The 54530-nt window shown below is 70.2% G+C and carries 62 protein-coding genes, 1 tRNA gene and 1 riboswitch (2 of these 64 cut by a window edge); of the genes, 20 read left to right on the top strand and 43 right to left on the bottom strand.

Annotated elements, in window-relative coordinates; genetic code table 11:
* A protein-coding gene (locus tag EJ357_RS17325) for an SGNH/GDSL hydrolase family protein (protein WP_126392514.1) crosses the window boundary here: on the top strand, positions 1 to 377 show its final stretch. Its footprint begins 961 nt before the window's first position; 377 of the gene's 1338 nt are visible here — the last part of the coding sequence; the start codon falls outside the window, past its left edge; it ends in the stop codon at positions 375 to 377.
* Positions 378 to 921: 544 nt separating this feature from the next.
* Here EJ357_RS17325 and EJ357_RS17330 read toward each other — a convergent pair.
* From EJ357_RS17330 to EJ357_RS17345, 4 genes are read right to left on the bottom strand one after another with little or no spacing between them, the layout of a single operon-like run.
* Positions 922 to 1773, bottom strand: coding sequence for a DUF1707 SHOCT-like domain-containing protein (locus tag EJ357_RS17330; protein ID WP_126392516.1), 852 nt, complete (start codon positions 1771 to 1773; stop codon positions 922 to 924).
* A gap of 33 nt (positions 1774 to 1806) precedes the next feature.
* The gene (locus tag EJ357_RS17335; RefSeq protein WP_126392518.1) at positions 1807 to 2811 is read right to left on the bottom strand and encodes an ABC transporter ATP-binding protein; all 1005 of its coding nucleotides are present in this window, start codon (positions 2809 to 2811) and stop codon (positions 1807 to 1809) included.
* Positions 2812 to 2820: 9 nt separating this feature from the next.
* A complete protein-coding gene (locus EJ357_RS17340; protein ID WP_126392520.1) occupies positions 2821 to 3642 on the bottom strand; it encodes an ABC transporter permease in 822 nt (273 codons plus the stop codon).
* Positions 3635 to 4435 (bottom strand): ABC transporter permease, encoded by an 801-nt coding sequence (locus EJ357_RS17345; protein ID WP_175647824.1) that lies wholly within the window; start codon positions 4433 to 4435, stop codon positions 3635 to 3637. Before EJ357_RS17345 ends, EJ357_RS17340 begins: the two co-directional genes overlap by 8 nt.
* Positions 4436 to 4672: 237 nt before the next feature.
* Here EJ357_RS17345 and EJ357_RS17350 point away from each other — a divergent pair, with 237 nt between their 5' ends.
* On the top strand, positions 4673 to 7063 hold the full coding sequence (locus tag EJ357_RS17350) for a transglycosylase domain-containing protein (RefSeq protein ID WP_126392523.1): 2391 nt from the start codon (positions 4673 to 4675) through the stop codon (positions 7061 to 7063).
* Between the two features lie 36 nt (positions 7064 to 7099).
* Here the strand turns inward: EJ357_RS17350 and EJ357_RS17355 are convergent, their stop codons facing one another.
* From EJ357_RS17355 to EJ357_RS17365, 3 genes are all read right to left on the bottom strand, one after another.
* Positions 7100 to 7420, bottom strand: a complete 321-nt coding sequence (locus tag EJ357_RS17355) for a DMT family transporter (RefSeq protein ID WP_126392525.1) — start codon at positions 7418 to 7420, stop codon at positions 7100 to 7102.
* 33 nt (positions 7421 to 7453) lie between these two features.
* Positions 7454 to 7515, bottom strand: a riboswitch (guanidine-III (ykkC-III) riboswitch).
* Positions 7516 to 7571: 56 nt separating this feature from the next.
* Complete coding sequence (locus EJ357_RS17360; protein WP_093908173.1) at positions 7572 to 7928, bottom strand: GroES family chaperonin; 357 nt, start codon at positions 7926 to 7928, stop codon at positions 7572 to 7574.
* Between the two features lie 62 nt (positions 7929 to 7990).
* Positions 7991 to 8320: a DUF3618 domain-containing protein gene (locus EJ357_RS17365; protein WP_126392527.1), complete on the bottom strand. Its 330-nt coding sequence runs from the start codon at positions 8318 to 8320 to the stop codon at positions 7991 to 7993.
* A 95-nt stretch (positions 8321 to 8415) separates the two neighbouring features.
* On the opposite strand from EJ357_RS17365, the gene bcp reads away from it, so the two are divergent.
* Both bcp and EJ357_RS17375 read left to right on the top strand, forming a co-directional pair.
* A complete protein-coding gene (gene bcp / locus EJ357_RS17370; RefSeq protein ID WP_126392529.1) occupies positions 8416 to 8883 on the top strand; it encodes a thioredoxin-dependent thiol peroxidase in 468 nt (155 codons plus the stop codon).
* A 39-nt stretch (positions 8884 to 8922) separates the two neighbouring features.
* Positions 8923 to 9009 (top strand) — tRNA-Leu (locus EJ357_RS17375).
* Positions 9010 to 9031: 22 nt separating this feature from the next.
* Here EJ357_RS17375 and rdgB read toward each other — a convergent pair.
* The 4 genes from rdgB to EJ357_RS17395 form a co-directional block, all read right to left on the bottom strand.
* Positions 9032 to 9637 (bottom strand): RdgB/HAM1 family non-canonical purine NTP pyrophosphatase, encoded by a 606-nt coding sequence (rdgB, locus tag EJ357_RS17380; RefSeq protein ID WP_126392531.1) that lies wholly within the window; start codon positions 9635 to 9637, stop codon positions 9032 to 9034.
* Positions 9638 to 9695: 58 nt separating this feature from the next.
* Entirely contained in the window at positions 9696 to 10100 is a 405-nt protein-coding gene (locus EJ357_RS17385) for a hypothetical protein (protein ID WP_126392534.1), read from the bottom strand.
* Positions 10101 to 10248: 148 nt separating this feature from the next.
* Positions 10249 to 10986, bottom strand: coding sequence for a ribonuclease PH (rph, locus tag EJ357_RS17390; protein ID WP_126399582.1), 738 nt, complete (start codon positions 10984 to 10986; stop codon positions 10249 to 10251).
* A 130-nt stretch (positions 10987 to 11116) separates the two neighbouring features.
* On the bottom strand, positions 11117 to 11350 hold the full coding sequence (locus tag EJ357_RS17395; RefSeq protein WP_069780600.1) for a glucose PTS transporter subunit EIIB: 234 nt from the start codon (positions 11348 to 11350) through the stop codon (positions 11117 to 11119).
* Between the two features lie 127 nt (positions 11351 to 11477).
* On the opposite strand from EJ357_RS17395, the gene EJ357_RS17400 reads away from it, so the two are divergent.
* Both EJ357_RS17400 and EJ357_RS17405 read left to right on the top strand, forming a co-directional pair.
* Complete coding sequence (locus tag EJ357_RS17400; RefSeq protein WP_126392535.1) at positions 11478 to 12767, top strand: PTS transporter subunit EIIC; 1290 nt, start codon at positions 11478 to 11480, stop codon at positions 12765 to 12767.
* 188 nt (positions 12768 to 12955) lie between these two features.
* Positions 12956 to 14221, top strand: coding sequence for a PTS transporter subunit EIIC (locus EJ357_RS17405; RefSeq protein WP_126392537.1), 1266 nt, complete (start codon positions 12956 to 12958; stop codon positions 14219 to 14221).
* A gap of 120 nt (positions 14222 to 14341) precedes the next feature.
* On the opposite strand, the gene EJ357_RS17410 is transcribed toward EJ357_RS17405, so the two are convergent.
* Positions 14342 to 15094: an MBL fold metallo-hydrolase gene (locus EJ357_RS17410; RefSeq protein WP_126392539.1), complete on the bottom strand. Its 753-nt coding sequence runs from the start codon at positions 15092 to 15094 to the stop codon at positions 14342 to 14344.
* A 231-nt stretch (positions 15095 to 15325) separates the two neighbouring features.
* Between EJ357_RS17410 and EJ357_RS17415 the strand changes: the two genes are divergently transcribed.
* A complete protein-coding gene (locus tag EJ357_RS17415; protein ID WP_126392541.1) occupies positions 15326 to 15793 on the top strand; it encodes a type II toxin-antitoxin system PemK/MazF family toxin in 468 nt (155 codons plus the stop codon).
* Positions 15794 to 15847: 54 nt separating this feature from the next.
* On the opposite strand, the gene EJ357_RS17420 is transcribed toward EJ357_RS17415, so the two are convergent.
* The 6 genes from EJ357_RS17420 to EJ357_RS17445 all read right to left on the bottom strand — a co-directional run bounded on the left by EJ357_RS17420 (position 15848) and on the right by EJ357_RS17445 (position 20540).
* Entirely contained in the window at positions 15848 to 16798 is a 951-nt protein-coding gene (locus EJ357_RS17420) for a PLP-dependent cysteine synthase family protein (RefSeq protein WP_126392543.1), read from the bottom strand.
* Between the two features lie 5 nt (positions 16799 to 16803).
* Positions 16804 to 17082, bottom strand: a complete 279-nt coding sequence (locus tag EJ357_RS17425) for a MoaD/ThiS family protein (RefSeq protein WP_126392545.1) — start codon at positions 17080 to 17082, stop codon at positions 16804 to 16806.
* 115 nt (positions 17083 to 17197) lie between these two features.
* A complete protein-coding gene (locus tag EJ357_RS50515) occupies positions 17198 to 17293 on the bottom strand; it encodes a putative leader peptide (protein ID WP_323378004.1) in 96 nt (31 codons plus the stop codon).
* Between the two features lie 88 nt (positions 17294 to 17381).
* Positions 17382 to 18407 carry a LacI family DNA-binding transcriptional regulator gene (locus EJ357_RS17435; protein WP_126392549.1) on the bottom strand — a complete coding sequence of 342 codons (1026 nt, stop codon included), beginning with the start codon at positions 18405 to 18407 and terminating at the stop codon, positions 17382 to 17384.
* A gap of 126 nt (positions 18408 to 18533) precedes the next feature.
* A complete protein-coding gene (locus EJ357_RS17440; RefSeq protein WP_126392551.1) occupies positions 18534 to 18956 on the bottom strand; it encodes a Mov34/MPN/PAD-1 family protein in 423 nt (140 codons plus the stop codon).
* 144 nt (positions 18957 to 19100) lie between these two features.
* Positions 19101 to 20540 (bottom strand): amino acid permease, encoded by a 1440-nt coding sequence (locus EJ357_RS17445; RefSeq protein WP_126392553.1) that lies wholly within the window; start codon positions 20538 to 20540, stop codon positions 19101 to 19103.
* Between the two features lie 19 nt (positions 20541 to 20559).
* Here EJ357_RS17445 and EJ357_RS48315 point away from each other — a divergent pair, with 19 nt between their 5' ends.
* Positions 20560 to 20721, top strand: coding sequence for a hypothetical protein (locus EJ357_RS48315; RefSeq protein ID WP_175647423.1), 162 nt, complete (start codon positions 20560 to 20562; stop codon positions 20719 to 20721).
* 170 nt (positions 20722 to 20891) lie between these two features.
* Here EJ357_RS48315 and EJ357_RS17450 read toward each other — a convergent pair whose 3' ends face one another.
* Together EJ357_RS17450 and clpS are read right to left on the bottom strand one after the other, a co-directional pair.
* Positions 20892 to 21500, bottom strand: a complete 609-nt coding sequence (locus tag EJ357_RS17450; protein WP_126392555.1) for a DUF2017 domain-containing protein — start codon at positions 21498 to 21500, stop codon at positions 20892 to 20894.
* A gap of 64 nt (positions 21501 to 21564) precedes the next feature.
* A complete protein-coding gene (clpS, locus tag EJ357_RS17455; protein WP_126392557.1) occupies positions 21565 to 21873 on the bottom strand; it encodes an ATP-dependent Clp protease adapter ClpS in 309 nt (102 codons plus the stop codon).
* 180 nt (positions 21874 to 22053) lie between these two features.
* Between clpS and EJ357_RS17460 the strand changes: the two genes are divergently transcribed.
* Positions 22054 to 23412, top strand: a complete 1359-nt coding sequence (locus tag EJ357_RS17460) for a nicotinate phosphoribosyltransferase (protein WP_126392558.1) — start codon at positions 22054 to 22056, stop codon at positions 23410 to 23412.
* Between the two features lie 136 nt (positions 23413 to 23548).
* Positions 23549 to 24136: an isochorismatase family protein gene (locus EJ357_RS17465; protein ID WP_126392559.1), complete on the top strand. Its 588-nt coding sequence runs from the start codon at positions 23549 to 23551 to the stop codon at positions 24134 to 24136.
* A gap of 67 nt (positions 24137 to 24203) precedes the next feature.
* Here EJ357_RS17465 and EJ357_RS17470 read toward each other — a convergent pair whose 3' ends face one another.
* The 7 genes from EJ357_RS17470 to EJ357_RS17500 form a co-directional block, all read right to left on the bottom strand.
* Positions 24204 to 24557 (bottom strand): hypothetical protein, encoded by a 354-nt coding sequence (locus EJ357_RS17470; RefSeq protein ID WP_126392560.1) that lies wholly within the window; start codon positions 24555 to 24557, stop codon positions 24204 to 24206.
* Positions 24558 to 24586: 29 nt separating this feature from the next.
* On the bottom strand, positions 24587 to 25108 hold the full coding sequence (locus EJ357_RS17475; RefSeq protein ID WP_126392561.1) for a hypothetical protein: 522 nt from the start codon (positions 25106 to 25108) through the stop codon (positions 24587 to 24589).
* A 43-nt stretch (positions 25109 to 25151) separates the two neighbouring features.
* Entirely contained in the window at positions 25152 to 25778 is a 627-nt protein-coding gene (locus EJ357_RS17480; RefSeq protein ID WP_126392562.1) for a hypothetical protein, read from the bottom strand.
* A 232-nt stretch (positions 25779 to 26010) separates the two neighbouring features.
* The gene (locus tag EJ357_RS17485; protein WP_126392563.1) at positions 26011 to 26580 is read right to left on the bottom strand and encodes a hypothetical protein; all 570 of its coding nucleotides are present in this window, start codon (positions 26578 to 26580) and stop codon (positions 26011 to 26013) included.
* Positions 26577 to 27086 (bottom strand): RNA polymerase sigma factor, encoded by a 510-nt coding sequence (locus EJ357_RS17490; protein WP_126399585.1) that lies wholly within the window; start codon positions 27084 to 27086, stop codon positions 26577 to 26579. The genes EJ357_RS17485 and EJ357_RS17490 overlap by 4 nt, the downstream gene beginning before the upstream one ends.
* Before the next feature lie 140 nt (positions 27087 to 27226).
* Positions 27227 to 27571: a hypothetical protein gene (locus EJ357_RS17495; protein ID WP_126392564.1), complete on the bottom strand. Its 345-nt coding sequence runs from the start codon at positions 27569 to 27571 to the stop codon at positions 27227 to 27229.
* A 157-nt stretch (positions 27572 to 27728) separates the two neighbouring features.
* On the bottom strand, positions 27729 to 30077 hold the full coding sequence (locus EJ357_RS17500) for an immune inhibitor A domain-containing protein (protein ID WP_126392565.1): 2349 nt from the start codon (positions 30075 to 30077) through the stop codon (positions 27729 to 27731).
* 400 nt (positions 30078 to 30477) lie between these two features.
* Here EJ357_RS17500 and EJ357_RS17505 point away from each other — a divergent pair, with 400 nt between their 5' ends.
* Positions 30478 to 30729 (top strand): hypothetical protein, encoded by a 252-nt coding sequence (locus EJ357_RS17505; RefSeq protein WP_126392566.1) that lies wholly within the window; start codon positions 30478 to 30480, stop codon positions 30727 to 30729.
* An 11-nt stretch (positions 30730 to 30740) separates the two neighbouring features.
* On the opposite strand, the gene EJ357_RS17510 is transcribed toward EJ357_RS17505, so the two are convergent.
* The gene (locus tag EJ357_RS17510) at positions 30741 to 31388 is read right to left on the bottom strand and encodes an RDD family protein (RefSeq protein ID WP_126392567.1); all 648 of its coding nucleotides are present in this window, start codon (positions 31386 to 31388) and stop codon (positions 30741 to 30743) included.
* Between the two features lie 124 nt (positions 31389 to 31512).
* A complete protein-coding gene (locus EJ357_RS17515; RefSeq protein WP_126392568.1) occupies positions 31513 to 33048 on the bottom strand; it encodes an RDD family protein in 1536 nt (511 codons plus the stop codon).
* A 616-nt stretch (positions 33049 to 33664) separates the two neighbouring features.
* Here EJ357_RS17515 and EJ357_RS17520 point away from each other — a divergent pair.
* Positions 33665 to 34078, top strand: a complete 414-nt coding sequence (locus EJ357_RS17520; protein ID WP_126392569.1) for an SsgA family sporulation/cell division regulator — start codon at positions 33665 to 33667, stop codon at positions 34076 to 34078.
* A 19-nt stretch (positions 34079 to 34097) separates the two neighbouring features.
* On the opposite strand, the gene EJ357_RS17525 is transcribed toward EJ357_RS17520, so the two are convergent.
* Positions 34098 to 35504 carry an FAD-binding oxidoreductase gene (locus tag EJ357_RS17525; RefSeq protein WP_126392570.1) on the bottom strand — a complete coding sequence of 469 codons (1407 nt, stop codon included), beginning with the start codon at positions 35502 to 35504 and terminating at the stop codon, positions 34098 to 34100.
* Between the two features lie 103 nt (positions 35505 to 35607).
* On the opposite strand from EJ357_RS17525, the gene EJ357_RS17530 reads away from it, so the two are divergent.
* The gene (locus tag EJ357_RS17530; protein WP_126392571.1) at positions 35608 to 37062 is read left to right on the top strand and encodes a tetratricopeptide repeat protein; all 1455 of its coding nucleotides are present in this window, start codon (positions 35608 to 35610) and stop codon (positions 37060 to 37062) included.
* A 15-nt stretch (positions 37063 to 37077) separates the two neighbouring features.
* Here the strand turns inward: EJ357_RS17530 and nthA are convergent, their stop codons facing one another.
* From nthA to hppD, 5 genes are all read right to left on the bottom strand, one after another.
* Positions 37078 to 37659, bottom strand: a complete 582-nt coding sequence (gene nthA / locus EJ357_RS17535) for a nitrile hydratase subunit alpha (protein ID WP_126392572.1) — start codon at positions 37657 to 37659, stop codon at positions 37078 to 37080.
* Positions 37649 to 37945: an SH3-like domain-containing protein gene (locus EJ357_RS17540; RefSeq protein ID WP_126392573.1), complete on the bottom strand. Its 297-nt coding sequence runs from the start codon at positions 37943 to 37945 to the stop codon at positions 37649 to 37651. Before EJ357_RS17540 ends, nthA begins: the two co-directional genes overlap by 11 nt.
* The gene (locus EJ357_RS17545) at positions 37938 to 38219 is read right to left on the bottom strand and encodes an SH3-like domain-containing protein (protein ID WP_126392574.1); all 282 of its coding nucleotides are present in this window, start codon (positions 38217 to 38219) and stop codon (positions 37938 to 37940) included. The genes EJ357_RS17540 and EJ357_RS17545 overlap by 8 nt, the downstream gene beginning before the upstream one ends.
* A gap of 23 nt (positions 38220 to 38242) precedes the next feature.
* Positions 38243 to 39103, bottom strand: coding sequence for a phage baseplate protein (locus tag EJ357_RS17550; protein ID WP_126392575.1), 861 nt, complete (start codon positions 39101 to 39103; stop codon positions 38243 to 38245).
* A 145-nt stretch (positions 39104 to 39248) separates the two neighbouring features.
* Positions 39249 to 40394 (bottom strand): 4-hydroxyphenylpyruvate dioxygenase, encoded by a 1146-nt coding sequence (hppD, locus tag EJ357_RS17555; protein ID WP_126392576.1) that lies wholly within the window; start codon positions 40392 to 40394, stop codon positions 39249 to 39251.
* 138 nt (positions 40395 to 40532) lie between these two features.
* Here hppD and EJ357_RS17560 point away from each other — a divergent pair, with 138 nt between their 5' ends.
* From EJ357_RS17560 to EJ357_RS17590, 7 genes are all read left to right on the top strand, one after another.
* Entirely contained in the window at positions 40533 to 41012 is a 480-nt protein-coding gene (locus EJ357_RS17560; protein ID WP_126392577.1) for an Lrp/AsnC family transcriptional regulator, read from the top strand.
* Positions 41013 to 41037: 25 nt separating this feature from the next.
* The gene (locus EJ357_RS17565; protein ID WP_126392578.1) at positions 41038 to 41685 is read left to right on the top strand and encodes an ABC transporter permease; all 648 of its coding nucleotides are present in this window, start codon (positions 41038 to 41040) and stop codon (positions 41683 to 41685) included.
* A complete protein-coding gene (locus tag EJ357_RS17570; RefSeq protein WP_126392579.1) occupies positions 41678 to 42940 on the top strand; it encodes a betaine/proline/choline family ABC transporter ATP-binding protein in 1263 nt (420 codons plus the stop codon). The genes EJ357_RS17565 and EJ357_RS17570 overlap by 8 nt, the downstream gene beginning before the upstream one ends.
* A gap of 77 nt (positions 42941 to 43017) precedes the next feature.
* A complete protein-coding gene (locus EJ357_RS17575; RefSeq protein WP_126399588.1) occupies positions 43018 to 43806 on the top strand; it encodes an ABC transporter permease in 789 nt (262 codons plus the stop codon).
* Positions 43807 to 44912: 1106 nt separating this feature from the next.
* Positions 44913 to 45872, top strand: coding sequence for a glycine betaine ABC transporter substrate-binding protein (locus EJ357_RS17580; RefSeq protein WP_126392580.1), 960 nt, complete (start codon positions 44913 to 44915; stop codon positions 45870 to 45872).
* A gap of 127 nt (positions 45873 to 45999) precedes the next feature.
* The gene (locus EJ357_RS17585) at positions 46000 to 46584 is read left to right on the top strand and encodes an ArsR/SmtB family transcription factor (protein WP_126392581.1); all 585 of its coding nucleotides are present in this window, start codon (positions 46000 to 46002) and stop codon (positions 46582 to 46584) included.
* A 15-nt stretch (positions 46585 to 46599) separates the two neighbouring features.
* A complete protein-coding gene (locus tag EJ357_RS17590) occupies positions 46600 to 46794 on the top strand; it encodes a hypothetical protein (RefSeq protein ID WP_126392582.1) in 195 nt (64 codons plus the stop codon).
* Here the strand turns inward: EJ357_RS17590 and EJ357_RS17595 are convergent.
* The 8 genes from EJ357_RS17595 to EJ357_RS17630 form a co-directional block, all read right to left on the bottom strand.
* The gene (locus EJ357_RS17595) at positions 46791 to 47582 is read right to left on the bottom strand and encodes a S16 family serine protease (protein WP_126392583.1); all 792 of its coding nucleotides are present in this window, start codon (positions 47580 to 47582) and stop codon (positions 46791 to 46793) included. The genes EJ357_RS17590 and EJ357_RS17595 overlap by 4 nt on opposite strands.
* An 87-nt stretch (positions 47583 to 47669) precedes the next feature.
* Positions 47670 to 48782 (bottom strand): o-succinylbenzoate synthase, encoded by a 1113-nt coding sequence (gene menC, locus EJ357_RS17600; RefSeq protein ID WP_126392584.1) that lies wholly within the window; start codon positions 48780 to 48782, stop codon positions 47670 to 47672.
* Positions 48779 to 49597, bottom strand: coding sequence for a chorismate synthase (locus EJ357_RS17605; protein ID WP_126392585.1), 819 nt, complete (start codon positions 49595 to 49597; stop codon positions 48779 to 48781). Before EJ357_RS17605 ends, menC begins: the two co-directional genes overlap by 4 nt.
* 84 nt (positions 49598 to 49681) lie before the next feature.
* On the bottom strand, positions 49682 to 50323 hold the full coding sequence (locus tag EJ357_RS17610) for an IclR family transcriptional regulator (protein WP_126392586.1): 642 nt from the start codon (positions 50321 to 50323) through the stop codon (positions 49682 to 49684).
* A 299-nt stretch (positions 50324 to 50622) separates the two neighbouring features.
* Positions 50623 to 52416, bottom strand: coding sequence for a DEAD/DEAH box helicase (locus tag EJ357_RS17615; RefSeq protein ID WP_126392587.1), 1794 nt, complete (start codon positions 52414 to 52416; stop codon positions 50623 to 50625).
* Between the two features lie 115 nt (positions 52417 to 52531).
* Positions 52532 to 52906, bottom strand: coding sequence for a type II toxin-antitoxin system death-on-curing family toxin (locus tag EJ357_RS17620; protein WP_126392588.1), 375 nt, complete (start codon positions 52904 to 52906; stop codon positions 52532 to 52534).
* Positions 52903 to 53103: a hypothetical protein gene (locus EJ357_RS17625; protein WP_126392589.1), complete on the bottom strand. Its 201-nt coding sequence runs from the start codon at positions 53101 to 53103 to the stop codon at positions 52903 to 52905. Before EJ357_RS17625 ends, EJ357_RS17620 begins: the two co-directional genes overlap by 4 nt.
* 84 nt (positions 53104 to 53187) lie before the next feature.
* On the bottom strand, positions 53188 to 54530 hold the 3' portion of the coding sequence (locus EJ357_RS17630) for an MFS transporter (RefSeq protein ID WP_126392590.1). It continues 106 nt past the right edge of the window; only the last 1343 of its 1449 coding nucleotides appear in the window; its start codon lies off the right edge, out of view; it ends in the stop codon at positions 53188 to 53190.

The following is a 54530-nucleotide window of genomic DNA, read 5'->3' on the forward strand; positions in this document are numbered from 1 at the left end:
TCAACGACATCCTGCGCAACCCGAACCTCGCCGACCCCGACCGCATCCTCGACGGCCTGCGCACCCTGGTCCGCCAGGCCCACGCCCGCGGCCTGAAGGTCATCGGCGCGACCCTGATGCCCTTCCAGGGCCACCGCGGCTACACCGACGCCCGCGAGAACGTCCGCCAGCAGATCAACAGCGAGATCCGCGCGGGCCGGGTCTTCGACGCGGTCGCCGACTTCGACGAGGCCGTCCGCGACCCGTACAACCCCCGCAAGTTCCGCCCCGACTACGACTCGGGAGACCACCTCCACCCCAGCGACAAGGGCTACGAACAGATGGCGAACTCCTTCGACCTGGACGACCTGAAGGGCGCGGCACCGGCGGAGCTGTAGTTGCCCGGGGGCTGACCCGCGAAGCGACGCGCCACCGCAGCAGCCTGCCGCGCACATCGGCCGAGGCAGCTTGCCGCCCACATCGGCCGAGGCGCATCGGCCGGCGCGCCCTGCCGGGCATCGGCCGACGCGGCCGACCAGTCCCCGCGTTGCGGGCCGCCTCCGCCCCGCGGTCTCCCAAGCCTGCCTAGCCTGCGGGCAGTCGTGCCGCTGGGGCGGCACCCGTCCCACAGAGAGCGGCACGCCGCCGGCGCGGGCGAGCGTCCGCAGCTCTGAGCCAGCCAGAGCGCCGGGCAGTCACACCCACCCACCTACAGGCCCTGCGCCTTGGGCGGCACCCGCCCCACACAGAGCGGCACCCCGTCGGCGCGAGCGAGCGACCCCGCCTCCACGCCAGCCACAGCGCCGAGCAGTCACACCCACCCACCCACGGGCCGTGCGCCTTGCGCGCCACCCGCCCCACATAGAGCGGCACCCCGCCGACGCGGACGAGCGACCCCACCTCCACGCCAGCCACAGCGCCGGGCACCGCCACCCCGACGGCTCAGTCCTCGTCCCGCTCCCGAGCCCGCTCCCACCGGTTCCCGCGCTCGTCATGCACATGGCGCCACAGGTCCTGATGCTCCTCGAGCATCGCCCGATGCGCCTCGTACTGATCGTCCCGCTCCGACGCCCGCAGCTCCCGCCGCTCGGCCTTGCGCTCCAGCTTCTCGCGCCGCCGCTCCTCCCGGAGCTCCTGCCGCTGGGCACGCGGCAGCTTCCGCTCGACCCCGACCCCGCCCCAGAAGGCGAACCCGGTCACGATCACCCGAGGCGCCCCGGGATCCCCCGGCACCCCTTCCTCCCGGTGATCGAAGCCCCCCATGATCCCGATCCCCCGCACGACGACCTCGACCCCGGGCGGGACGATCACCTGCACCCCGCCCATGATCGCGACACAGTTGATCTCGATCTCCCGGTCCGCGAAGTTCGCCTCGCGCAGATCGATCTCCCCGCCGCCCCAGAAGGCGAAGCAGTTGAACCGCCTCGGCGCCGTCCACCGCCCCTTGCGCTGGAACCCCGACATCACGGCGACACCCCACGTCGACGACCCCTCGCCGCCGACGATCCGCTCCGCCCAACTCCCGTCCGGGAACTCGGACTTCTTGACCATGTCGACCTTCGGCACGGCCACCGCTCCGACGGGCAGATCCCGGGTGATCGGCGCCAGCTCCCCGTACGTACGCGCCTTGTACGTGGCGTCCAGGCGTTCCCCGAACTCCTCCATGTCGAGCCGCCCCTCCGCAAGGGCCTCCCGCAGGATCTCGGCGACTCGTTCACGATCGGCGTCGGACGCACGCAGCTCCGGTCCGGGGGGCCTGGGGGGTGTCCCCCCAGAAGACACAGCGTCGCTCATGTACAGCAGCCTACGAGCAACCCCGCCCAGCGGCTACGAGACCGCTCTACCCGCCTGATCCGCCCGCTCCGCCTGCCCCGCCTGATCCACGTACATCTTCGCGATCACCGCCTCGATGTCCGGCTCCCGCACCGACAGGTCCACCAGCGGATACTCCGCCGCGATCCGCGCCACCAGCACCGCCGCCGACTCGCCCGCCGGGAACGCCAGCCACTGCCGCGGCCCTTCCACCTTCACCACCCGCGCGGGCGCCGCGTCGATCGGCGGCAGCTCGCGCTCCAGGTCGACGACGAGGGTGCGCTCGCCCTCCCCCACCTCGTGCAGCCCGGCGAGCGGACCGTCGTACATCATCCGCCCGTGGTCGATGACCATCACCCGCGAGCACAACTGCTCGATGTCCTGCAGATCGTGCGTGGTCAGCAGGACCGTCGTGCCGCGTTCGGCGTTCACGTCCCGCAGGAACTCCCGCACCTTCGCCTTGGAGATGACGTCGAGCCCGATCGTCGGCTCGTCCAGGTACAGCACCTCGGGATCGTGCAGCAGCGCCGCCGCGATGTCGCCGCGCATCCGCTGGCCGAGGGAGAGCTGGCGCACCGGGACGTCCAACAGCGTGCCCAGGTCGAGGAGTTCGACGAGCCGGTCGAGGTTCTCTCGGTAACGGCCGTCCGGGATGCGGTACATGCGGTGCATCAGCTTGTACGAGTCGATCAGCGGCAGGTCCCACCACAGCGTCGTACGCTGCCCGAACACCACCCCGATACGGTGCGCGAGCCGCTTGCGCTCACGGGAGGGGTCGATGCCCGCGACGCGCAGCCGGCCGCCGCTCGGGGTCAGGATCCCCGTCAGCATCTTGATCGTCGTCGACTTGCCGGCGCCGTTCGGCCCGATGTAGCCGACCATCTCGCCGCGCGCCACGGTGAAGGAGATCGAGTCGACGGCCCGCACCTGCCGCCGCTCCCGCTTCAGGAAGCCGGTCTTCTTGCGCACGTCGAAGACCTTCTCGACGCCGTCGAGTTCGATGAACGCGTCGTCCTGCATGGCTGTCCCCTAACTCCCCGTACTCCGATACGACCGCAGCCCGGTCCGCCACGCCAGACCGGCCAGCGCACAGCACGCCACCGCCACCAGCGGCGACACGAACGCCGTCCACTCGGGCAGGTCGACGGGGTACGGCCGCCCCAACACGTGAGCGGCGGGCACCCAGTTGACGAAGGCGAGCGGCAGCATGAAGGTCACCCCGCGCACCAGGTCCTTGCCGAACACGGTCGGCGGATACTGCAGCAGCGTGGTCCCGCCGTACGTGAACGCGTTCTGCACCTCGGCGGCGTCCTGCGCGAAGATCTGGAAGGCCGCGCCCGCCACGAACAGCGCCGAGAAGATCGCCGCGCCGCTGACCACCATCACCGGCACCAGCAGCACCTTCGGCGCGCTCCAGTCGACGTCGACCGTGACCAGCGCGTACCCGAGGACGGCCACACCCTGTGTGATCCGGCCCAGGCGGCGCAGCGCGAAGTGGTCCGCGCCGACCTGGGCGAGCACCGGCGCGGGCCGCACGAGCAGCGTGTCGAAGGAGCCGTCGCGGATGCGCCCGCCCAGGACGTCCATCGAGCCGAGCACCAGGTCGGCGATCCCGAACGCCGTCGCCGACAGCCCGTACAGGAAGGCGACTTCGGGCAGCGACCAGCCGCCCAGCGAGTCGACCTGCGCGAACATCAGCAGGATCGCCACGAAGTCCAGGGCGGTCACGACCAGGTTGCCGAACACGGTGATCACGAAGGAGGCGCGGTAGGTCATGCTGGACCGCACCCACATCCCGGCGATCAGCCCGTAGGCCCGCAGCCCCTCGGCGAGGGCGTAGCGCTCACCCACCCTGCACCACCACCCGCCGCGTCGCCGCCGACTGCAGCAGCCGCCCCGCCGCCAGCAGCACCACGGCCCACGCGGCCTGGAAGGCGAACGCCCCGAGCGGGTCGGTCTCGCCCATCAACACGTCCGCCGGCATCTGGATCTGCGCCGCCCAGGGCAGCACCAGCACGATGTCGCCGAACACGCCGGGGAAGGCGTTCAGGGGCAGCACCATGCCCGAGAAGAAGATGCCCGTGATCATCAGGGCCTGGTTGACGCCCATGCCGTCCATCAGCCAGAACACGCTCAGCGCCGCGAGGTAGCGGATCGCGAAGCTGACGACCATCGCCAGCAGGAGCGCTACCAGACAGGCCGCCCAGGCGGTGGGCGCCGTCGGCAGCGCCATCGGGAAGAACAGCGCGCCGAACACGAACGGGACCACGCCCCGTCCCAGCATCTGGAACAGCGCCCGGCCCATGTCGCCCGCCAGCCACCACAGTTGGAGATCGGCGGGCCGGTACAGGTCGACGGCGATCTCCCCGGTGCGGATTCGCTCCATCAGGTCCTTCTCGGCGCCGCCGCCCTGGATGGCCAGCGTCGCGTACAGACACTGCCCCAGCCACACGTAAGTGACCGCCTGCGCCTGGTCGTAGCCCCCGAGGTGCGGTTTCTCGTCCCACAGCGCCAGATACGTGTAGACGAGGATCACGCCGAAGACGGTGTTGGTGAACACCCCGGCCGCCGTCGCGGCCCGATATGTCGCGTATCGTCTGAACCCGCCCACCGCGACGGCCAAGTACAACCGCCCCGAGCCCACATCCACAGCCCTCCTCGCCCGCGCCAGGCACCGAAGCGCAGGAGCCTAGTGCGCAGGCAACCAGGGCTGCCAGCCGTTTTCCCGGAACGCATGGCGCCGAGAGCCCGCTCACTTTCCGCGGACACGCGCCGGATTCCGGGAACGGAACGCCCGGTGCGAGAGTCTTCAAAGGGGGGCGCTAGTAGGCGTACGAGGCGTACGGGAACGTACGACGCGAAACAGGAGTCCGTGCACGACATGAGCGACGAGCAGCAGCCGCCACAGCAGCCGACCCCGCGTGCCGGGCGGCCGAAACGGACGGGCTGGCGGCGGATCATCCCGACCTGGCGGACGGTGCTCGGCACCCTGGTCATCGGCGCGCTGCTGCTGTTCGGGTTGTTCTTCCTCGGCTACTCCATGGTCAAGATCCCGCCGGCCAACGCGCTCGCCACCAAGCAGGCCAACGTCTATCTGTACGCGGACGGCTCCGTGATCGCCCGCGACGGCCAGGTCAACCGGGAGAACGTCACCCTCGCGCAGATCTCCAAGGACGGCCGGCACGCGATCCTGGCCGCCGAGGACCGCGACTTCTACACCGAGTCCGCCATCGACCCCAAGGCCATGCTCCGCGCCGCCTGGAAAACCGCGACCGGCGAGGGCAAGCAGTCCGGCTCCACGATCACCCAGCAGTACGTGAAGAACTACTACCTGGCCCAGGACCAGACCGTCACCCGAAAGGTGAAGGAGTTCTTCATCTCGATCAAGCTGGACCGCGAGAAGACCAAGGACGAGATCCTCGAGGGCTACCTCAACACCAGCTTCTTCGGCCGCAACGCCTACGGCATCCAGGCCGCCGCCCAGGCCTACTACGGCATCGACGCGGCAGACCTCGACCCGGCCCGCGCCGCCTATCTGGCCGCGCTGGTCAACGCGCCCAGCGAGTACGACGTCGTCGCCCACCCGGAGAACAAGGCCGCGGCCTTGGCCCGCTGGAACTACGTGCTGGACGGCATGGTCACCAAGGGCTGGCTCAGCGAGAGCAAGCGGGCGGGCATGAAGTTCCCGATGCCGAAGGAGGCCACGGTCTCCACCAACCTCTCGGGGCAACGCGGTTACCTCGTGCGGATCGTGAAGGACTATCTGATCCAGAACAAGATCGCCACCGAGGGCGATCTGGAGGCCGGCGGCTACCGCATCACCACCACCATCCAGAAGGACAAGCAGGACGCCTTCGTCGACGCGGTCAACGACCAGCTGATCTCCAAGCTGGACAAGAAGAACAACAAGGTCGACGGCTACGTCCGCGCGGGCGGCGCCTCCGTCGACCCGAAGACCGGCAAGGTCGTGGCGATGTACAACGGCATCGACTACGTGAAGCAGTACACCCCCAACGCCACCCGCCGGGACTTCCAGGTCGGCTCCACCTTCAAGCCGTTCGTGTTCACCTCGGCCGTGGAGAACGGCTCCACCACGCAGGACGGACGCCCGATCACGCCGAACACGATCTACGACGGCACCAACAAGCGCCCCGTGCAGGGCTGGTCCGGGGGCACGTACGACCCCGAGAACGAGGACCAGTACTCCTACGGCGACATCAGCGTCCGTACGGCCACCGACAAGTCCGTCAACTCGGTGTACGCGCAGATGGCCGTGGACGTGGGCGCCGACAAGGTGAAGGACACCGCGATCGAGCTCGGCCTGCCCGCCGCCACCCCCGAGCTCTACGCCTCCCCGTCGATCGCGCTCGGCGTGGCGCACGCCAGCGTCCTCGACATGGCGGAGGCCTACGCGACCCTCGCCAACCACGGCAAGCGCGGCACGTACACGATGATCGAGCGGGTCACCAAGGACGGCGCGGACGTCATCGAGCTGCCCAAGCGCAAGACCTCCCAGGTCATCAGCCGCGAGGCCGCCGACACCACCACCTCGGTCCTGCAGAGCGTGGTCGAGAACGGCACCGGCACCCCGGCGCAGGCCGCGGGCCGTCCGGCGGCGGGCAAGACCGGCACGGCGGAGGAGGACACCGCCGCCTGGTTCGCGGGCTACACCCCGGAACTGGCCACCGTCGTCGCGGTCATGGGCCAGGACCCGGTGACGGCCCACCACAAGTCCCTGTACGGCGCGTTGGGCGAGCCCCGTATGAACGGCAGCGGCCCGCCCACCGCGATCTGGGCCCAGTTCACCAAGGAGGCCCTGAAGGGAGAGCCGGTCACCGAATTCGACCTGGAGCTCCAGGAGGGCGCGGACGTGCCCCAGTACCCGACGACCGACCCGACCGAGGGCGACCCCGACGCCGGCGGCCAGGACAACGGCGGCGCCACCGGGGACACGACGGGCGGCCAGGACAGCGAGGGCCAGACCGGCGGGGAGACGCCGGGCGAGACGGACGGCGGCACGACCGGCGACACCGACACCGGCGGCACCAGCGACGGAGGCACGACCACCGACGGCGGGACGACCGGCGACACCGACAGCGGCGGCACCAGCGACGGGGGCACGACCACCGACGGCGGCACCACGGGCGACACCGGCTCCGGTGGCACGGACACCGGAGGCGGCACGGGCGGTGACTCCGGCGGGACGGACACCGGAGGCGGAGGAACGACGGGCACCACGGTCGGGCCGCTGAGCGCGTCCCGCAACGAGTGAGCGCCGTGCCGCCGGGCCCGTGACCTCCGGCCCGGCTCAGTGACCGCTGGTCGCCTTCAGCCCCACCACCGCGACCAGCAGCAGACAGACGAAGAAGATCCGCGCGGCGGTGACCGGCTCGCCCAGCACCGCCATCCCGACCACCGCCGCGCCGGCCGCCCCGATGCCCACCCACACGCCGTAGGCGGTACCGATGGGCAGGGACTTCGCGGCGTACGACAGCAGCAGCATGCTGGCGACGATCCCGGCGCCGGTGAACAGGCTGGGGACGGGCCGGGTGAAACCGTCGGTGTACTTCATGCCGATCGACCAGCCGACCTCGAGCAGACCGGCGACGACGAGCAGGACCCAGGCCATGACGAGCACCCTTCGCAGAGACGGAAACCTTGCGGTGCGTCGTCTTTGCCTTCACCCGGTACGGCGCGTCTCGTCGGGGTCCTTTCAAACGTAGCAAATGAACGGCGAAGGGGCTGGTGACCATGGTCACCAGCCCCTTCGAACGGTCGATTCAGAGGTAGAGCCCCGTGGAGTCCTCCGACCCCTCGAACCGGTCGGCGGCCACGGCGTGCAGATCGCGCTCACGCATGAGCACGTACGCGACCCCGCGCACCTCGACCTCGGCACGGTCCTCCGGGTCGTACAGAACCCGGTCGCCCACCTCCACGGTCCGTACGTTCTGCCCCACCGCGACGACCTCGGCCCAGGCCAGCCGACGGCCGACGGCCGCCGTCGCGGGGATCAGGATGCCGCCGCCCGAACGCCGCTCGCCCTCGCCGGTGTCCTGCCGCACGAGTACACGGTCGTGCAGCATCCGGATGGGCAGCTTGTCGTGGTGGGTGCTGTGCTCGTTTCTGTTGGCGCTCACGCCTTGAACCTACCTGCCTTTGCCACGTGCGTACGTCGCCGGGTCCGCCGTCACACAGGCGCTCAGCCCCTGCGGCGCCGGGTGCCGAGCGCCAGCAGCCCCACGAGGCCGACGGCGACGAGCGCGACGGGCACGATCCGCTCTAGGCGGGGCGCGCCGTCCTCATGGGTGAACTGGGCCTTGACATCGCTCACGGCCCGGTTGACCCCGACGTAGGCCCGTCCGAGCGTGTGGTCGATGTTCGAGACGACCTTGGCCTTGGCGTCGCCGACGATCGTCTTCGGGTGCACACGCACCCCGATCTCGTCGAGCGTCTCGGCCAGCACTGCGCGGCGGGCCTTGATGTCCGCCTCGATCTGCGCCGGGGTTCTGGTGTCCGACGTGTCCGCCACCGTACGGCCTCCGAAGTGAAGCTGATGCTGTTTCCGGACAGTCTGTCAGCTCCACGCCGAACCGCACCGTCAGGCTCCCCGGTTAGGCTGGTCCGATGAGCGAGCGACTCCAGCCGGGGGACGTGGCCCCCGCCTTCACCCTGCCCGACGCCGACGGCAACGAGGTGTCCCTCTCGGACCACAAGGGCCGCAAGGTCATCGTCTACTTCTACCCGGCCGCCCTGACGCCCGGCTGCACCAAGCAGGCCTGCGACTTCACGGACAACCTGGAGCTGCTGGCCGGCGCCGGGTACGACGTGATCGGGGTCTCCCCCGACAAGCCGGAGAAGCTCGCCAAGTTCCGCGAGCAGGAGTCCCTGAAGATCACGCTGCTCGCCGACCCGGAGAAGTCCGTCACCGAGGCCTACGGGGCGTACGGCGAGAAGAAGAACTACGGCAAGACGTACATGGGCGTCATCCGGTCCACGGTGGTCGTGGACGAGGAGGGCAAGGTCGAGCGGGCGCTGTACAACGTCCGGGCGACCGGCCACGTGGCCAAGATCATCAAGGACCTGGGCATCTGAGCACCCGGCCCGGCCAGTAGCATGGCCGGGCAAGGTCACGCGGCCGTGGTGGAATTGGCAGTCACGCTGGGTTTAGGTCCCAGTGGGGTAACACCCGTGAGGGTTCGAGTCCCTCCGGCCGCACCATCCTCTGCCCGAGCGGCTCACGCTACGGCGCGAGCAGTTCGCGTACGACGGGCACCAGCGCCCGGAACGCCTTGCCCCGGTGGCTGATCGCGTTCTTCTCCTCGGGACTCAGCTCGGCGCACGTCCGGGTGTCCCCCTCCGGCTGGAGGATCGGGTCGTAGCCGAAGCCGTTCGTGCCCGTGGGCGCGTGCCGCAGGACGCCCCGCAGCTGCCCCTCGACCACCCGTTCCGTGCCGTCCGGCAGCGCGAGCGCCGCCGCACAGGCGAAGTGGGCGCCGCGGTGGGTGTCGTCGATGTCGGACAGCTGGGCCAGGAGCAGGTCCAGGTTGGCCTTGTCGTCGCCGTGCCGGCCGGCCCAGCGGGCCGAGAAGATGCCGGGGGCGCCGTTCAGGACGTCGACGCACAGGCCGGAGTCGTCGGCGACGGCTGGCAGGCCGGTCGCCCGGGCCAGGGCGTGCGCCTTGAGCAGGGCGTTCTCGGCGAAGGTGACGCCGGTTTCCTTGACGTCGGGGATGTCCGGGTAGGCGTCCGCGCCGACGAGGTCGTGCGGCAGGCCTGCGTCGGCGAGGATCGCCCGGAGCTCGGTGATCTTTCCGGCGTTGCGGGTGGCGAGGATCAAGCGGGTCATGGGGACCAGTATCCCGGCCCCGCCCGACCCCCGTTCTCCGTACCGGGTGCCGCGACGTCTACGACGTGCAGACCTTGGTCAGCTCGCCGGCCGCGTCCGTGACCCCGCTGATGTCGGGCGACTTGTCGCCGTTCTGGATGTCTCCCTGCAGCTGGATCAGGGCCGCGCGCATGTCCTCGGTGGCCTTGTCGAGGTCGGCGTCGTCCGTCTTGCTGCCGATCTTGTCGAGGTTCTCGCCGATGGTGTCGATGGACTCCTGGAGCTTCGTCGGGTCGTTCGACGCGTCCTCAACGGCCTGCTGCAGTTCGGTCACGCTGTCGGCGATGGCTTCGGCGGTCTGGACGCAGTCCAGCGCCTTGTTGACGGCGTCGCAGCCGGTGGTCAGCCCGGTCGTCAGCACGACTGCCGCGACGGCTGCGGCGGCTATGGCGATACGGCTCCTGCGGCGTCGGCTCGTGGCCATGGTTGACGTTCCCTCCCTGCCTCAGGCCTCGCAGGCCCCCGTTGTGCACTGGCCGGGCGTACAGCGGTGTGCCGTACGCCCGTACCCCTAGGGACGCCGGGAAAGGCGGCGCGGTTGCCCGGAGCTGCGGCTGTTCTTGGTGTGTCCTTTACTTTTCGAGGACGGTATCAAGCGCCTTGCGCTGCAGTTCCGCCAGCTCCCCGCAACCGGAAACGGCTAGGTCCAGCAGGGAGTTGAGCTCCTCGCGGGCGAAGGGCTCGGCCTCGGCGGTGCCCTGGACCTCGACGAAGCGGCCGTCGCCGGTGCAGACGACGTTCATGTCGGTGTCGGCCTTCACGTCCTCCTCGTAGCAGAGGTCGAGAAGCGGGACACCGCCGACGATGCCGACCGAGACGGCGCCGACCGTGCCGGTGAGCGGCTTGCGCCCGGGCTTGATCAGCTTCCTGCCCTGGGCCCAGGAGACGGCGTCGGCGAGGGCGACGTAGGCGCCGGTGATGGCCGCCGTGCGCGTGCCGCCGTCGGCCTGGAGGACGTCGCAGTCGAGGACGATCGTGTTCTCTCCGAGCGCCTTGTAGTCGATGACCGCGCGCAGGGAGCGGCCGATGAGGCGGCTGATCTCGTGGGTGCGGCCGCCGATCTTGCCGCGGACGGACTCACGGTCGCCGCGGGTGTTGGTGGCGCGCGGCAGCATGGCGTACTCCGCGGTGACCCAGCCCTCACCACTGCCCTTGCGCCAGCGCGGGACGCCCTCGGTGAAGGAGGCGGTGCACAGGACCTTCGTGTCACCGAAGGAGACGAGGACGGAGCCCTCTGCGTGCTTGCTCCAGGCGCGTTCGATGGTGACCGGGCGGAGCTGGTCGGGGGTGCGGCCGTCGATGCGAGGAATTGAGGAGGTAGCTGCCATGGCCGAGAGCCTAGCCGCACATGCGGAAGGGCCCCTCCCGCGGTGGGAAGGGGCCCTCAGGGGTGAAGCGGGGCGGGTCTCAGGGGATGAAGCCCGGGACGATGCCCCGGCTTCACATCATGTCTTCGATCTCCGCCGCGATCGGGTCGGCGTCGGTGCCGATGACGACCTGGATGGCGGTGCCCATCTTCACGACGCCGTGGGCGCCGGCGGCCTTCAGCGCGGTCTCGTCGACCAGCGAGGGGTCGCTGACCTCGGTGCGGAGCCGGGTGATGCAGCCCTCGATCTCCTCGATGTTGTCGATGCCGCCGAGCCCGGCGACGATCTTCTCAGCCTTGCTGGCCATTTCGGTCTCCTCACGCACTGTTGGCCCAACTTTACGAGCGGTTGCGTGGTGAGTACCGAAGGATGACGTCACAGCAACCCAATCGTCGGTAACTGGTCTACACCACCTGACAGGCGGTCGCCAACCCATGAGTGCCGAGACCGAGACGTCCCCCGCACACCGGCGGCGGCAGGCGGCGTTTCAGGGCCTGCAGAAGATGGGACGCAGCCTTCAGCTGCCCATCGCCGTGCTGCCGGCCGCGGGCATCCTCAACCGCCTCGGCCAGCCGGATGTGTTCGGCGACGAGGGTCTGGGCTGGGACAACGTCTCGAAGGTGATGGACGGCGCGGGCGGAGGGCTGCTCGACAGCTCGCTCGGGCTGCCGTTGCTGTTCTGCGTGGGCGTGGCCATCGGCATGGCGAAGAAGGCGGACGGCTCGACGGCGCTGGCGGCGGTGACGGGGTTCCTCGTCTACTACAGCGTGCTGCGCGAGTTCCCGGAGGACTGCCCGAGCGGGACGGAGGAGGTCACCAACATCGGCTGCGCCGCGGCCGACGGGACGGTGAGCGCGTACGAGTACCAGAATCCGGGTGTCTTCGGCGGCATCATCATCGGCCTGCTGGCGGCCTTCTTCTGGCAGCGCTACCACCGGACGAAGCTGGTGGACTGGCTCGGCTTCTTCAACGGGCGGCGTCTCGTCCCGATCATCATGGCGTTCGTGGCGATCGTGTTCGCGGTGCTGTGCCTGTGGGTCTGGCCGCCCGTCGGTGACGCGCTGGAGAGCTTCAGCGACTGGATGAGGGACCTGGGCGCCTGGGGTGCGGGCGTGTTCGGCGTCGCCAACCGCGCGCTGCTGGTCATCGGGCTCCATCAGTTCCTGAACGTGCCCATCTGGTTCCAGTTCGGCAGCTACACCGAGCCCGACGGCGAGGTGGTGCACGGCGACATCAACATGTTCCTCGCGGGCGACCCGAACGCGGGCCTGTTCACCTCGGGCTTCTTCCCGATCATGATGTTCGCGCTGCCGGCCGCGGCCCTCGCCATCACGCACTGCGCCAAGCCGCACCGCCGCAAGGAGATCGCCGGCCTGATGACGTCGGTGGCGCTGACGTCGTTCGTCACGGGGATCACGGAACCGATCGAGTACTCGTTCCTGTTCATCGCCCCGCTCCTGTACGCGGTGCACGCCCTGCTGACCGGTGTGTCCATGGCGGTGACCTGGGGGTTGGGGGTCCACGACGGCTTCAGTTTCTCGGCCGGGCTGATCGACTACATCATCAACTGGGAACTCGCGACGAGACCCTGGGCGATCATTCCGATCGGTCTCTGCTTTGCCGTCGTGTATTACGCGATCTTCCGTTTCGCGATCACGAAGTTCGATCTCAAGACACCGGGCAGGGAGCCTGAGGACGAGGTCGAGGACGTCACAAAGGTCTGACCAATCAGGGCACTGCGTGTAGCGCTCCGGATGCGGAATTCACGGGTTCCTTATATCGCCCCCACCGTGCTACAACAGGTCTACACCACTCAGTGGTGTAGACCAGACGCCGCCATCCCCTTTCCTGTCCCCGGGCGGCGCCATGCCCTGCCCCAGCCTATGGCCGGGGGGACCCCCTGGAGGAAGTTGTGACCACGGCCAGCGCCGCTCCCGCGGCCGACAAGAAAAAGGGCGCCGCTGTGATGGCTGTGATGCAGCGCATCGGCCGCAGCCTGATGCTGCCGGTGGCGGTGCTGCCCGCAGCCGCTCTCCTGGTCCGCTTCGGCAACAACGACATGCTGGGCGACCCGGACTTCCCCGCCTTCATCACGAAGATAGCGGGCTTCATGGCGGCCGGCGGCAACGCCATCCTCGACAACATGGCACTGCTGTTCGCCGTCGGCATCGCGATCGGCTTCGCGAAGAAGTCGGACGGCTCGACGGCGCTCGCGGCCGTGGTCGGCTACCTGGTCTTCAAGAACGTGCTCGCCACGTTCACCGACCCGAACCTCACCAAGGTGGCCACGGTCGTCGGCGACAAGATCGTCATGGTGGACAAGCCGGTCGACGCCGGTGTCCTCGGCGGCGTGGTCATGGGCATCGTCGTCGCCCTCCTCTACCAGCGCTTCTACCGCACCAAGCTGCCGGACTGGGCGGGCTTCTTCGGTGGTCGGCGTCTGATCCCGATCCTCTCCGCCTTCGCGGGCCTGCTCATCGGCATCGTCTTCGGCTACATCTGGCCTGTCCTCGGCGCCGGTCTGCACAACTTCGGTGAGTGGCTGGTCGGTTCGGGGGCCGTCGGCGCCGGCATATTCGGTGTGGCCAACCGTGCGCTGATCCCGGTCGGCATGCACCACCTGCTCAACTCCTTCCCGTGGCTCCAGGCCGGCGAGTACAACGGCAAGCACGGCGACATCTCCCGCTTCCTGGCCGGTGACCCGACCGCGGGCCAGTTCATGACCGGCTTCTTCCCGATCATGATGTTCGCGCTGCCTGCCGCGTGCCTCGCGATCGTCCACTGTGCCCGCCCCGAGCGCCGCAAGGTCGTCGGCGGCATGATGTTCTCCCTCGCGCTGACGTCCTTCGTCACCGGCGTGACCGAGCCCATCGAGTTCACCTTCATGTTCATCGCGCCGGTCCTGTACGCCATCCACGCGGTCCTCACCGGCGTCTCCATGGCGCTGACCTGGGCGCTCGGCATGAAGGACGGCTTCGGCTTCTCGGCCGGCGCGATCGACTTCGGCCTGAACCTGGGCATCGCGACCAACCCGTGGGGCCTGGCCCTGGTGGGCCTGTGCTTCGCGGTGGTCTACTACGTGATCTTCCGGTTCGCGATCACCAAGTTCAACCTGCCGACGCCGGGCCGCGAGTCCGACGAGGAGCTCGCCGAACTCCAGAAGGCCGAGGCGAAGTAGCCCGACGGCCCTGCGGCGGACGTACGAAGGCCCCGGAACCGGGAAGGTTCCGGGGCCTTCGCGCGCATACGGGCCTGAACCCCGAACGGGCTGGTTCTCGACCGGACAGATCGCGCCCGGCTAGATCTCGTACGTCTGGCGCGGCGCCGCCAGCCCCACCGGGCCGTCGTACACCGCGCGCGCGTCGGCCAGGTTGACCTGGGGGTCGGTCCACGGGGGGATGTGGGTGAGGACCAGGCGACGGGCGTTCGCGCGGGCCGCTGTCTGGCCCGCCTCGCGGCCGTTGAGGTGCAGGTCGGGGATGTTCTCCTTGCCGTGCGTGAACGCGGCCTCGCACAGGAAGAGGTCGGCGTCACGGGCGAGTTCGTCGAGGGCCGTGCTGATGCCGGTGTCACCGGAGTAGGTCAGCGTCCTGCCGCCGTGCTCAATCCGGATGCCGTACGCCTCCACGGGATGGGCCACGCGTTCCGTGTGCACCGTGAACGGGCCGATCTCGAAGGTGGACGGCTTGACCGTGTGGAAGTCGAAGACCTCGCTCATGGACGAGGCGGTGGGGGTGTCGGCGTAGGCGGTGGTCAGGCGCTGTTCCGTGCCCTCGGGTCCGTAGACCGGGATCGGGGCGCAGCGGCCGCCGTCGTGCCGGTAGTAGCGCGCCACGAAGTACGCGCACATGTCGATGCAGTGGTCGGCGTGCAGATGGCTGAGGAAGATCGCGTCGAGGTCGTAGAGACCGCAGTGGCGCTGCAGCTCGCCCAGGGCACCGTTGCCCATGTCGAGAAGCAGCCGGAAGCCGTCGGCCTCGACGAGGTAGCTCGAGCAGGCCGATTCCGCGGACGGGAACGACCCCGAGCAGCCGACGACGGTGAGCTTCATGAAACAGAAACCTCCGCTGGCTGGAAATCCAGAGAATCCAGAAGATCGGGAATGGGGCGTCGGGGGTCGTGCGGTTTGTCGAGCGTAAGGCGCAAAACCTCCGGTCGCTCCTCCGCCAAGGGCTGTTGTGGGCGAACTCACCTGTGGTGTCACGCGTTCGGCTGGACGCGGGGCTCATGAGGCTGGTGAGAAGGCGCGCGGGGGTGGGCGTGCGCCGGTACCTTCGTGCGTATGGACACGTCCTGGTGGCTCGCGCTCGCGGCGGTGGTACTGCTCGCGCTGGTCGCCGCGCTCGTCGACGGGTGGGGGCGCAGGCGGCGGCCGCAGGGACGGCGCACCCGGCCGCCGGGGCGCCCTGCCGACAGAGGTACTCGCGGGCGTACGCCGACCCGTCCCGAGCCCGCGGAGATCTGGTGGGCGAACGTGCCGTACGAGGACGGGCCCGGCGCCAAGGACCGCCCCTGTCTGGTGCTCGCGGTGCGCGGACAGCGGGTCACGGTCGCGAAGATCACCAGCAAGTACCGGGACGAGCGGTACGGGGTGATCCCGCTGCCGCCGGGCTCGGTCGGGGACACCCGGGGCCGGGCGAGCTTCCTTGAGACGGGTGAGCTGCGGGACGTACCGGTGTCGGACTTCCGGCGGCGGGTGGGGGTGATGGACCCGGTCGTGTGGGACCAGGTCCGTCACCTCGCGACGTAGGGCGCCGTCACTCGCCCTGCCGGGGCCTCGCGGGCCCGGAGCCGGCGGACCGGCTCATGCCCAGAGCTGCCCCTGGAGCGTTTCGATGGCCGCTTCGGTCGTCGCCGCCGTGTAGACGCCGGTCGAGAGGTACTTCCAGCCGCCGTCGGCCACGACGAACACGATGTCGGCGGACTCCCCCGCCTTCAGCGCCTTCTTGCCGACGCCGATCGCGGCGTGCAGTGCGGCGCCCGTGGAGATGCCCGCGAAGATGCCCTCCTGCTGGAGGAGTTCGCGGGTGCGGGTGACCGCGTCGGCCGAGCCGACCGAGAAGCGGGTGGTCAGGACGGAGGCGTCGTACAGCTCGGGGACGAAGCCCTCGTCGAGGTTGCGCAGGCCGTAGACCAGGTCGTCGTAGCGCGGTTCGGCCGCGACGATCTTGACGTCCGGCTTGTTCTCGCGCAGGTAGCGGCCGACGCCCATCAGGGTGCCGGTGGTGCCGAGACCGGCGACGAAGTGGGTGACCGAGGGGAGGTCGGCGAGGATCTCCGGGCCGGTCGTGGCGTAGTGGGCGCCCGCGTTGTCGGGGTTGCCGTACTGGTAGAGCATCACCCAGTCGGGGTGCTCGGCCGACAGCTCCTTGGCGACGCGTACGGCGGTGTTGGAGCCGCCCGCGGCCGGGCTGGAGATGATCTCCGCACCCCACATGGCGAGCAGGTCCCGGCGCTCCTGCGAGGTGTTCTCGGGCATCACGCACACGATGCGGTAGCCCTTGAGCTTCGCCGCCATCGCCAGGGAGATGCCGGTGTTGCCGCTGGTCGGCTCCAGGATCGTGCAGCCCGGAGTCAGCCGGCCGTCCTTCTCCGCCTGCTCGATCATGTGCAGGGCGGGGCGGTCCTTGACCGAGCCGGTGGGGTTGCGGTCCTCCAGCTTGGCCCAGATGCGGACGTCCGCGGACGGCGACAACCGCGGCAGGCACACCAGAGGGGTGTTGCCCACCGCGGCGAGCGGGGAGTCGTAGCGCATGTGGATCAGGCCATACCGCCGGCCACGGCCGGCAGGATCGTGACGTTGTCGCCGTCGGCGAGCTTGGTGTTGATGCCGTCGAGGAAGCGGACGTCCTCGTCGTTCAGGTAGACGTTGACGAAGCGGCGCAGCTCGCCGCCGTCGACGATGCGGGCCTGGATGCCCGCGTGCCGGGTCTCGAGGTCGGCGAGCAGCTTGGCGAGGGTCTCACCGCTGCCCTCCACCGCCTTCTGACCGTCGGTGTAGGTGCGGAGGATGGTGGGGATGCGGACCTCGATGGCCATGGCTCAGGGCTCCTGTCGGGAGTAGTCAGTCGGGGGCGCGCGGCAGCGCAAGTACAGCGGGTGTGGTGCACGTGAGGCGCCGCGGCTCACGGCCGTACGGCGGCAGGGTGTCGCGTCAACAGATGGCGCTGGCGAGCCTGCACAGGTCGACGTGCAGCCGCGCCACGAGCAGCAAGCCCGGCGTCTTCTCGCTCACGTCGTGGAAAACCATGGGGTCATCGTATCGATTCCCGGTCCGGCTTCTGGAATGTGATCCCACATCGCGGACGCATGAGGGCCGGGGAGTGAGACCGCGCTGTTCAGGCGGACCCTCGCAGCACCAGGCGGGTGGGTGTGACGACGGACGGGACCCGCGCGCCTTCGCACAGCAGCCGGGCCATCAGCCGGCCCATTCCCTCGATGTCCTGGTGGACCGTGGTCAGCGGTGGGTCGGTGAACTCGGCGATGGGCGCGAGGTCGTCGAAGGCGACCACGGCCACGTCGTCGGGCACCCGCCGGCCCCGCTCACGCAGCACCCGCAGCGCCCCGGACGCCATGAGGTCGGAGGCGGCGAAGACGGCGTCCAGGTCGGGGCGGCGCTCCAGCAGCGCGGCCATGGCCCCGGCACCGCCCTGCTGGGTGTAGTCGCCCTTCTCGATCAGCTCGGGCGAGGCGTCGAACAGGACGTCGCGGTAGCCGTCGAGGCGGTCGACGGCCGAGGCCTCCTGGTCGTACGGCCCGGTGATGGTCCCGATGCGCTCGCGGCCGAGCGAGAGAAGGTGGCGGACTGCCTCCCGGGCGCCGCCGCGGTTGTCGGCGTCGACGTAGACGTGGGCGGGCACGGGCTCGCCCTCGCGCAGCAGCGGGCGGCCGCCGAAGACCGCGGGCAGGCCGAGGCGCCGGATCATCGCGGGCAGCGGGTCGTCGGCGCGCAGGGAGAACAGCAGGGCTCCGTCGACATGGCCGCCGCCCAGGAAGTCGGCGACGCGCGGATAGTCGTCCGGGTCCTCCAGGAACAGCAGGACGGGCTGGACGCCGTGCGCGACCAGTTCCTTGCGAATGCCGCGCAGATGGCGGTCGAAGAAGGGGTCGATGAACAGCCGGTCCTGCGGCTGGGTCGCGACGACCGCGACGGCGTTGTTGCGGCGGGTGACCAGCTGACGGGCGGCGTGATGGGGGACGTAGCCGAGATCGGCGATCACCTCGCGGACGCGGTCGGCGACCTCCGCCCGCACCCTGGGCTCACCGTTGATCACCCGCGACACCGTGGACTTCGAGACCCCCGACCGGTGGGCGACGTCCTCCAGCGTGGGGAGCCGTCCGTTCGACCACTGCGTCAACACCATCTCCGTCGGGGCGAGTTGCTCGGATACGCCTTCGCAGACGGTAACTCCGACGGGCCCGTCGCGCCCCTGAGTTATGGATCAGTCGAGCAATGCATCAGCCGAGCAATGGATCAGCCGAGTTGTGGGTCAGTACGCCTCGACCACCTTGACCTCCTCCTCGGTGACCTCCCCCTCGACGATCCGGAACGAACGGAACTGGAACTCGCCGAGGCCGTCGGTGTCGGCGGTGGAGACCAGGACGTAGTGCGCGCCGGGCTCGTTGGCGTAGGAGATGTCGGTGCGGGAGGGGTAGGCCTCGGTGGCCGTGTGGGAGTGGTAGATGACCACCGGCTCCTCGTCGCGGTCGTCCATCTCGCGGTAGAGCCTGAGCAGGTCGCCCGAGTCGAACTCGTAGAACGTGGGCGACATGGCCGCGTTCAGCATCGGGATGAAGCGCTCGGGACGGTCCGAGCCGGTCGGCCCCGCCACGACGCCGCACGCTTCGTCGGGGTGGTCCTTGCGGGCGTGCGCGACGATCTGGTCGACGAGGGCCTGGGTGATGGTCAGCATGCGGCCAGGATAAGCAGAGGGGCCGCCCCGTACCGAGGGTTGGTACGGGACGGCCCACATGCCGGACGCCCTGAGCGGCAGCCGCCTGGGAGCGCCACGAGTGCTCCCAGGGGCCGGACGTCCTGGACAGGCAGCGCGAAGCGCCTAGCCGACCTTCTCGAGCTCCGGCTCGTCCCCGCCTCGAGCGGCGATCTGCGGGTTGCGGCTCTTGAGGACCGCCCAGCCGACGCCCAGGGCGACAGCCCAGCCGGCCGCGACGTACAGGCAGATCCGCGCGTCCTTGTCGTACGCGATCATGAAGGTCACGCCGATGAGGAAGAGGAGTGCGACCCAGCTGAAGAGCGCCCCGCCGGGAGCGGGGAAGGACGAGGCGCGCAGTCGGCCGGCCTCGACCGCGGCGCGGTAGCGGATGTGGCTAACGAGGATCATCATCCAGGTCCAGATGCCGGCCGCGGTGGCGACGGAGGTGACGTACTGGAACGCCTTCTCCGGGACGACGTAGTTCAGGACGACGCCGATGCCCATGAGCGCCACGGAGACCGCGATGCCGACGGCGGGCGTCTTGCGGGCGGTGAGCCTGCCGAAGGCCTGCGGGGCCTCGCTGTTGGAGGCGAGGTCGCGCAGCATCCGGCCGGTCGAGTACATGCCCGAGTTGCAGGACGACAGGGCCGCGGTGAGCACCACGAAGTTGACGATGCCCGCGGCGAGCGGGATGCCGATCTTGCCGAACGCGTGGACGAACGGGCTCTCGCCGGCGGAGAACTCGGTCCACTTGACCACGGAGAGGATCACCAGGAGCGCGCCGACGTAGAAGACGATGATGCGCCAGGGCAGGGTGTTGATGGCCTTCGGCAGGGTCTTCTCGGGGTTCTCGGACTCGCCCGCGGTGACGCCGACGAGCTCGACGGCGAGGTAGGCGAACATGACGCCCTGGAGCGTCATCAGGCTGGAGCCGATGCCGTTCGGGAAGATGCCGCCGTGCGACCAGAGGTTGGAGACGGTGGCGGTGTCACCGGCGTCGGAGAAGCCGAGGGTGAGCACGCCGAGGCCGATGACGATCATGCCGATGATGGCCGTGACCTTGATCATCGAGAACCAGAACTCGACCTCGCCGAAGATCTTGACGGAGATCAGGTTGACGCCGAAGAGCACCACCAGGAACACCAGGGCGCTGACCCACTGCGGGATCTCGGGGAACCAGAAGTGGATGTAGATCGCGGCGGCCGTGAGCTCGGCCATGCCGGTGACCACCCACATGAGCCAGTACGTCCAGCCCGTGACGAACCCGAAGAACGGGCCGAGGAATTCCCGGGCGTACTCGGCGAAGGAGCCGGAGACGGGCCGGTAGAGGAGCAGCTCGCCCAGGGCCCGCATGATGAAGAAGATGACTACGCCCGCGAGGGCATACATGAGGATGATGCTGGGGCCGGCCTTCTCGATGTTCGCCCCGGCACCCATGAACAGGCCGACGCCGATGGCGCCGCCGATCGCGATCATCTGGACCTGACGGCTGCCGAGACCCCGCTCGTACCCCTCCTCCGGGGCATCCGTGGCCTTCGCGTCAGTGACCTTCGCAGAGGTCATGTGTAGTGCGCCTTTCTCCATGCCGACCCGGACCTTCGTCGGCCTCGGATCGGGTCTCGATCCCCCCGGATTGCTGGAGCTGTGCCTGGCCGACGATCCGCCGGCCATGTGGCGCACCCGGCCGAACATTCGGGTGGTGCTCGTCGGGCGTCGTGAAGATTTATCACGGTCGCAACAGTGATCGGGGTCAGGACATGTGGCGCATCGCACAGGAAGAACCGGACAAACGACACCGCCGCCCGCAGAGCGGGCGGCGGTGGTGACGCGATCGTTATCCGGATTTGAGCGTCCGCTGAGCGAACACAAAATGTTCACAGATCAGCATGAAAAGGACCCGAAGACGGTCACGGGCTACGGCATCAGCGTCGCGACCAGCGTCTCCTGGAGTCCGCCCAGCCACAGATACGCCATCACCATCGGCTTGCGCGGGTCCTCGTCCGGGAGCCGGTAGAGCAGATCGGTGTCGTCCTCGTCGGCGATATCCAGACGGGAGCCGATGGCCAGGCGCAGGTCGTTGAGGGCGCCGAGCCACTGCTGGGACTCCTCGACGGAGAGCTTGAGCACCGCGCCGCTCTCTCCGGCGGAGGCGGCACTGAGCGCGTCCAGGGAGCGGACCACCGCGAGCGCGTTGTCGCGCTTGCCGGCGCGCAGGTCGTTCTCGGTGTAGCGGCGGAACTCCGCGGAGTGCGCCCGCTGCTCCTCGGCCTCCTTGGCCTGCGGGGTGCCCTCGGGATCGCCGTAGGCGTCCGGGAACAGGCGCTTGAGGACCGGGTCGGCCGGCGGTTCGCTCGGCCCCTCGGCGAAGAGTTCGGCGAGCGGGTCGTCGGGGGCGTCCTCGGCGGGGCCGGGGCCGATGAGCTCCAGGAGCTGTACGGCCAGCGACCGGATGATGGAGATCTCGACGTCGTCGAGGGCGACGGCCGCGCCGCCGTCGGGGAGCGGTTCGAAGGTTCCTGGCATGGAGGCGATTCGCTACTTCCGGTCCTGCGGGCGGGAGGTCATGTCCGGTCCTGCGAGCGGGAGGTCATTTCCGGTCCTGCTGGAGGGTGGCCCACAGGCCGTAGCCGTGCATGGCCTGCACGTCGCGTTCCATCTCCTCGCGACTGCCGCTGGAGACGACCGCCCGGCCCTTGTGGTGGACATCGAGCATGAGCTTGGTGGCCTTGTCCTTGCTGTACCCGAAGTACGCCTGGAAGACATACGTCACGTAGCTCATGAGGTTGACCGGGTCGTTGTGGACGATCGTGACCCAGGGGACGTCCGGCTCGGGTACGGCGAAGGTCTCTTCGGCCGCTTCGGTGCGTTCGATCTCTACGGGAGCGGGTGACGTCACACAGCCATGCTGCCACCGGAGGGGGGTGGTCGCACAAATCCTCGGTCCGCCCCGGGGAAGAAATCGTCAGACTGACGAAATGGGGGTACCATCTTCGACGTGCTGCATACACCGGGGGACAACCCCCGGACCCCCGGCCGGCCCGGGGGCGCCCGGAAAGTCATAGCTAGGAGAGCTGTCGTGGATGTAGCGGACCTTGGGCTGCCGGTGGACGTTCCCTCGACGGCGCTCTTCACGGACCAGTACGAGCTGACGATGCTGCAGGCCGCCCTGAACGCGGGCACCGCCGAGCGGCGGTCGGTCTTCGAGGTCTTCACCCGGCGGCTGCCGAACGGGCGCCGGTACGGCGTCGTCGCGGGCACCGGCCGCGTCCTGGACGCCGTCGAGAACTTCCGCTTCGACGCGGACGTCCTCGGCTTCCTGCGCGAGCGGAAGATCGTCGACGAGGAGACCCTGAAGTGGCTGGCGGACTACCGCTTCTCCGGCGACGTCTGGGGCTACCCCGAGGGCGAGGTCTACTTCCCGGGCTCGCCGATCATGCGGGTCGAGGGCACCTTCGCCGAGTGCGTGCTGCTGGAGACGGTGATCCTCTCCATCCTCAACCACGACTCCGCGATCGCCGCGGCCGCCTCACGCATGTCGTCGGCCGCCGGGGAGCGCCCGCTCATCGAGATGGGCGCCCGGCGCACCCACGAGCTGGCCGCGGTGGCCGCGTCCCGCGCCGCGTACGTCGGCGGCTTCGCCTCCACCTCCGACCTGGCCGCAGGATTCCGCTACGGCATCCCCACGGTCGGCACCAGCGCCCACGCCTTCACGCTCCTGCACGACCGCGAGCGGGACGCCTTCCGGGCCCAGGTCGACTCCATGGGCCGCGGCACCACGCTGCTCGTGGACACCTACGACGTCACCGAGGCGGTCCGTACGGCCGTGGAGGTCGCCGGGCCCGAGCTGGGCGCCGTCCGCATCGACTCGGGCGACCTGCTGCTGGTCGCGCACCGGGTCCGGCAGCAGTTGGACGAGCTGGGCGCCACGGGCACGAGGATCATCGTGACCTCCGACCTGGACGAGTACGCCATCGCCTCGCTGGCGGCGGCGCCGGTGGACGCGTACGGCGTCGGCACCCAGCTGGTGACCGGGTCCGGGCATCCGACCTGCTCGATGGTCTACAAGCTGGTCGCCCGCGCCGAGTCCACCGACCCGAAGGCCCCGCTGGTGCCGGTGGCGAAGAAGTCGACCGGCGGCAAGACCTCCATCGGCGGCCGCAAGTGGGCCGCGCGGCGCCTCGACGAGTACGGCGTCGCGGAGGCCGAGGTCATCGGCACGGGGGCGGCTCCTGCGGAGCTGGCCGAACGGCAGCTGCTCGTCGAGCTGATCAAGGGCGGCGACGTGCTGGCCCGAGAGTCGCTGGACGTCGTACGGGACCGGCACGCGGCCGCCCGGGCGAACCTGCCGCTGTCCGCGACGCAGCTCTCGCGCGGCGAACCCGTCATCCCGACGGAGTATGTCAACGGGCGCTCGGGTAGCCAGACGGGGTCGTGAAGTGAGTGCGCCCGGCGTGCTCACCCCATGCCCCCTCCCGCACCCGACTCGAAGTCTCTAGGCTCGGAAGTTCACGGCCGGGCCCGCACGCTTTCACCGTCCCGACCTCAGCGTCCATAACCGAAGGACACCGACCATGCGCCGCGCCTTGATCGTCGTAGACGTGCAGAACGACTTCTGCGAGGGAGGCAGCCTCGCGGTGGCCGGCGGTGCCGATGTGGCCGCCGCCGTCACCGAGCTGATCGGGCAGGCGGCGGGGTCCGGCTACCAGCACGTCGTAGCGACCCGCGACCACCACATCGCACCCGGCGGCCACTTCTCCACCAACCCCGACTTCGCCCACTCCTGGCCGGCGCACTGCGTCGCGGGCACGGAGGGCGTCGGCTTCCACCCGAACTTCGCGCCCGCCGTCGCCTCGGGCGCGATCGACGCCGTGTTCGACAAGGGCGCGTACGCGGCGGCGTACAGCGGCTTCGAGGGGACCGACGAGAACGGCGTGAGGCTGGCCGACTGGCTGCGGGCCAGGGCGGTCTCGGAGGTGGACGTGGTGGGCATCGCCACGGACCACTGCGTGCGCGCCACCGCCTTGGACGCCGTGCGCGAGGGCTTCCGCACACAGGTGCTGCTGGACCTGACGGCCGGGGTGGCCGAGGAGAGCACCGAGCGGGCGCTCGACGAGATGCGCGGGGCGGGCGTGGAGCTCTCCGGGAAGCCGGTCGTCTGACACGCACGGCAGCCGCCGACGGACGGGGCAGGGCACGCCCCGTTCGCCGGCGGTCCGCGGGCAGGGGCTAGGTCCTGATCCCGCCTATGTTGATGTCGTCGCAGCTCCGTTCGATGAATTCACCGACCCGGACGCTGGCCTGCTTCGACCTTTCCCGGTCGTCCTCCTCGGGGTGCTCGTACCACGCCAGGAGCCGGTCGAACTCCTCCGTCATGTCGTCCGGCGCCATCTGCCGGAGATCCTCGATGACGTGCCGGCGATCGTGCGGCGTGAGCTCCTCGGACCGGGAGAGATCGAGGGGCGAGGCCTCCTTGCAGAAAGCCGGCCGGTCGGCGGATTTCCGGAAGGCGTCCACGTCCACGTCGTCCCCGCCCGCCCGCGCGGCGACGACGGTGACGAATGCGGCGGCAGCGGCCGCCACGCAGCCGATGATCCACCAGACCTTCGACATCACGTCCCCGCCTTGATCGCGTTGAGGTCGTGCTGGTCGTAGTAGAGCGGCCAGATCTCTTCCCGCATGCAGGAATTGTTGTCCGTGTCATTGCTCCGGGCACGGTGCCCGAGATCGGCGGTGTGCCCGAATTCGTGGCAGCCCAGGCTCTTCCACTGGGAGGAAGTCTTGTACGAATACTGATTGAAACGCACGCGGATGATGTCGCAGGACGTCCAGAGCGCGTTCCAGTCGGTGCAGTCGGCGTATCCGTGCCAACCGTTGTCGCCGTAATCCTTGTCGTAGACCTCGATGTCACCGCCACCCCACGAGGTGGTGATGACACTTCTTTCCAGTTGGCTCTTCCCGTGGTTCATCGCTTTGGTGCCATTGGCCGTGAGGTTGAATCCCTTGACCGCCTGGCTCCGGTTGTCCGGGTCGGTTCCGTTGTCGTCATGGCCGGCATTCGCGGTGAACGGCAGGCACAAAGCGAAGGCAGCGGACATCGCCACCGCGACGACAAGTCTGCGAGAGCTATTCACGATGTTCTACTTCCTTTGGAGGCGGGAACGGGGCCCTGCGGAGTCAGGTGGACGACGGATACGGCGTCGGCTCGGAGCCGTCGTCCGTCGAGCCGTCCGGGACAGGCTCGGTCGCGCCGTCGTCCGGCACCTCGTTCTGCTGCTCGCCGGAGGCGGGGACCGGCTGCGGCAGGACCGTGAGCTGCCCGGCGTTCGCCGGGTCGAGCAGCCGCTTGAGCTCCGCGTAGAAATCGCTGTTGGTCCGGCCCTCGATCAGCGGGAACAGCGGTCCGTCAGGGTCGGCCGAGGACTTGGTGACCCCGTCCTTGATCAGGACCCTGCCCTGGCTGCTCGCATACCGCCAAGTCGTGAGCATGACATCCTTGTCCAGGAAGTAATAGCCCGTGTCGCCCACCTGACTCCAGGTGAGGTGCTCCATCTGGTAGGCGTTGCCGGCCGCGTCCCACCCCCACTCCTCGAGAGTGAGCGTCGAGGGGATCGTGTAGCCCCCCTTCTTCAGGACGGAGTCGACGCGCAGCGTCACATTGCGCGCCTGGTCGACTCCACCGTCCTCCACACCGCCCACCTTCCGGCCGGGCTCGGCGCTCAGCACCGTCCCTTTCACGATGACCGGGGCCGTCCCCACCAGTGCGTTCACGGTGGTGAAGTTGAAGTCCTCCCGTGCGTGCACAACCCGCTCCGGACTCGCGTCACGGTGCGCCGTCGCCCCATTCGCCGGTTCCGAGGAAGTGATGACCCCGGCCGCTGCGGCGCCGACCACGGCCGCAGCGACGAGCGAGCACAAGAATCTCCCTGTTTTCCCCTTCACAAGCCCCCCACGGAGATATGAAAGAAACCTTCTCGGCTGTGATCGCGCCGAGACTAACAGGTGAAAGATCAACGGGGAAGGGGTTAAAAATCTGTTATCCGCGACCCGGGCAGGAGGGAGTATCAGGACTGTTCGCTTCCGCTTGCATCCACTCCCGCGTCGGCGCGATATCCGCGCCCGTGAAAAGCATCGGAACCTCGTCGTCGAAGCGAGAGACGCTAACCAGAACACGGGCTCCCGAGTCGTAGGCCGCACCGTCTTCTTCTGGTACCAGGAATTCCGCTTCACGCGGCCCCGTCGCGGGTTTGAGGTGGCGCTCGACTTTCAGCCGGATTTGCACCTTTCCGTCTCCGGCGGATTCCACGCCACTCACCGTGCCCTCCACGATGAGCCGCGAACACGCGACGATTCCCCCCTGGGTGAGCTTCGCCTCCCCCGCGTCGTCGTCCGAGGACCAGGGGGCCCACACGGTGACGAACAGCGCTGCCGCCGCCGCAAGGCCGACGGCCGCCAGGAGCACCTTGCGGCCCCTGCCGCCGGACGGGGCAGCGGGGCGGGGGGCATCGGCCGATCGCTCGTCCTCCTCCAGGACCCCACCGATGAACTTCAGCTTCTCGCTCATGAGGGCCTCCACCTCGGAGTCGCCCGACAGCCCGTCCTTCATCGCCCCACCAACCCATCAGCCTCAAGACGTACTCGCATGGCCCTGACAGCCGCGTGCAGGCGGCTCTTGACGGTACCGACCGGCACCGCCAGCACCTCGGCCATCTGGGGAACGGTCAGGTCCGCGTAGAACCTCAGAACCACCACCTGCCGCTGGAGCGCGGGCAGCGCGTCGACGCCCTCGGCGATGGCCAGGGTCAGCAGCTCCGACTCCGGTCCCGGCACCGCCCCCCGCCATTCGCCCATGGCCCGCAGTCGCTCGCTGACCCGCTCCTGCCGGCTTCTGCTGCGATGCCAGTCGACCGCGTAGTTCGAGGCGACCGCCACCGCCCACGCGCCGAGGTCACGCGGGCTCTCCACCCCTTTGGTGAGACGCTCGACCAGCCGCAGCCGCACCTGCTGCACACCATCGGCATGCTCGTCCCGCGGCACCCCGCCCAGCGCGAGCACCGCCCTCACCCTGCGGACCTGCGCAACGCTGAGAATGTCCTGTCCCTCGGCCTGCACAGTCCCCCCACCGCATCCCTTGACGGCACCATCGCTACTGAGACGGTGGAGCAACGAGAAACGTTCGGTGCCGATGCGATCTTTTTGACCGGGGACCGTCACGACCGGAGCCGTCACGCCCCGCCCCCGACCCGCCCCCGCTACGCCGGTGCGGCAGGCCTCCGCAGCAGCGCCCTGATCGGATGCCAGAGCTCCTGGACGAACTCGGCGCCCGTCCCGACACCGTTGTCAGGTGCCGTACGCCATATCAGGCCGTCGGGGTGGTGCAGCACGGCCGTGATCTCGTCGGGGGTCGGCGGGGCCGCGTTGCCTCGCAGGTAGACCGCCCGCATGCCCAGGTTGCGGAGCCTGGTCAGGGCTCGGGCGCGGTTCTGGGCGTGGACCAGGACACGGACGCAGCCCGTGCCGTGGGCGGTGGGTCTGGGCAGGTTCAGCGCCACCACCACGCTGCCGGTCGGCAGCTTGCAGAAACCTCCTGCGGCCATGCGGTCACACCCCCGTGCGAGTCGGTGTCAGGGTCTGGATCAAGGTCGGCGTCCGTGCCGGTGTCAATAACGGAAGCACAGGGTGCACCTAAACACGAACGGCGGCGACCCGCCAAGGGGCCGCCGCCGATCATGCTCTGACCTGCGAAGATGCTGTCTACTTCGCCGCTCTGCCGACCTCGACCGTGATCGTCGAGCCGTTCTCGGCTTCCTTGATGATCTTGATCTTGGTGTTGGTGTCAGTGATCTTGACGCCCGCGTACGGGGTCGCGGCGTCGTAGTACGTGTTGGTGCGGTCGTTGAAGACCGGCACCCCCGCACGCGACGGGATCCGGGCCGCGACGTCCGCGTTGTGCAGCGTCATGCCGTCCGTGCGGTACCGGCTGAACGGCGAGTCGTAGGACTGGATGCGGTTGCGCATCAGCGTGCCGTCGGTCCACTTCAGCGGAGTCGGGTGGGAGTCGACGGGCAGGATCAGGCCGACACCGGGGTGCTGGCTGGTGTTGTTGTCCGGCTGCGAGGTGTCCCACTTCCAGATCAACAGGCCGTTCTGGTAGGCGTAGTGCTCCACCCAGCTCGGACGGGTCTTCGAGAAGCCGAAGTTGTACGGGCCGGTCTTCAGGGTCTTGTCGTACGACACGTACTGCCGGTTCTCGGCGATGTAGTACTGCGCGTAGTCCTTGGTGTAGGAAGCGCCCATGCGCGAGAAGCCGTTCACGGTCCAGGCCGCGTCCGCCTCCTCGGCACCGTCCGAGAACAGGGCGGAGCCGTCGGCGGTCACGGTGATCTCGTCGGCCGCGAAGCCCTTCATGGCCAGGCCGCCGTCGGTCGCGTAGCGGAAGCGCAGGTCAATCTTCTTGCCCGCGTAGGCGTCGAGCGGGAAGACCAGCTTCTGGTACGAGTCGACCGCGCCGTCCAGCGCCGGCTTGCCGCTGGCGTCACGGCCGATCTGAGCGCCGCCCGCCGTGCCGTCGATCGCCGTCCAGTTGGCACCGCCGTCGGTCGACACCTCGGTGTAGAGGTAGTCGTAGCCCTTCTCGATCTCCCACCAGCCGTCGAGGCTGAGGGACGCGGAGGACTTGCCGGTGAGGTCCACGGACCGACTGAGCGTGTTCTTCAGGTTGTTGCCGCGGCCGCTCCACCACTGGGTCGCGCCCTTCGACGGAGTCACCAGCTCGGTGGTGACGGCCTTCTTCGGCAGCTCGACCACCAGTGCCTGCTTGTGCCGGGTGTTGTACTCGGCCACGCCCAGCTTGTGCTCGGACTCCGTCGCGGCCTTCGCCGTGTCGTACTTCAGCCAGCCCAGCTGCAGCTTGTCCCAGGCGGTCATGTCGCCGGGCAGGTCACCGATCTCGTTCTTGCCGGTGCCGAGCCAGGAACCGGAGGACATCAGGGTCCAGAAGCCGGTGGAGTTCTCGCCGCCCGCGGTGTCGTAGTGGTCCGGCAGACCGAGGTCGTGGCCGTACTCGTGGGCGTAGACGCCGAGGCCGCCGTTCTCCGGCTGGACGGTGTAGTCGCCGACCCAGATGCCGGTGGAGCCGACCTGGGCGCCGCCCATCTTGTTGTTCGCGGGGCCGGTGGCGCCGGCGTCGGTGCCGAACGCGTACCAGCGGTGCGCCCAAATGGCGTCCTCGCCCTGCGCGCCGCCGCCCGCGGACTCGTCCTCGCCGGCGTGCACGACCTGGAAGTGGTCGATGTAGCCGTCGGCCTCGTTGAAGTCGCCGTCACCGTCGAAGTCGTTGCGGTCCCACTGGTCGAACTTCGCGACGTCCGCCTTGATCTCCGCGTCGGTCTTCCCAGCCGCCTTCTGCTGGGAGACCCACGCGTTCAGACCGTCGCTGACGACGTTCCACACGCTGGGGCAGTTGGTGTCGCCGCAGGCGTTGTTGCCGTAGCGGGCCTCGTTGTACGGGACCTTGACCCAGTCGGTGACCTCGCCCTCGACCGAGTAGCGGCCCGAGGACTGCTTCTCGTAGTACTTCTTCAGCGACTCGGTCTTCTTGCCGGTGCCGAAGTACAGGTCCTGGAAGTGCTTCTGGTTGTAGTCCGCCTGCCAGGCCGTGGAGTTGTCCTCGGCCCGGTCGGGCTCGGCTATCTGGTTGTGCGCGGGGCCGGGCGTGCCGCCGAACTCGCTGACCTTGTCGCCGAACTCGACCAGGATCGTGAATATCCGGTCCGTCTTCTCGCGGCCCAGCTCGACGTACTTGCTGTCGCCCTTCTTGCTCTTGAGCTCGACGACCTTCGAGCCGTCGCGGTCCTTCACCTTGGCCTTGCCGGATATGACCTGGTTCAGGGCTTCTTCGCGCTGAGCCTCCCGGGTCCTGGTCAGGGGGCCTTCCAGGTTGTGGTCGGCGTGAGGGTGCTCCGCCGGGTCATGGCGCTCCACGGACGGCTCCGCCGCGCCCTCGCCGGCCTGAGCCACCGCGAAGGTCGAGAACGTCGCCGCTGCCGTCGCGAGCGCGACGGTTGTTGCCGCCGCTCTGAACGTCCAGGGTCTACTGGTCACTTGCTGCCTCCCCCGCGTCCGGGCGCGCGGAATGAAGGGGGTCCTGGTCATGGAGGGTCCGCGCGCGCCTGATCAACGCGTGTAGTCAAGTGACGACATTTGACTAGAGGTTAACCAGAAAAAACAGACCTTGACTTGAGCAGGTCAAGTGCACTATGCGGAGTCGATGTTCGTTTTACGGACAACCACTCTTGGCCCAACGGGCGCGTGTGACCGTCCACTTGGTGGACGGTATGAACCAGTGCGCCCCCCGTGCACCGGCACTGTTGGTTAGGTCACGCTTACGGTTTGTTCCACTCGGGCATGCACGCGGTTAGAGTCGGATGGCGGAACGCCCGGACGTCGGCGGAAAGCCAGGCCGAGACCCCCGTGCACCCCTGATTCCGAGGACACGATGATCATGCCTCGTCCGACTGCCGCACAGCTCGCCTACGGCTCGTGCACCGTGATCTTCTCGACGCTCGCCATGCTGCTGCTGTCGCAGACGAGTTCGGGTGCGGGGATCGCGGTCATCGCCGTATCGGCGCTCCTGCTCGGGCTGCTGGTCGCCATGACGGTGCCCATGCCCAGGAGGACCCGCGTGGTGACGGTACGCAAGCCCGCCGACACCGACGCACAGCACTCCGAGGAGCCCGTACTCACCCAGTCCTGACCTTCGGTGCGTCAGGTGCCGGTGCTGACCACCACCGTCTTCGCCGACTTGTCGTGCAGGCCCTGCTTGTAGGGCTTGTCGAAGAAGCTCCAGCCGCCGGCGATCGCGGTCCAGATACAGGCGCAGCAGAACGCGAACGGGATCCACAGCACCGCCGCCCGGATCAGCGAGGTCTGCACGGAGGGGGTGGCGCCGTTGTCGAGGTTGGCCACCCGCATGTTGAGCAGCTTCTTGCCGAGCGTCTGTCCCGTTTTGGCGATCATGAAGGTGTCGTAGCCGATGAACAGCACGGCGGCGACCAGGGACTGCACGAAGGACTTGCTGTACTCCACCTGGTCGGTGTCCACGTCGTACTCGGTGACGCCGAACCCCCAGGTGAGCAGCCAGACGACGACACCCACGAGGATCATGTCGATGATGCGCGCCAGTGTGCGCTTGCCGCTGTCGGCGAGCGGCGGCATCCCGGCGAGCGGGTCGGTGGGATACCCGCCGCCGCCGTACGGATCACCGCCACCGCCGTGGGGCGGCGGGGGCTGGCTGCCGTACGGCGGCTGATCGCCGTACGGCGAACCCGAGCCCCCGGCCGGCGGGGGCTGTTTCCTGAACGGGTCGTCTTCCGGGGGCGGCTGACCGGAGCCGGGAGGCGGTTCGCTGCTCATGGCCCGAGTCGACCGCGAACCCAACGGCTTCGCATCCGGCGCGGGGCCGTCCGGAGTACGGAATCGTCCGGGCCGTTCGCCTCAGAGGGTGACCCCGCGAAGGACGTAGGGCGGACGGACGCGGTCAGCCGGCGACGAAGGTACGGGCCGCCTTGTCGTGCAGGCACTGGTTCCAGGGCCGGTCGAACAGGCACCACGCGACGCCGACGACGCCGATGACGAGCAGGTTGGGGATGGTGAAGACGAGCCAGCGGCGCAGGGCCGCGCCGAACTCCGGGGGCTCGTGGGCCTCGATGTCCCGCACCTCCAGGCCGAGCAGCTTCTTGCCCAGCGTGCGGCCCCACTTGGCGGTGGGCAGGACCTCGTAGACGAGCCCGACCAGCAGCAGGACGGCCAGGATGATGCCCAGGTACACCGATGTCGTGCCGTCCAGCAGCCACACGGTGACCGTCTCGCCGGAGAGCCTGGCGGTGTCGATCTTCTCGTTGACGTGGTCGACCGCCTTGATGCCCAGCGGCACGGCGGCGGCCGAAGTGACGGCGGCCACCACGAAGTTGTCCAGCATCCGGGCCACCAGCCGCTTGCCGAGGCTCGCCGGGCGGGCGGCGGCCTGGCGCATGGCGGCCGCCTGGAAGATGTCCTCGACCGGGGGCTTCCACGGGGCGACCGGCTGGTCGTCACCCGCGAGCCGGTGCACCTGCTGCGCCCAGGAGGACTGGCCGCCGCCGGCCCCGGCCGCCATGGGCTGCGGGCCGCCCTGCTGGGGGACGCTGGGGGCAGCCTGCTGCGGGCCGGAGAGCGACGTGGGGGCCGCGGGGGCGGCCGGGGCACCGGCACCGGCCTGAGCGCCCGCCTGAGCCGGTCCCTGGGCCTGTCCCTGGGCCACCGCGGCGCGGTCGGCGGCGGCCTTCCCGGCGCCGAAGCCGGGGCCCTGCGGAGCGTCGGCCGCGGAGGGGCGGCCCGCGTCCGGACGTGCGGCGCCCGGGCCGGCGGACGCGCCCGTGCTCCCGGCCTGCGCCCCGGCCGCCCCGCCCTGCTGCGGCGTGCGCGGGGAGAGCGCGCGGATGGCCATGGTGCCGTCGACGGGCGCGGGGCCCGCGGGATTCGGGATGCTGGGGGCGGCCTGCCCGGAAGCGCCGGCGGACGCCGCTCCCCCGGCTCCCGCGACCGGCCGGCGGATCATGAACGTGTCGCCGGAGGCGAGGCCCGCGGAGTCCGCGTCCGGCTCGGCAGGGGAACTCGCCGCCGAGCCGTCCGGCTGCGCCACGCGCGGGTCGGTGCCCGGCTGGGCGCCCCAGGAGACGCGGCTGTCCTGGTCGCCGCCGAAACCGGACTGGCGCGAGGGGTCGGCGCCCCAGGCGGACGCCGGCTCGGGTCGGCTGCCGTGCGGGCCGCCGTCGGACGCGGGCTCCTGGGCCGACTCCTCGTCGAAGAAGTGCGGGCCGGTCTCCTCGACGGGGGCGGCCGCGGCGGCCGCGCGCTGGGCAGGCTGCGCGCCCGGCGGCGGGGCGAGCGTTTCGCCGTCCGTCGGTGCGGGACGGCTGGTGCCCGGCACCCAGGAGGCACCGTTCCAGTACCGGACATATCCAGGAATGGACGGGTCCGGGTAGTACCCATCGCGGGGCCTGTCGTCACCGGGGGCCGGGGTTGGGGCGCTCATGTCCGTCGTCCGGTATCTGCTCGAGGGTCTATTGGGGGCCTCCACATCTATCAGACGCACGCAACAAGCACCGCCCGTCCCGCAGGACCCACCCCTTTCCGGGCAACCTCGTACACGTACTTCACAAGGATCGGAACCCTGGCGCGGAAGACCGGCAGCACTCGATCGGGGCTGAGGCGCGGCGGCGTCTGTTGGGGCAACGACGCCCGTCCCTTGGCTGGGGGTCCGGGGGTTATCCCCCGGGAAAGCACAGCCAGACGCACGCAACAAGCACCGCCCGTCCCGCAGGACCCACCCCTTTCCGGGCAACCTCGTACACGTACTTCACAAGGATCGGACGCACACGAGAACACGGGCGGCACCCGGTCGGAGTCGCTTGACGCGGGCCCCCTTTCGGGTAGGGCCGGCCCTGCGTCGGCCAGGGGGTCCCGGGGCCCGCGGCGGAGCCGCTGATGTCACAGCCCCCGGCGTTGCAGCACACGGATCGGAACCCGGCGGGACAGGCCCGGAAAAAATCTCCGCGAACCCGCGTAATGATCCGGCCCCCTTCTCGCTCTCCACTCGTACGGGCCCGCCCAAGGGCCCCGCACACGTCACGGGAGAGGACATCCACGCCATGCACCACACCGTCATCGAGCGCGAGCTGGAGCTCAAGCTGATCCTGTCGCCCGAGCGGAGCGTCGCCGTGCCGGCCCGGCTGAGCTACCACAGTGACGATCCGTACGCCGTCCACGTCACCTTCCACATCAACTCCGAGCATCCCGTGTACTGGACCTTCTCCCGTGAGCTGCTCGTCGAGGGTGTGTTCCGGCCGTGCGGGCACGGGGACGTGCGGGTGTGGCCGACGAAGGTCGAGGGCCGCAGCGTCGTGCTGATGGCGCTGAGTTCGCCGGACGGGGACGCGCTGCTGGAGGCGCCGGCGGTCCAGGTGTCGGCCTGGCTGGAGCGGACCCTGCGGGTGGTGCCCCCCGGGTCCGAGGGCGAGCAGCTGGGGATCGACGACGCGCTCGACCAGTTGCTGGCCCAGTGAGACGTGCCGCGGCGACGCGTCAGAACAGCTTGCCCGGGTTCAGGAGGCCCAGTGGGTCGAAGGCCTGCTTGATCGCCCGCTGCATCTCGATCCCGACCGGGCCGATCTCGCGCGCCAGCCACTCCTTCTTCAGGACGCCCACGCCGTGCTCGCCGGTGATCGTGCCGCCGAGTTCCAGGCCGAGGGCCATGATCTCGTCGAAGGACTCGCGGGCGCGCCGGGACTCGTCGGCGTCGGCCGCGTCGAAGCACACGGTCGGGTGGGTGTTGCCGTCACCCGCGTGCGCGACGACCCCTATGGTGAGCTGGTGCTTGTCGGCGATCCGCTCGACGCCCTCGATCAGGTCGCCGAGCCGCGAACGGGGCACGCACACGTCGTCGATCATCGTCACGCCGCGCACCGCTTCGAGCGCGGTGAGGGACAACCGCCGTGCCTGGAGGAGGAGTTCGGACTCGGCCGCGTCGTCCGCCGGGACCACCTGGGTGGCGCCGGCCGCCTCGCAGAGCGCGCCGACGGCTGCGAGGTCGGGGGCGGGGTCCGGGGTGTCGAAGGCGGCCAGGAGGAGGGCCTCCGTGGTCTCCGGCAGCCCCATGTGCGCCAGGTCGTTGACGGCCTTCACCGTCGTACGGTCCATGAGTTCGAGCAGTGACGGGACGTGCCCGCCGGCCATGATCCGGCACACCGCGTCGCAGGCGGCGGCCGCGGACGCGAACTCGGCGGCGAGCACCAGCTGCTGCGGCGGCTGCGGCTTGAGCGCCAGGACGGCCCGTACGACGATGCCGAGCGAGCCCTCGGAGCCGACGAAGAGGCGGGTCAGGTCGTATCCCGCGACGCCCTTGGCCGTGCGGCGGCCCGTGGTCATCAGGCGTCCGTCGGCGAGGACGACGTCCAGTCCGAGGACGTACTCCGCCGTCACCCCGTACTTCACACAGCACAGGCCCCCGGAGGCCGTGCCGATGTTGCCGCCGATGGTGCACATCTCCCAGCTGGACGGGTCCGGCGGGTAGTACAGGCCCAGCTCGTTCACCGCGCGGGAGAGGGTCGCGTTGATCACGCCGGGTTCGACGACCGCGATGCGGTCGACCGGGTTGATCTCCAGGATGCGGTCCATCTTCGTCAGGGACAGCACGATGCAGCCGTCGGAGGCGTTGGCGCCGCCCGACAGGCCCGTGCGGGCGCCCTGCGGGACGACCGGGACGCGCAGTTCGGTGGCGGTGCGCATGACGTGCTGGACCTCTTCGACCGTGCGCGGGAGCACGACCACCGCCGGGGCGCCGGCCGGGCAGAAGCTGGCCATGTCGTTGGCATAGGCGGCGGTGACGTCGGGGTCGGTCAGGACGGCCTCGGCGGGCAGACCCGCGAGCAGCCGCTCGGTGAGGTCACCCTGGGCCTGGTCGGGTGCGGTTTCGATACGGCTCATGATCACAGCGTGACACCCGGGGCCATCGGTGTGAACCCCGCGTACGGCAGCCGACGTAAGGCGGGTGTGGTCGTCGTATTGACGCCATCTTTCACGCACAGTGAGCGCCATGGAGAACGACGCCGTGCGGAACGAACAGGGCGCGCCGCGGAGCCGCCCGCGCATCCGACGACGGGTGCTGATCGCCTCGGTGGCGGGGTGTGCCGTGCTCGGCGGGGTGCTGACACTGCTGCCGTGGGGTTCGGGCGGGGCCCGGACCGCCGCGCCGGCACCGGGGGCGCAGGCGCTCACCGCGGTCACGACGGGCGTGCCGGCCGCACTGCCCGATCTGGCGGTGCTGATCGACGAGCGCGAGGCCCACCTGCGGGCCCATCCCAAGGACGCGAAGGCGTGGGCGGTGCTGGGGGCGGCGTATGTGGAGCAGGGGCGGCGGACCGCGGAGGCGGCGAACTACCCGAAGGCCGAGAGGGCGCTGCGTACGTCGCTGAGGGTGCGGGAGTGGAACGCCGCGGCGTTGAACGGCATGGCGGCGCTGGCGAACGCGCGGCGGGACTTCCGGGCGGCGCGGAACTGGGGCGAGGCGGCGCTGAAGGCGGACCGGAAGCGGTGGACTACGTATCCGCAGCTGCTCGACGCGTACACGGGGATGGGCGACCACAAGGCGGCCAAGCGGACCCTGGAGCAGATGCTGAAACTGGGCTCGGGGCCCGCCGTGCAGGCGCGGGCGGCGGCCGTCTACCGGGACCGGGGCCGGCGGGAGGACGCGGCGGCCGCGCTGTCCGACGCGGCGGCGGCCGCCCAGGCCCCGGCCGAGCGGGCGGGGTATCTCGAACGCGCCGGGCAACTCGCCTTCGAGCGCGGCGACATGGACGTGGCCCTGCGGTACTTCCAGGAGGCGGTACGCCTCGACCCCGACCAGCGGGCCGCGCTCGCCGGGCAGGGGCGGACGCTGGCGGCGCTGGGCCGTACGACGGAGGCGCTGAACGCCTACCGGGTGGCGCTGGCCAAGCAGCCGCTTCCCGAGTACGCCCTGGAACTGGGCGAGTTGTACGAGTCGCTGGGGCTGGGACAGGCGGCGCGGGTGCAGTACGACCTGCTGCGCGAGCGCACGGCGCGGGCCGCGGCCGGCGGGGTCGACGAGGAGCTGGTGCTGGGTGTGTTCGAGGCCGACCACGGCGACCCGGAGTCGGCCGTACGGCGGCTGCGGGCGGAGTGGCGCCGCCAGCCGGGCATCGCGGTGGCCGACGCGCTGGGCTGGGCGCTGCACCGGGCCGGGGAGAACAAGGAGGCCCTGAAGTTCGCCCGGGTGGCGACCGACAAGGAGCGTGGGGGCACGGTGCGCAGCGCGCTGTACGTGTACCACCGGGGCATGATCGAGCGGGAGCTGGGGATGGGGTGGGCCGCGCGACGGCATCTGCAGGAGGCGCTGCGGATCAACCCGCGTTTCTCGCCGACGCGGGTGCCGTTGGCCGAGGCCGCGTTGAAGGCGTTGGGAGAGCCGTCGGCGGCGGAGGCCCTGCCGAAGACGGAGCCGAAGACGGACAGGAAGACCGAACGGCGGTGACCTCCGAGGCGGCCTCTACAGCACCGCCGTACCGATGAGGGCGTTGCGCGTGACCAGCCCCGCCAGTTCCTCCTCGCTCATCCCCTCCGTGCCGTCCGGCCTGCGCGGCAGCACCATGTAGCGGGTCTCGGCGCTGGAGTCCCACACCGTGATCCGCGTGCCGGGAGGGAGCTCCAGGCCGAACTCCGCGAGGACCGCGCGGGGTTCGCGGACCACGCGGGAGCGGTAGGCCTCGGACTTGTACCAGCTGGGGGACGGGCCGAGGAGCCGCAGCGGGTAGCAGGAGCAGAGGGTGCAGACGATGACGTTGTGGGTCGTGGCCGTGTTCTCGACGACCCGCAGACGCTGGTACGAGCCCTCCATGCTGCCGAGTTCCCGCACGGCCGCCGTCCCGTCCGCCAGCAGACGGGACCTGAACGCCGCGTCGGTCCACGCCCGTGCGACGACCCGCGCCCCGTTCGCGGGCGAGGCGCCCGCGAGGAACGAGTCGATCGCCTCGTCCAGCTCCCCGCCCGTGAGCAGGCCCTTCTCCTCCAACAGGGTCTCCAGGCGCCGCACCCGGCGGGCGATCGTCGCGTCGGAATGGTCACCGCTCATCGGCCGCACCCTCCTCGTACTCCTCCAGATAGCTCTCCCACAGGTCCAGGACGACCTGGTGGTCGCCCTCGCCCCACAGGTCACGCGCCTCGAACCGCACCGCGTACACCTGCTCCACCGGCGCGTCCGCACGCCCCCGCGCACTGACGTCGGCCAGTTCGGCCCGCCCCTCCGGCTCGACCACGACGCCCCGCTTACCCCGCGCGTACCGGGGCAGCCGGGTGTGGTGCGGCGGGTCGTGGAGGTACGTCACCACGCGCGACCCCGGTGCGAAACGGTCAGTCATCCAGCTCACCCGGCTCGATCACGCCCTTGCGTTCGAGGAGGGTGCGGATCGCCGCGAACCAGCGCTCGTAGTACGACGCGGCCAGGTACTCCCCCGGCGGCATCGACTCGATGGCGTCCCGGAACTCGTTCAGGTTGAAGATCCCCTGCGCGCGCAGGGCGTTCATGAGCCCGAAGACGCGCGCTTCCCAGTCGGCGTGGAAGGGCTCGGAGTCGTCGGCGGTGTCGACGGGGCCGAAGCCCTCGACGCCGCCGACGTCGTTGATCCTGGCCATGGGATCAGCGTACGGCCGCCTCCTCAGGCCTCGCCCGGCTTGAAGTAGATCGAGAACCTGCGCGCTCCTTCCGGCCCGGACCCGAGCCCCAGGCACAGCCGGGCCCCGGAGCCGTGGCGGACGGCGAGGCCCTCCGGTTCGCGGTGGTCGAGGGAGTGGCCGGCCTCGGTGCGCCGGCGGTCGAGCAGTTCGCCGGTGCGCGCGTCGAGGCAGGAGAGATAGGCGTTGCCGCGCCGGGCGGCCGGGTTCTTCTTGGCGTGGTACGCGGTGCCGGCCAGCTGGTAGAGGCGGTCGCCGTGCAGGGCGAAGCCCTGGAAGGGGACGTCGGGGTCGGGGTGCAGGCCGGTCTGCGGGAAGTCGGCGACGGGGTCGGCGTAGTCGCCGGCGACGAAGGCGTCCAGGTCCCAGACGCGGTAGCGGGGCTCGCCGTCGAGGCGGTGGCGCAGGGCGATGCGGCGCGAGGCCGTGCAGACCGAGGGCTGGTTGTGGGTGGAGCCCGGGATCGGGTGGCGGATCTTGACGTCCTCGCGGGTGCGGACGGCGCCGTCGGAGAAGCGCAAGCGGGTGACGCCGCGGCCGTAGCCGCCCTTGGCGTCGGCCTCGGTCCAGATCCACACGGTGCCGTCGGAGGCGTGCTGGACGCCGATGCCGACGCCGTGCCCGAAGCCGCGCAGCTCCATGTGGCCGAGCCGCTTGCCCCGGTAGTCGAGCCGGTTCAGGAACAGGTCACCGGCCGGGCCGCCGCCGCGCCGGAGCTGAAGGACGTACAGGTGCTGGTTGACCTCGTCGAATGCGAACGACTGCAGGAGCGTGGGCTCCTTGAGCGTGTCCTTCTTCCACAGCCAGCGCTCGGACGGTGTGGAAAGGTCGAAGCGGTCGGCCACTGTGCTCTCCCGGGTCGTGCGGGCGCCCCCGTGGCGCCCGCACGACTGGAGAGGCCTGACGGCCGGAAATGGTTGCGCTTTCTACAAACTCACAGGATTCGCAGGACGCGCAGGATTCACGGGACGCACGAGCGTCCCGCGCACCTCAGAGGTTGCCGCGCTTGGCCTGCTCCCGCTCGATCGCCTCGAACAGCGCCTTGAAGTTGCCCTTGCCGAAGCCCATCGAGCCGTGCCGCTCGATGATCTCGAAGAAGACGGTCGGACGGTCCTGGACCGGCTTGGTGAAGATCTGCAGCAGATAGCCGTCCTCGTCACGGTCGGCGAGGATCTTCAGCTCACGCAGGGTCTCGACGGGGACGCGGGTGTCGCCGACCCACTCGCCGAGGGTGTCGTAGTACGAGTCCGGGGTGTCGAGGAACTGGACGCCGGCCGCGCGCATCGTGCGGACCGTCGCCACGATGTCGTTGGTGTTCAGCGCGATGTGCTGGACGCCCGCGCCGCCGTAGAACTCCAGGTACTCGTCGATCTGGGACTTCTTCTTGGCGATCGCGGGCTCGTTGATCGGGAACTTGACCTTGAGCGTGCCGTCGGCCACGACCTTCGACATCAGCGCGCTGTACTCGGTCGCGATGTCGTCGCCCACGAACTCCTTCATGTTCGTGAAGCCCATGACCTTGTTGTAGAAGCCGACCCACTCGTTCATGCGGCCGAGTTCGACGTTGCCGACGCAGTGGTCGATGGCCTGGAAGGTGCGCTGGGCGGGCGGCTCGACCATCGGCGCGACGGCGACGTAGCCCGGCAGGTACGGGCCCTCGTAGCCCTTGCGCTCGACGAGGGTGTGGCGGGTCTCGCCGTACGTGGCGATGGCGGCCAGGACGACGGTGCCGTGCTCGTCCTTCAGCTCGTAGGGCTCGGTCACCGAGCGGGCGCCGTGTTCGAGGGCGTAGGCGTACGCGGCGCGCGCGTCCGGGACCTCGATGGCGAGGTCGATCACCCCGTCGCCGTGCTCGGCCACGTGCTGGGCGAGGAAGTGGCCCCAGGTCGTGGCGGGCTTGATGACGGAGGTGAGGACGAACCGCGCGGAGCCGTTCTCCAGCACGTAGCTCGCGGTCTCGCGGCTGCCGTTCTCCGGTCCGGAGTAGGCGACCAGCCGCATGCCGAAGGCGGTCGAGTAGTAGTGCGCCGCCTGCTTGGCGTTGCCCACGGCGAAGACGACCGCGTCCATTCCCTTGACCGGGAAGGGGTCGGCCTGCCGGGCGGTGTCGGGAGTGTGGTGTGTGGTCTGCGTCATAGGCGCAGCCTCACTCCCGCATGGCAAGGTGCGCAATAGTTCGCTCGTTCACTGGGCAATATGACCAGTGCAGTGCCCGTTTCTGCAGGCTCTCTGTACAGGATGACCACCGAGACTCAAGAGAAGGAGCAGGCTGCTGTGGCGATCGATCATCTGGACGGGCGGATCATCGTGCTGCTTGCGCGGGAGCCGCGGATCGGGGTGCTGGAGATGTCCCGGCGGCTGGGGGTGGCCCGCGGGACGGTGCAGGCGCGGCTGGACCGGCTTCAGTCGAACGGAGTCATCCGCGGATTCGGCCCGCAGGTGGATCCGGCCGCGCTCGGCTATCCGGTCACCGCCTTCGCCACGCTGCAGATCCGGCAGGGACAAGGGGCCGACGTACGGGCCCACTTGGCGACCGTGCCGGAGGTGCTGGAGCTGCACACGACCACCGGGACCGGGGACATGATGTGCCGTCTCGTGGCGCGCTCCAACGCCGATCTCCAGCGTGTGATCGACCTGGTTGTCGGCTTCGATGGGATCGTCCGGGCCTCCACGGCGATCGTGATGGAGAACCCCGTCCCGCTGCGGATCATCCCGTTGGTGGAGCAGGCGGCGGAGGACCGGGCGAACAGCTAGCCGCTACCTGGTGGGGTGAGTCCGCGTGACCTTCTGGGAGTACCTGGGCAACCGTCACCAACAGCTGCTCGCCGACGCCTACCAACACGCCAGCGCCGTCTTCCAGTGCATGGTCGTGGCGACCCTGCTCGGGGTGCTGATCGGTGTCGCCACCTACCAGAGCGGATGGGCCGGCAACCTCGCCACCCTGTCCACCTCGACCATTCTGACCATTCCGTCGCTCGCCATGATCGGTCTGCTCATCCCGGTCGTGGGGCTGGGCGTACCGCCGACGGTGATCGCGCTGACGCTGTACGGGCTGCTGCCGATCGTGCGCAACTCGATCGTCGGCCTGCGCGGGGTCGATCCGTCGCTGGTGGACGCGGCCCGGGGCATCGGGATGTCCCGGCTCGCCCGGCTGCTCAGGGTGGAGCTGCCGCTGGCCTGGCCGCCGATCCTCACCGGGATCCGGGTCTCGACGCAGATGCTGATGGGCATCGCGGCGATCGCGGCGTACGCCTCCGGCCCCGGGCTGGGCAATGTGATCTTCCGCGGCCTCGCCTCGCTGGGCAGCGCGAACGCGCTCAACCAGGTCCTCGCCGGCACGCTCGGGATCATCGTCCTGGCGCTGCTGTTCGACGCCGCGTACGTCCTGATCGGACGGCTGACCATTCCCAGGGGGATCCGTGTCTGAGACCAGCGGCCAGGACGGTCATGCCGACGGTCATCACGGTGCCTCCATCGAGCTGGAGAGCCTGACCAAGCGGTATCCCGGCAGTCCGCAGCCGGCCGTGGACAACGTGAGCATGGAGATCAAGGCGGGCGAGGTGGTCATCTTCGTCGGCCCGTCGGGCTGCGGGAAGTCGACCACCCTCAAGATGATCAACCGGCTGATCGAACCGACCGGTGGCCGCATCCGCATCGGCGGCGAGGACGTCACCGACATCGACCCGGTGAAGCTGCGCCGCAAGGTCGGCTACGCGATCCAGTCCGCCGGGCTCTTCCCGCACATGACGGTCGCGCAGAACATCGCCCTCGTACCGAGGATGATCGGCTGGCCGAAGCCGCGGATCCGCTCGCGGGTCGAGGAGCTGCTCGACCTGGTCGGCCTCGATCCGGGCGAGTTCCACGGCCGCTATCCGCGTCAGCTCTCCGGCGGCCAGCAGCAACGGGTGGGCGTGGCAAGGGCGTTGGCCGCCGATCCCCCGGTCCTCCTGATGGACGAGCCGTTCGGCGCGGTCGACCCGATCACCCGCGACCACCTCCAGGACGAGCTGATCCGGCTCCAGCACGAGCTGCACAAGACGATCGTCTTCGTCACGCATGACTTCGACGAGGCGATCAAGCTCGGTGACCGTATCGCCGTGCTGCGCGAACGGTCGCACATCGCTCAGTTCGACACCCCGGAGGCGATCCTCACCAACCCGGCGGACGACTTCGTGTCCGGGTTCGTGGGCGCGGGCGCGGCGCTGAAGCGGCTGAACCTGACCCGCGTACGGGATGTGGAGATCACCGACTACCCGACGGCGAGCGTCGACGACCCGCTCCAGGAGATCTTCAACCGGCTGCGGGCGAGCGGGACGAACGAGGTGCTGCTGCTCGACCGGCGCGGGCGGCCGTACAAGTGGCTCAGGCGCGGCGACATGATGCGGGCCAAGGGCTCGCTGGCGCGGGCGGGCACGCTCGTGCACGACACGGTGACCCGGGACGCGACCCTGCGGGACGCGCTGGAGGCGGTGCTGACGGACAGCGCGGGCCGGGTGGCCGTGACCGGGCGGCGCGGGGAGTACACGGGCGTCGTCGACATGGAGACGCTCATGAACTCCGTGCACGAGTTGCTGGAGGCCGATCGGCTGGAGGCGCTGGAGGCACAGCACGAGCTGGAGACGGCCCGGGCCGACCGGACGCATGCCGAGCAGGAGGGCGACGGAGGGGAGAAGAAGGCGTGAGCGCTCCCGAGGCCCCCGACCTGAAGGCGACGGAGGGGGAGACGGGCGAGGAGACGGGCGTGGAGTCGGAGTCGGGCGTGGAGTCCGGCGCGGAGACCGCGCAAGCGGCCCCCGCCCCGCCGAGGGCGCCCGCGCGGAGGGTGAGCTGGCAGAAGCTGACCTTCGTGCCGGCCTTCCTCGTCGCCATGCTGCTCGCGACCTGGCTGTGGTTCCAGCAGGCCGACCTCGACCCGGTTTCCGAGAACGCGCTGTCGAACGGCCAGGTCTCGCAGGCCCTGTGGGAGCACGTCCAACTCACGGTGATCTCCACGTTCTTCGTGCTGATCATCGCGATCCCGCTGGGCATCCTGCTGACGCGGCGGGCGTTCCGCAAAGCGACCCCGGTGGCCATGGCGATCGCCAACATGGGCCAGGCGACCCCCGCGATCGGCCTCCTCGCCCTGCTGGTGATCTGGCTGGGCATCGGCCGCCGGGCCGCCCTGATCGGCATGATCGCCTACGCCGTCCTGCCCGTGCTGTCCAACACGATCGCCGGCCTCAAGGCGAACGACCCGACCCTGCTGGAGGCGGCACGCGGCATCGGCATGTCCCCCACGGGCGTGCTGACCCGGGTGGAACTACCGCTGGCGGTCCCCCTGATCCTGGCTGGCGTACGCACGGCCCTGGTCCTCAACGTCGGCACGGCGACCCTGGCGGTCTTCGGCGGAGGCGGCGGCCTGGGCGTCCTGATCACAGCCGGCATCACCAACCAGCGCATGCCGGTACTGGTCCTGGGCTCAATCCTCACGGTCGCCCTCGCCCTGTTGGTGGACTGGCTGGCATCACTGGCGGAAGTACTCCTGCGGCCCAGGGGGTTGGAGACGTGAAGCGGCGGGTGGGCGGTGTGGGGCGGCGGGCGGCGCTGCGGGGGACGGGGCAACCGGCGGCTCCGGGGGCAGCGGGGTGGGGCGCAGCCGTGTCGGTGGCGGGGCGACGGGCGGCGCTGCCGGTGGTGGGGCGGCGGATGCCCCTGCGGGCAGGGCGGTGGCATGCGGCCATGCCGGCGACGGCGCGACGGGCGGCTCTCCGGGTTGCGGGGCGGCGGATGACCCAACAGGCAGCGCAGTGGCATGCGGCCATGCCGGCGACGGGGCGACGAGCGGCTCTCCGGGTTGCGGGGCGGCGGATGACCCAACAGGCAGCCCAGTGGCATGCGGCCATGCCGGCGACGGGGCGACGAGCGGCGCTGCCGGTGGTGGGGCGGCGGATGACCCAACAGGCAGCCCAGTGGCATGCGGCCATGCCGGCGACGGGGCGACGAGCGGCTCTCCGGGTTGCGGGGCGGCGGATGACCCAACAGGCAGCCCAGTGGCATGCGGCCATGCCGGCGACGGGGCGACGAGCGGCTCTCCGGGTTGCGGGGCGGCGGATGACCCCGCAGGCAGCGCAGTGGCATGCGGCCATGCGCACAGCGAGGCGGCGGATGGGGCTGCTGCCGTCAGCGGGGCTGCGCATCACCCTGCGGGCAGCGAAGCCGCATACGGCTCCGCGGGCAGCCAAGTGGTGGGCGACCCTGCGGGCAGCGAGGCCGCGTATGGCCGCCCTGTCGGCCGCGCAACGACGTACGAACGTGCCGACGGCGAAGCCGCAAGCCGCCCTGCCGGCGACGACTTGGCGCACGACCCCGCAGGCACCGCGGCCGCAGACGGCCCTGCCAGACACACAACGACGTACAAACCTGCCGCCGGCGAAGCCGCATACCGCTCCACCGGCGGCGACTTGGCGCACCACCCCGCCGTCAGCCCAGCGGTACACCACCCGGCCGTCGGCGGCGAAGCCGCATACGACCCCGCGGACAGCGAGTCGGCACGCGGCCCCGCAGGCGCCGAGGCCACACACGGCCCCGCCGGCAGCACAACGGCGTACCACCCCGCCCGCAGCGAAGCCGCACACGGCTCACCCGGCAGCGAGCCGGCGCACAGCCCTCTCGGCAGTGAGGCGGCGCACGGCCCTGCTCGTGGCCGGGGTGCTGGTGGTCGCGCCGGGCTGTGGTCTGACCAGTGGCTCACCCATGGTCGACGACGTGCGGCCCGGCACCATCGGGCAGGGGGAGCCGCTGAAGGGGGCCGAGCTGACGGTGACGTCGAAGTCGTTCACCGAGCAGCTCATCCTCGGCGCGATCATGGGCATCGCCTTCGAGGCGGCCGGCGCGCAGGTGCTCGACCGCACCGGCATCCAGGGCTCGATCGGCAGCCGCGAGGCGGTGCGCAAGGGCGACGCGGACGCCGGGTACGAGTACACGGGCACGGCCTGGATCACGTACCTGGGCCGCAGCGAGCCCATCACCGACCCGCACGAGCAGTGGGAGGCGGTGCGCGAAGCCGACGCGAAGAACGGGGTGACCTGGCTGGCGCCGTCCGCACTGGACAACACCTACGCCCTGGCGATGAACCGGGAGAACCACAGGAAGTACCGCACGAACGACCTCTCCCAGGTCGCCGCGCTGTCCAAGTCCGACCCCACCGCGGTGACGCTCTGCGTGGAGGTCGAGTTCGCCAACCGGGCCGACGGGCTGCCGGGCATGCAGAAGGCGTACGGGATGGACGTGCCGACGAAGAACATCACCCAGATGGACACCGGGATCATCTACACCCAGGCCGCGAAGGGGAGTTGCGCCTACGGCGAGGTCTTCACGACGGACGGCCGCATCAAGTCCATGAACCTCGTGGTCATGGACGACGACAAGCACTTCTTCCCCAACTACAACGTCGCCCCGATGATCAACACCAAGACCCTGAAGAAGTGGCCGGCCATCCCCGAGGTGCTCGACCCGATCACCAGGAAGCTGAACAACACGGTGGCGCAGGACCTGAACGCGAAAGTGGATGTGGACGGCGAGGATCCGCATCAGGTGGCGCTGGACTGGATGAAGGCGGAGGGGTTCGTGAAGTAGGGCCACGTGGAGCAGAGACACCCAAACACGGCCACCGAAGCACGGCCACCGAAGTACCGCCACTTGCAAAGAAGTTGATGCAAAGGAGTGCTTGCAAAGGGTTCTTTGCAACGCTACCTTTGCATGCATGACGGAGCCCGACCGGCCCAAGGTCCACGACCTCGACGCCCGTTCCCTGCGCGGACTCGCCCACCCCCTGCGCATGCGGCTGCTCGACGCCCTGCGCTTCGGCGGGCCGGCCACCGCCTCCCAGCTCGCCGGGAAACTGGGCGAGTCCAGCGGAGCCACCAGCTATCACCTGCGCCAGCTCGCGGCCCACGGCTTCGTCGAGGACGACGCCGAGCGGGGCAAGGGGCGGGAGCGTTGGTGGAAGGCGGCCGTGCAGGGACTGCGGTTCGACGACGCCCTCCTGCACGACCCCAACCCCGAGGTGCGCGGGGCCGCCGGCCTGTATCTGCACGAGGTCGCCACCACGCAGAACCGCGAGCTGTCCACCTACCTCGGCACCCTCGCGCAGTGGTCGGAGGCGTGGAACGGAAGCACGGACATGAGCAGCATGACGCTCCGCCTGACCCCGCGGCTCGCGAGCGAACTGACCCGCAAGATGCACGAGTTGGTCGACAGCTACCGCGATCTGCCCGACGTCGAGGACGCCCCCGACGCGACCACCGTCCGCGTGCAGACCCGCGCCTTCCCCCTCAGCACGGACTGAAAGGCAGCCGCCCCGATGCAGCACCCCGAGACCAGCCTCGCCCTGCACCACGTCCGCGCCGCCGACCTCCGCGCCCAGGCCGACGCCCACCGCCTGGCCGCCCGGGCCAGAAAGCCGTACGACATCCGGACCCGCCTCGGCTGGACCCTCGTCGAAGTCGGCCTGCGCCTCGCCACGCCGGCGGTGCGGCGGCCGGCGCTCGTCTCCTAGCAGCTCGGAATCGAGCCCTTCCCCGACTCCAGCGCCTCCAGCGCGCTCACCGCGCCCTTGAGCGTGGTCACCGGGATCAGCCGCAGCCCCTTCGGCAGTTCCGCCTCCGCGTCGGAGCACTCCGCCTCGGGGACCAGGAAGACCGTCGCCCCGTCCCGCTTGGCCGCCTGCGTCTTCAGGGACACGCCACCGACCGCGCCGACCTTCCCGGCGGCGTCGATCGTGCCCGTACCGGCGATGGTGCGTCCGCCGGTGAGGTCGCCGCCGTCGCCGTCGCCGTTCAGCTTGTCGACGATTCCCAGGGAGAACAGCAGGCCGGCGCTGGGGCCGCCCACGTCGGCGAGCTTCAGGGTGACCTTGATGTCCTTGTCGGTGAGGTCCAGGTAGTTCAGCGCGGCCTCGGTCGCGGCGTCCTGGGACTCCTTCATCTGCTCGGTGTTGTACTTCTCGATCTCCTGGGTGCTGCGGCCGCTCGGATAGACCGAATCGCGCGGCATGACCGCCTTGTCCGTACGGAACCAGGCGTCGACCACGTCGCCGAGCGTCACGTCCGTGTCGGGGGACGTGGCCTCGATGGTCGTCATCCTCAGCTGCCCACTTGTGTCCCGGGTCGGCGCACCGGAGATGGTGATCACCGGGTCGCCCTTGTTCTCACCGAGCACATCGGCCGTCAGCCCGGGCTGCGTCAGCGAGAACGGCAGCGGCGCGAAAGCCGCCGTGGCGAGCAGAGCCACGACCGGCAGGGCGCAGACGGCGACGGCCCGGGGGCGCGTGAGACGAGAGAACACGGGATCAATCTAACGTGACGGCGAGTTCCGGCCAGGCGCAGGTCGGAGCTGCCAAGGTTGCCCCATTCAGGTCACGTACGGGTCTCGTCAGAGGGCCGTGTACAGATCTCTGCGCCCCATGGCGAAGCGCCGCAGCGCCTCCGGCAGCGGCTCCACCCCGATGCCCGGCGACCGCGGCACCGGCAGATGCCCGTCGACCAGCACGAACGGCTCCGTGATGTCCTCGGCGAAGTAGCGGCTGGACGCCGACGTGTCCCCGGGGAGCGTGCAGCCAGGCAGGGCGGCGAGCGCCAGGTTCGGCGCACGGCCGATACCGGTCTCCAGCATGCCGCCGCACCACACCGGCACCCCGTGCGCGTGCGCGACGTCGTGCACCCGCCGGGCCTCCAGGTATCCGCCGACCCGCGCGGGCTTCACGTTCACCACCCGGCAGGCGTCCATCGCGATCGCGGACGCGGTGTCCCGGGCGTTGTGCAGGGACTCGTCGAGGCAGACGGGCGTCGCGAGGCGCTGCTGGAGGCGGGCGTGGGCGTACAGGTTGTTCTCCGCGAGCGGCTCCTCGATCAGCAGCAGCCCGAACGCGTCCAGCCGCCGCAGATGCTCGGCGTCCGCGAGCGTGTACGCCGTGTTCGCGTCGACCTGGAGCGGCAGGTCCGCCCCGAAGCGCTCGCGCACGGCCCGTACCGGCTCCAGATCCCACCCTGGCTCGATCTTCAGCTTGATCCGCACATACCCCTCGGCGAGATACCCCTCGACGGCGTCCAGCAGCTCACCGACGCTCTCCTTGATCCCGACCGACACCCCGGCCGGCACCCGCTCCCGCACCGACCCGAGATACGTGGCCAGCGGCATCCCGTACGACCGCAACTCCGCGTCGAGGACGGCCGTCTCCAGCGCCGCCTTCGCCAGCTCGTGCCCCTTGATCCCGTCCAGCACCGGGGCGAGGTGGGCCGTGCCGAGCACGGGGAGGGCGGCGACGCGCGGCAGCAGGAAGTCGCGCAGCACGATCTCCGCGCCGGCCACGAACTCCGAGCAGTACAGCGGCTCGGGGTCGCCCGCGAACTCCGACCAGCCCTCGGCCGCGTCCGTGACGACGTGCAGCAGGAAGGTGTCCTTCGTCGTCATCGTGCCGAAGGAGGTACGGAACGGGCTGACGAGGGGGATCGCGACGTGGACGATCTCGACGCGTTCGAGTTTCACGCGGAAGCCTCCCGGCGGGTGAGTGTGTACCAGCCGTCCCGCGACATCCCCGTCGCCGTGAACCCGTCCGCGAAGGCCTTGGTGAACACCTCCCGCACGGCCCGCCGCCAGCGCAGCGCGAGCGCGGGATCGGCGGCCCGCAACGCGACGATGTCGTCCGGAACGCGACACCATATGTACCGGTCGTCGAGGTCACGGCGGGCGAGCGCATCGCCGTCGGGGGCGGTGTGGGTGGCGGGGGCCGCACGGCGGTCGCCCACCTGGCCCGCTCGCCCGCCCGCCCGGCCCGTTCGTTCGCCCGCCGAATCCGTCTGTCCGTACGACGGTGACGGCGCCGTGAGGTCCCAGGTCACCGCCAGCCGGTCGCTCTCGTCGCCGTCGTTCACGCCGTCGGTCATGGGGCCGTAGAAGTCGACGAGGTAGTCGGTCCCCTCGGCGCCCAGCTTGACCAGGTTGAAGCGGGCGTTACGGCCGACCAGCGGATCGAAGGTCCAGCGCATGGTCCGGGCGCCGTGCTCCAGGGCCCACGCCCGCTGGGCCTGCTTGACCTGGAACCCGAGCCCCCGGTCGGCGGCGGTGAGCAGGGAGTACGTCCCTCTCGACGCGGGCGGCCCGAACACCGCGACGGACGCCCCGGCCAGCCTCTCCCCGTCGTACGCCGCATGCACCGCCCCGCCCGCGTGGGCGAGGCTGTTCAGTGTCTCGGGCAGTAACGGCGGAGCGCTCCGGGGCGACTCCCATACGTCGCAGAAGAAGTCGGCGACGGCGGCGAACCCGGCGACGTCGTGGACGGTGCGGATGCTGAGTGAGGTCATGAGTCGAGTGTCGGAGCCGACGACGGCCCCGTACAGGGCGCGTGCCCGACGGACGGCCGCACCCTGTACACCTCTGCGCGGACCTCAGCGCAACGCTTCGGCGACCTCCCGGGCCGCGTCGACCACCCGAGGCCCCACCCGTTCCGGCACCGCGTCCGCCAGCATCACCACACCCACGCTGCCTTCGACGCCCGTCACCCCCAGCAGCGGCGCGGCCGCACCGCTCGCGCCCGCCTCCAGCTCACCGTGGGTCAGGGTGTACCCGGGCTCCTCCGCCGGCTGCCGCCGGGCGGCGAGTATCGCCCGCCCCGCGGCCCCGCGGTCCAGCGGGTGCCGGAAGCCGGCCCGGTAGGCCACGTGATAGTCCGTCCAGGTCGGCTCGACGACGGCGACGGCCAGCGCCTCCGCTCCGTCCACCAGCGTCAGATGTGCCGTCGCCCCGATGTCCTCGGCCAGCGAACGCAGCGCCGGCAACGCGGCCTCGCGGACCAGCGGATGCACCTGCCGCCCCAGTCGCAGCACCCCGAGCCCCACCCGGGCGCGGCCGCCCAGGTCGCGCCGTACGAGGGCGTGCTGTTCCAGCGTGGCAAGCAGCCGGTACACGACGGTCCGGTTCACGCCCAGTTTGTTGGAAAGCTCGGTGACGGTCAGCCCGTGGTCCGTATCGGCCAGCAGCTTGAGGACACGCAGTCCTCGGTCGAGCGTCTGAGAGGTCTCCGCGGTCACGACGCCCACTCCTTAGGGGTGAGGTCGGCGGCCCCCTCACGGCGGATGCGTCACAGAGTCCCGTCCGTGACGCGCTTTCAGAGGCCGCCGATCGGCCCGCGGCCCGGCCTGTACCGAACCGCGTCGCTTCACGGCTGCGCTCCGCGGCGGCGCTGCCACGGGGCGTGTGCGTAGCGGGACATTAGCGAAGCCGGTTCGCTGAGCGGAAGGCTCCGTCCAGAATCCGGGCAGCGAGGGGTACGGACCGCTCCCGTTCGTCCTGATACGTACGGCGCGCGCCCCCGGCACTGCGCCGGGCATCACCTCATCCGGGTGGCCCACTCCTGCACCTTGGCGATGCGCTGCCGCAACTGCCCCGCCGTCGCCTCCGCGCTCGGCGGCCCCCCGCACACCCTCCGCAGCTCGGTGTGGATGACCCCGTGCGGCTTACCGCTCTGGTGGACGTACGCGCTGACCATGGTGTTCAGCTGCTTGCGCAGCTCCATCATCTCCTTGTGGGAGACGACGGGGCGCCGCTCGGCCGGCAGCTCCAGCAGGTCGGCCTCGGAGTCCGGCTTCTTGCGGCTGTGCGCTATCTGCCGTGCCTGCCGCTTCTGCAGCAGCATCTGCACCTGGTCGGGTTCGAGGAGTCCCGGAATGCCGAGATAGTCCTGCTCCTCCTCGCTCCCCGGGTGGGCCTGCATGCCGAACTCGGCGCCGTCGTAGAGCACGCGGTCGAAGACGGCCTCGGACTCCAGCGCCTCGAAGGAGAACTGCTCCTGCTCGCCGGTGTCCTCGTCCTGCTCCTTGTTCGCCTCCTCCATCTCCTTCTCGGACTCGGCGTACGGGTCCTCCTCGCCCTCCTTCTTCGGCTTGTCGAGGGCGTGGTCGCGCTCGACCTCCATCTCGTTGGCGAAGGTGAGGAGATCGGGGACGGTCGGCAGGAAGACGGACGCGGTCTCGCCGCGCCGCCGGGACCGTACGAAACGGCCGACGGCCTGTGCGAAGAAGAGGGGGGTGGAGATGGTGGTGGCGTACACCCCTACCGCCAGCCGCGGAACGTCGACGCCTTCCGACACCATGCGGACCGCGACCATCCAGCGGTCGTTGCTGCCGCTGAAGTCGTCGATCCGCTTGGACGCGCCCGTGTCGTCGGAGAGCACGAGGGTCGCCCTGGACCCCGTGATCTCGCGGATCAGCTTGGCGTAGGCGCGGGCGGAGTCCTGGTCGGAGGCGATGACCAGGGCGCCCGCGTCCGGAATGGCCTTCCTGACCTCGGTGAGCCGCTGGTCGGCGGCGCGCAGCACGCTCGGCATCCACTCGCCGCGCGGATCCAGCGCCGTACGCCACGCCTGGCTGATCGCGTCCTTGGTCATCGGCTCGCCGAGACGGGCGGCGATCTCGTCCCCGGCCTTGGTCCGCCAGCGCATGTTGCCGCTGTAGGAAAGGAAGATGACGGGCCGCACGACATGGTCGGCCAGCGCGTTGCCGTAGCCGTAGGTGTAGTCGGCGGCGGACCGCCGGATCCCGTCGTTCCCCTCCTCGTACGTGACGAAGGGGATGGGGTTGGTGTCGGACCGGAACGGCGTACCGGTGAGCGCGAGCCGTCGGGTGGCCGGCTCGAACGCCTCCAGGCAGGCCTCGCCCCAGGACTTGGAGTCACCGGCGTGGTGGATCTCGTCGAGGATGACGAGGGTCTTGCGCTGCTCGACCCGGTTGCGGTGCAGCATCGGCCGGACACCGACACCGGCGTACGTCACGGCGACGCCCTGGTAGTCCTTGCCGAGCGGACCCGCGCTGTACTCGGGGTCCAGCTTGATGCCTATCCGCGCGGCCGCCTCCGCCCACTGCTTCTTCAGGTGCTCGGTCGGCGCGACCACGGTGACCTGCTGCACGACATGGTGGTGCAGCAGCCAGGAGGCGAGGGTGAGCGCGAAGGTCGTCTTCCCGGCGCCGGGCGTGGCGACCGCGAGGAAGTCACGCGGCTGCTCCTGGATGTACTTCTCCATCGCCCCCTGCTGCCAGGCACGCAGCTTGCTGGCGGTGCCCCAGGGGGCGCGGCCGGGGAAGGCGGGGGAAAGGTGGTGGGAGGAGGAGGCGGCGGTGGTAGTCACGGTCTCCGGAGTGGGTAGGGCGGCTCGGCTGGGTATGACAACCGGGCCACCCTACCGGCGGCCCGGTGGTGTCGATGCTCGGACGAGGCCGCGTCACGCACGGGTGGGACCGACGTCACAACTGCCGCAGCCGCCCCGCGATCACGGAGATGTCGCTCTCGTCCCCGGAGGCGACATCGATGACCAGGTCGTACGCGGTGTCCTGGTCGCAGCCGGCGAGATCGACGCCGTTGACGCCGAGGAAGGTGGCGGCGGCCAGCCAGGCCGTGCGCTTGTTCCCGTCGACGAGCGGGTGGTTCGTCGCGATGGCATGCAGCAGCGCGGCCGCCTGCTCGTACAGGTCCTCGTAGGCCGCCGTCCCGAACATGCGGGCGCGTGGGCGGTGCACGGCGGAGACGAACAGCCCGGTCTCCCGCACCTCGGGGGCATGCCCGCCGAAGGCGATCCGGGCGATCGTCGTGACCTCCGCGACCGCGAGGTACCTGGTCATTCGCCGAGCCTGCGCAGCAGATCGGCATGCGCGGCGGCGAGCAACTCCGCCGTGACCGCCACCGGTGACGACTCCCGCACCAGTTGATGCAGTACGGCGTCCAGCGCGATGTCCTCGGGGAGACGGCCGGTGGCGTCCGCGAGGTCGTCGAGCTCGCGTCGCACGTCCGGCGGGAGTGGGATGGTGAGGTCGCTCATGCCTGTGACGATAAGAGCGAGCCGGGGAACCGGCGAACGGTTTTGACATCGCTCCGCCCCGAACACCTCACGCGCCGCAGGCCCTCACCGCTCCCGCAACCGCGTGGTCACCCAAGCCCCCACCAACGCCACCCCCGCCATCGGCAGGAACACCACCGCGAACGCCGCCGGATGCGAACCGGACGCCTCCGTCGCCGCATGGCTCACCGCGCCGCCACCCAGGGCCGCGAACGCGGCGCCGCCGACGGCCAGCAGGACGACGTTGGAGAGGGCGTCGGAGATCTGGAGGGCGGCGGAGTTGGTGCCGGCCTCCTCGGGGGCGGAGAGGTGGAGCAGGAGCACGCCGGCGGAGGAGATCACCAGCCCCATCCCGAAGCAGCCGAACGCCCATGCCACGGCGACGGTCCAGGCGGGCACGGAGTCGATCAGCACGCTCGGCGCGGCGGCGATGGAGGCCGCGACCAGCACCATCCCCACGGTCATCAGCCGTTCCCGGTACGGCTCCACCCGCGGCAGCGACTGCACCCACGACCCCAGCGCCCACGTCACGCCGCCCGCCGCGAGCGAGAACCCGGCGAGCGTCGGCGACAACCCCCGCTGGGTGACCAGCATCAGCGGCACGAAGGACTCGGCGGCGATGAAGGACCCCGCGGCGACGCCGCGCAACAGCACCACGGACGGCAACCCGCGGGCCGCCCGGTACGTGCCGCGCGGGAGCAGTCCGAGCACGGCCGGTACGAGGAGCGCGGCGCCGACGACGCCGGGGACGAGCGAGAGCCACCGCAGGTCCTGGGCGGCGTACTGCAGCAGACCCGCGCCGAGGGAGATGCCGAGGGCGAGCCGGATGCGCCGCCGGTCGAAGGAGGCGGGGCGGCCGGAGCCGTCGACCGGTCCGCCCGCCCGGCGCCGTATCTGCGGCAGAGCGAGCGCGAGCGGAAAGACGACAAGCACCGGAATCCCGACGAACACCCAGCGCCACCCCAGATGTTCGGTCACCGCCCCGGAGGCCAGCGGCCCCACGATCGACGGCACGACCCAGCTCGCCGAGAACGCCGCCATGATCGCCGGCCGCAGCCGCTCGGGGTAGGCCCGTCCGACGACGACGTACAGGGCGACGATGACGAGTCCCCCGCCGAGCCCCTGCACGGCCCGCCCGAGAATGAACAGCCACATGACCCCGGCGGTCCCGGACAGCAGCAACCCGGCGCCGAAGAACGCGATCCCCGTGGTCAGCGCCCCCAACGGCCCCCGCCGGTCCGACCACTGCCCCGCGAGCACCATCCCGAACAGGCTGGTGGTGAAGTACCCCGAGAACGCGAAGGCGTACAACGACACCCCGTCCAGCTCCCGCGCGGCAACCGGCATGGCCGTCCCGACGGCGGTCGCCTCGAAGGCGATGAGCAGCACGACCGAGACGATCCCGATGC

The organism is Streptomyces cyaneochromogenes, from assembly GCF_003963535.1.
Classification (GTDB): Bacteria; Actinomycetota; Actinomycetes; order Streptomycetales; family Streptomycetaceae; genus Streptomyces; species Streptomyces shaanxiensis.

Bases quoted from the DNA above. Each gene is read 5' to 3' on its own strand.
- EJ357_RS17330 (WP_126392516.1), bottom strand. From the start codon at position 1,773: ATGAGCGACGCTGTGTCTTCTGGGGGGACACCCCCCAGGCCCCCCGGA.
- EJ357_RS50515 (WP_323378004.1), bottom strand. From the start codon at position 17,293: ATGGTTTTCCACGACGTGAGCGAGAAGACGCCGGGCTTGCTGCTCGTG.
- EJ357_RS17545 (WP_126392574.1), bottom strand. From the start codon at position 38,219: ATGGCCAGGATCAACGACGTCGGCGGCGTCGAGGGCTTCGGCCCCGTC.
- EJ357_RS17465 (WP_126392559.1), top strand. From the start codon at position 23,549: ATGCGCCGCGCCTTGATCGTCGTAGACGTGCAGAACGACTTCTGCGAG.
- hppD (WP_126392576.1), bottom strand. From the start codon at position 40,394: ATGACGCAGACCACACACCACACTCCCGACACCGCCCGGCAGGCCGAC.
- rdgB (WP_126392531.1), bottom strand. From the start codon at position 9,637: ATGACCCGCTTGATCCTCGCCACCCGCAACGCCGGAAAGATCACCGAG.
- EJ357_RS17620 (WP_126392588.1), bottom strand. From the start codon at position 52,906: ATGACCAGGTACCTCGCGGTCGCGGAGGTCACGACGATCGCCCGGATC.
- EJ357_RS17350 (WP_126392523.1), top strand. From the start codon at position 4,673: ATGAGCGACGAGCAGCAGCCGCCACAGCAGCCGACCCCGCGTGCCGGG.
- bcp (WP_126392529.1), top strand. From the start codon at position 8,416: ATGAGCGAGCGACTCCAGCCGGGGGACGTGGCCCCCGCCTTCACCCTG.
- EJ357_RS17510 (WP_126392567.1), bottom strand. From the start codon at position 31,388: ATGAGCAGCGAACCGCCTCCCGGCTCCGGTCAGCCGCCCCCGGAAGAC.
- EJ357_RS17530 (WP_126392571.1), top strand. From the start codon at position 35,608: ATGGAGAACGACGCCGTGCGGAACGAACAGGGCGCGCCGCGGAGCCGC.
- EJ357_RS17445 (WP_126392553.1), bottom strand. From the start codon at position 20,540: ATGACCTCTGCGAAGGTCACTGACGCGAAGGCCACGGATGCCCCGGAG.
- EJ357_RS17495 (WP_126392564.1), bottom strand. From the start codon at position 27,571: ATGGCCGCAGGAGGTTTCTGCAAGCTGCCGACCGGCAGCGTGGTGGTG.
- EJ357_RS17450 (WP_126392555.1), bottom strand. From the start codon at position 21,500: ATGCCAGGAACCTTCGAACCGCTCCCCGACGGCGGCGCGGCCGTCGCC.
- EJ357_RS17440 (WP_126392551.1), bottom strand. From the start codon at position 18,956: ATGCTGACCATCACCCAGGCCCTCGTCGACCAGATCGTCGCGCACGCC.
- EJ357_RS17425 (WP_126392545.1), bottom strand. From the start codon at position 17,082: ATGGCCATCGAGGTCCGCATCCCCACCATCCTCCGCACCTACACCGAC.
- EJ357_RS17415 (WP_126392541.1), top strand. From the start codon at position 15,326: ATGGACACGTCCTGGTGGCTCGCGCTCGCGGCGGTGGTACTGCTCGCG.
- EJ357_RS17625 (WP_126392589.1), bottom strand. From the start codon at position 53,103: ATGAGCGACCTCACCATCCCACTCCCGCCGGACGTGCGACGCGAGCTC.
- nthA (WP_126392572.1), bottom strand. From the start codon at position 37,659: ATGAGCGGTGACCATTCCGACGCGACGATCGCCCGCCGGGTGCGGCGC.
- EJ357_RS17395 (WP_069780600.1), bottom strand. From the start codon at position 11,350: ATGGCCAGCAAGGCTGAGAAGATCGTCGCCGGGCTCGGCGGCATCGAC.
- EJ357_RS17335 (WP_126392518.1), bottom strand. From the start codon at position 2,811: ATGCAGGACGACGCGTTCATCGAACTCGACGGCGTCGAGAAGGTCTTC.
- EJ357_RS17605 (WP_126392585.1), bottom strand. From the start codon at position 49,597: ATGACCTCACTCAGCATCCGCACCGTCCACGACGTCGCCGGGTTCGCC.
- EJ357_RS17520 (WP_126392569.1), top strand. From the start codon at position 33,665: ATGCACCACACCGTCATCGAGCGCGAGCTGGAGCTCAAGCTGATCCTG.
- EJ357_RS17385 (WP_126392534.1), bottom strand. From the start codon at position 10,100: ATGGCCACGAGCCGACGCCGCAGGAGCCGTATCGCCATAGCCGCCGCA.
- EJ357_RS48315 (WP_175647423.1), top strand. From the start codon at position 20,560: ATGCCGACCCGGACCTTCGTCGGCCTCGGATCGGGTCTCGATCCCCCC.
- EJ357_RS17435 (WP_126392549.1), bottom strand. From the start codon at position 18,407: ATGGTGTTGACGCAGTGGTCGAACGGACGGCTCCCCACGCTGGAGGAC.
- EJ357_RS17410 (WP_126392539.1), bottom strand. From the start codon at position 15,094: ATGAAGCTCACCGTCGTCGGCTGCTCGGGGTCGTTCCCGTCCGCGGAA.
- EJ357_RS17400 (WP_126392535.1), top strand. From the start codon at position 11,478: ATGAGTGCCGAGACCGAGACGTCCCCCGCACACCGGCGGCGGCAGGCG.
- EJ357_RS17420 (WP_126392543.1), bottom strand. From the start codon at position 16,798: ATGCGCTACGACTCCCCGCTCGCCGCGGTGGGCAACACCCCTCTGGTG.
- EJ357_RS17515 (WP_126392568.1), bottom strand. From the start codon at position 33,048: ATGAGCGCCCCAACCCCGGCCCCCGGTGACGACAGGCCCCGCGATGGG.
- EJ357_RS17540 (WP_126392573.1), bottom strand. From the start codon at position 37,945: ATGACTGACCGTTTCGCACCGGGGTCGCGCGTGGTGACGTACCTCCAC.
- EJ357_RS17590 (WP_126392582.1), top strand. From the start codon at position 46,600: ATGCAGCACCCCGAGACCAGCCTCGCCCTGCACCACGTCCGCGCCGCC.
- EJ357_RS17505 (WP_126392566.1), top strand. From the start codon at position 30,478: ATGCCTCGTCCGACTGCCGCACAGCTCGCCTACGGCTCGTGCACCGTG.
- EJ357_RS17355 (WP_126392525.1), bottom strand. From the start codon at position 7,420: ATGGCCTGGGTCCTGCTCGTCGTCGCCGGTCTGCTCGAGGTCGGCTGG.
- EJ357_RS17585 (WP_126392581.1), top strand. From the start codon at position 46,000: ATGACGGAGCCCGACCGGCCCAAGGTCCACGACCTCGACGCCCGTTCC.
- EJ357_RS17485 (WP_126392563.1), bottom strand. From the start codon at position 26,580: ATGAAGGACGGGCTGTCGGGCGACTCCGAGGTGGAGGCCCTCATGAGC.